Source organism: Rhodococcus sp. P1Y, from assembly GCF_003641205.1.
Classification (GTDB): Bacteria; Actinomycetota; Actinomycetes; order Mycobacteriales; family Mycobacteriaceae; genus Rhodococcoides.
The window spans coordinates 3,504,788-3,562,458 of record NZ_CP032762.1 but is presented as its reverse complement, the minus strand read 5'-3'; the positions used below and the strand labels follow the sequence as shown (position 1 = coordinate 3,562,458).

Sequence of the window (57,671 nt, the reverse complement as noted above, 5' to 3'; positions counted from 1 at the left end):
ACCCCGAATCGACGAGCGCCTCGGATTCCGCGCTCCTGGCATGCCCGGCGAGAACCACCGCGCATCCGGTTCCGTGGGCACGCAGCAGCGCCACCTCCCGTGCGTGGGGATAAGGAGAACGTGGTTCGGCGTACCCGTCGTCACCGTCGTCCCACATCGCCACGAGACCGAGATTGCGAACGGGAGCGAACACCGAACTTCGGGTACCTACGACGATCGAGACGTCGCGGCGTAGTGCTGCAAGCCAACGCCGGTATCGCTTGGCCGGACCGAGGCCCGCCGACAACGCAACGACTGCATCGGCACCTGCGATCGACTCACACGCACCGGCCACGCGGTCCAGATCTCGCTGATCCGGTACGACGATCACCGCACTCCGACCGGACGCCGCGGTGACGGCTGCGAGCTCGGCCAGCCGTGTCGGCCAATCCTCGCCGGGAAGCGCCTGCCACACCGCCCGAGGATGTCGCTCGGACCTCAGTGCTTCCACGAATGCACCGCCATGAGTGTAGGCCTCCCAGCCGGATGCCTCGATCTCGACTGCAGCAGGAGTGTCGATGGCCGTGGGAGTCTCGGGGACAGGTTCGGCCTCGACTTTCGCGTGGCGGGGCGGAACCGCCAACCGAAGAACGTCTGCCCTCGTCCCGGCATAGCGCTGAGCTACGGCAGTGACCAGTGCAGCGATTTCCGGAGTGAGTACCTGTTCAGCGGACACGACCCGGTCGAGAAACCCGAGCTTGCCCGGGTGGTCACTCGTTGCCACTCGTTCGATGATGTAGCCGTCCACCAACCGACCGGCGAATCGCACTCGTACTCGAACGCCCGGCTGCGCATCGGCGTCGAACTGCTCCGGAACCAGGTAGTCGAATTCACGATCGAGATGTGGAAGCGGCAAAAGGGGCAGCACCCGAGCTACGGGTAGCTCGGGTGCTGCTGTGGATACCGCGCTCAGGCGAGCCCTGCCGCCGCGCGCAACTTCTCTGCGCGATCGGTCGACTCCCAGGGCAGGTCGATGTCGGTGCGACCGAAGTGACCGTACGCAGCGGTCTGAGCGTAGATCGGACGCAGCAGGTCAAGATCACGAATGATGGCACCCGGGCGTAAGTCGAAGACCTCCGAGATGGCCGACTGAATTCGAGCCGGATCGGTCTTCTCGGTACCGAAGGTTTCGACGAATAGTCCGACCGGCGCTGCTTTTCCGATGGCGTACGCCACCTGAACCTCGATGCGATCGGCCAAGCCGGCTGCCACTGCAGTCTTGGCGACCCACCGCATTGCGTAGGCAGCACTTCGGTCGACCTTCGACGGGTCCTTGCCGGAGAACGCGCCGCCGCCGTGACGAGCCATGCCGCCGTAGGTGTCGACGATGATCTTTCGGCCGGTCAAGCCCGCGTCGCCCATCGGTCCGCCGAGGACGAACTTACCCGTCGGGTTGACGAGCAACCTGACGTTGGACGTGTCGAGAGAGGGAACGTCGATCTCGGCGAGCACGGAGCCGAGCACCTTCTCGCGAATGTCGGGGGTCAACAAATTGTCCAGGTCGATATCGGCAGCGTGCTGGGTCGAGATCACCACGGTGTCGAGCCGAACCGCGTTGTCGCCGTCGTATTCGATGGTGACCTGAGTCTTACCGTCCGGACGCAGGTACGGCAGAACACCGGACTTGCGGACCTCCGTCAGCCGTCGCGACAAACGGTGCGCGAGTGCGATCGGCAGTGGCATCAACTCAGGGGTGTCGGTGTTGGCGTAGCCGAACATCAGACCCTGGTCACCCGCGCCCTGACGGTCGATCTCGTCGTCGGACAGCCCTTCGACACGAGCTTCGTGCGAATGGTCGACGCCTTGCGCGATTTCCGGGGACTGCGCACCGATGGCCACGTTGACGCCGCACGAATTTCCGTCGAAGCCCTTCGCCGACGAGTCGTACCCGATCTCGAGAACCTTCTCGCGGACGATCCTGGGGATGTCCGCCCATGCGGTGGTGTTGACCTCACCCGCGACGTGCACCTGTCCGGTGGTGACGAGCGTCTCGACGGCTACCCGTGAACGCGGATCCTCGGTGAGCAGCGCGTCGAGAATCGAGTCGCTGATCGCGTCGCAGATCTTGTCTGGATGGCCCTCTGTTACCGACTCGCTGGTGAAGAGCCGACTGCCGGACTTGCTCACGGATTTCCTCTCGACGTGTGTCATCGCATTCGCTTCGGTGACGCGTTGTTCATGGGCACTGGGCGCACAACGACCTTAGTCGCGGAAACTGCGCGTGTGTACCTTCCAAATCACTGCTGATTCGAAGTCGAATCGAGGACGGCGACCACTGCGTCCAGGACTCGACCGGCAAGCAAGGCCTTCGACCCCTCCCCCAGCGCCGACTCGGAACCGTCCGAGCCGAGCAACCATCCGTTGTTGTGATCGACCTCGAAAGCCTTACCGTCGCCGACGGCGTTGACCACGAGCAGATCACACCCTTTTCGCGCCAACTTCGCGCGGGCATAGGTCAGCACGTCGCCGTGTTCGTCACCGGTCTCTGCCGCGAAACCGACTATCACGGTTGACGTTTCGATGCTCCCCGAGCGTCGTGCATCGACGAGGCCCGCAAGAATGTCGTCGTTCCGAACCAGAGGAATGGAGTCGGGTTCGTTCGCGCCCTTCTTGATCTTGCTGCCGGCGATGGTGGCCGGTCGGAAATCCGCAACGGCTGCAGCCATGACGATCGCGTCGGCCTCGGGGGCGAACTTCCGGACCGCCGTCTGCATCTGCTGCGCAGTCTTCACATGAACCACGTCGACTGCTGCGGGATCGGGCAGCTCGGTGGTGAAACCTGCAATCAGCGTCACGTCCGCACCGCGCTGCGCGGCCACGCGCGCCAGCGCGTAACCCTGCTTACCGGAGCTTCGGTTGCCGAGAAAGCGGACCGGGTCGAGAGGTTCACGAGTTCCGCCCGCGGTAACGACGACCTTGCGACCGACGAGGTCGCGGGGCAGCGCGTCGGCGCGCTCGACGAGGAGCATCGCAAGCCCGAAGATCTCGTCGGGCTCGGGCAGACGGCCGGAGCCGGTGTCGCGACCGGTCAGACGACCCGAGGCAGGCTCGAGTACGACGACCCCCCGGCTACGCAGCGTGTCGACGTTCGCGGCGGTGGCAGGGTGCTCCCACATCTCGGTGTGCATGGCTGGTGCGAGCAGCACAGGACAACGGGCCGTAAGCAAGGTGGCCGAGAGCAAGTCGTCGGCACGTCCGCCCGCTAGTCGGGCAAGGAGGTCGGCAGTAGCAGGCGCAACGACCACCAGGTCCGCTTCCTGCCCGAGTCGAACATGAGGTACCTCGGGAACATCCGCGAACACACCGGTATGCACCGGACTTCCCGACAGCGCTTCGAATGTCGCCCGTCCGACGAACTCGAGAGCGGATTCCGTCGGAACGACCCGAACGTGATGGCCGTTCTCGGTGAAGCTGCGGATGAGTGAACAACTCTTGTAGGCGGCGATTCCGCCACCTACCCCGACGACTACGCGCAACGGCTCAGGTCCTTATCGGTTCTTATTCGCCCTCGGTGTGCTCGAGGAGATCTTCGTGGATCTCACGCAGAGCGATCGACAGCGGCTTCTCCTGCAGACCCGGCTCGACGAGTGGGCCGACGTATTCGAGAATTCCGTCACCGAGCTGGTTGTAGTAGTCGTTGATCTGACGCGCACGCTTGGCGGCGTAGATCACGAGGGCGTACTTGGACGACGTACGAGCGAGAAGCTCGTCGATCGGTGGGTTGGTGATGCCGAGCGGCGTGTCGTAAGCCGGAAGTACGCTGTGCGCATCGAAATCGGATCCGGCCACTGAAGTGCTGCTCACTATTGATCTCCTGAAATTGCATCGTTGAAGTGCTGCGAAAACGCTGTACGGCGACTACCGGAAGCGTCGAATCGGATGACATCAACCGACCGACGACCTACCGACCAACAAGGATACCAACTCTTCGCACGAATGGTCGACATCGGTATTGACAATGACCGTGTCGAACTCGTCCTGAGCCGCTAGTTCGACCTTCGCGGTCTCGAGTCTGCGCTGCGTGACTTCCGACTCCTCGGTCGCGCGCGAGGTCAATCGTTGCACCAAATCGTCCCAGGTGGGAGGGGCCATGAATACGAGAGTTGCCTCGGGCTTGGAGACGCGCACGGCTCGCGCACCGGCGAGATCGAGCTCGAGCAACACCGGCTTGCCTGCCTCCAGCGCTCGATCGACCGGCTCCGACGGCGTACCGGAACGGTGGAGGCCGCTGTGCACGCTCGCCCATTCCAAAAGCTCGCCCGCTTCGATCATGCGATCGAATTCCGATGCGGTGACGAAGTGGTAGTCCTCACCATCGATTTCGCCAGGTCGTGGGTCGCGAGTGGTGACCGACACGCTGAACCACAGTTCGGGCAGTGCACGGCGCAGTACCCGCACCACACTCGATTTGCCTACACCGGAGGGACCGGCCAAAACAATCAGCCGGCCCCTCCCGTGCGGCGACGCGTCACCGTCGGACACGTGTACCAACTCCGCTTGTCATGAGTTCCTATCAGGATTCGAAGTCGAACTTGGTCAACAAAGCTTTGCGTTGGCGATCGCCGAGGCCACGCAGACGCCTCGACGGCGCAATCTCCAGCTCGGTCATCAATTCCTGCGCCTTGACCTTACCCACTTTCGGCAGAGCCTCCAGCAAGGCGGACACCTTCATCTTGCCGAGAATTTCGTCGGATTCGGCGTCGGAAAGCACCTGCTTGAGGTCGGTACCGCCTCGTTTGAGACGCTCCTTGAGCTCGGCTCTGACCTTACGGGCGACAGCCGCCTTCTCCAGCGCCGCTGTGCGCTGCTCTGGGGTCAATTGTGGAAGCGCCACGGTTCCTCCGTATCGATCGTCGGTGAACAAGTGCAACTTTTACTAGCAGTGCACATCGCTGCTGTAGGACCAGCGGGTGTTCGATAACTACAGCGACGGTACCGACGGATACGCCCCGCCGCTAATCCACCCCCGACACCGGTGAGCGTTCGACGATCGTCTATGAAAGAGCCGCTTCGATCTCGTCGCGAAGTGTTCTTGCGGCGTCTTGTACGGCTCCGACCGACGGTCCTGCACCGAGAACGCCGCGAGACGAATTCGGTAGGAGCAAGTCGAGAGAACCATCGAAAATCTGCGCCAGATCCTCGACGGTCGCACCTTGCGCGCCGAGGCCCGGTGCGAGGATCGGGCCGTCGAACGAGGACAAGTCGAGTCCGTGGTCTCTGGTGGCCCCGACCACGAGACCGACCGTCGCCGCACGTGCAAGGTTGACCTGAGCGGCGCCGTCGACGATCGACTGAGCGACGGTGCGTCCCGATGCATCCGACAGCTGCACCCCAGCCCCCTCCGGATTGGACGTCCGGGCCAGAACGAAGACCCCTCTGTTCCCCTCCTGCGCGACCGAAAACGTCTCGCGCAGCGAGTCGAACCCGAGGTACGGAGACACCGTCACCGCATCGGAGGACAAGGTCGAGTCGGGTCCGAGCCACGTCTGTGCGTACGCGCTCATGGTGCTTCCGATGTCGCCACGTTTGGCATCCGCGATGACGAGTGTGCCCGCATCACGCAACACCGAAATTGTGCGTTCCAGCACCGCGTAACCGGCGCTCCCGTACGCCTCGAAGAACGCCACCTGCGGTTTGACCACGGCAACTTCGCCGACGAACGCCTCGACGCAGATCTCGGCAAACGCTTCCAGCCCATCGGCGTCCGGAGTGAGACCCCATCGTTCGAGCAACTCCGGATGTGGATCGATACCGGCGCACAGCCGGCCCCGAGCGGCGATAGCCGCTCGAAGCGTGCCCAGCCAGCTGTCGTCGCTCATGCGGATCCGGCACCCGCGGTGAGCACTGCGTGCAAGTCCTGCAGCGAGCGCACGCCGATCCCGCCCGCGATACCTGCCTCGATGCCCTGTACGGCCGCCGATGCGCCCTGCACTGTCGTGATACACGGAATGTTCTGTGCCACAGCCGCGCTACGAATCTCGTATCCGTCGACGCGCGGACCGGAATTGCCGTACGGAGTGTTGATCACCATTGCGACATCGCCTGCGAGGATGCGATCGACGATCGTCACCGCACCGGCCGGCACGTCTTCACCCGATTGCTTGAACACCTGCTCGCAGTCGATTCCGTTGCGTCGCAGCACCTCGGCGGTGCCCTCCGTCGCGAGAATCGTGAACCCGAGGTCCGCGAGCCGTTTGACGGGGAAGATCAACGACCGCTTGTCCTTGTTGGCAACCGAGACGAACACCGCACCCGAGGCGGGCAGCGATCCATACGCTGCCGTCTGACTCTTCGCGAACGCGGTGCCGAAGTTGGAGTCGATGCCCATGACCTCACCGGTCGACTTCATTTCGGGGCTCAGAAGCGTGTCGACACCGGTTCCGTCCGCACGACGGAACCGGTTGAACGGTAGGACTGCTTCCTTGACGGCGATGGGTGCGCCCTGCGGAGTGGTTCCGCCGTCTCCGGTGGCGGGCAACATTCCACTTGCCCGAAGATCTGCGATCGACTCGCCGAGCATGACGCGGGCGCACGCCTTGGCCAGTTGGACCGCAGTGGCTTTGGACACGAACGGGACAGTCCGACTCGCCCGTGGGTTGGCCTCCAGCACATAGAGGATGTCGTCCTTGAGCGCGTACTGGACGTTCAGCAGACCTTTCACTCCGATGCCCTTGGCGAGCAACTCGGTCGAACGGCGGACGTTGTCGATGTCGGAGCGTCCCAACGTGATCGGCGGTAGAGCGCAGGCCGAATCGCCGGAGTGGATGCCGGCTTCCTCGATGTGTTCCATGACGCCGCCGAGGTAGACCTCGGTTCCGTCGCACAGCGCGTCCACGTCGATCTCGACCGCGTCTTCGAGGAACCGGTCGACAAGGACCGGTCGGTCGTGGGAGATCTCGGTGGCGCGTGAGATGTAGTCGGCGAGGGAGGCCTCGTCGTAGACGATCTCCATACCGCGGCCACCGAGTACATACGACGGACGAACCAGAACGGGGTAACCGATGCCGTTGGCGATCTCACGGGCTCCGTCGAAGGTCGTCGCCGTACCGAACTTCGGTGCAGGCAAACCGGCTTCGGTGAGTACACGTCCGAACTCGCCACGGTCCTCGGCGAGATCGATCGCTTCGGGGCTCGTACCGACGATCGGCACGCCCGCGGCCTTCAGTCGCTTGGCGAGGCCGAGCGGAGTTTGCCCACCGAGCTGGACTATGACGCCGCGGACCGTGCCGGATGCTGCTTCCGCGCGGTAGACCTCGAGCACGTCCTCGAACGTGAGCGGCTCGAAGTACAGGCGATCAGCGGTGTCGTAATCGGTGGAGACCGTCTCGGGGTTGCAGTTGACCATGACGGTCTCGTAACCGGCCTCCGACAACGTCTGGGCCGCGTGGACGCACGAGTAGTCGAACTCGATTCCCTGTCCGATGCGGTTGGGCCCCGAGCCGAGAATGAGAACCTTCTCACGCACGCGTTGCTCCGCGACCTCGGATTCGGCTTCCGGATCGAGTTCGTAGGTGCCGTAGTGGTACGGAGTCTTGGCCTCGAACTCGGCGGCGCAGGTGTCGACCGTCTTGTAGACCGGGTGTACTCCGAGTTCGTCGCGCAGCGCTCGGACGCCGTCCTCGTCGACGAGTTCCGGTCGCAGTGCGGCGATCTGACGATCGGACAGACCGTGGTACTTGGCCTGACGCAGGAGAACCTCGTCGAACTTCTCGGCGGCGCGGAGCTCGTTGCCGAGTTCGTGAATCTGCTGGAACTGATCGAGGAACCACGGATCGATCTTGGTGGCGTCGAAGAGCTGTTCCAGCGTTGCTCCGAGAGCGAACGCCTTCTCGATTCCGTACATGCGGCCGTCCTGCGGAACGGACAGATCGGCGAGCAGCGCTTCCAAGCTTTCGGCTGAGTCATCCCCCGTCGCGTCGCTCGGCCAGGTCACCTCGGGGCCGGTCCAGTAGCCGGCCCGCTTGGTCTCGAGCGACCGCATGACCTTGCCGAATGCCTCGGTGAAGTTGCGCCCGATCGACATCGCCTCACCGACGGACTTCATCGTGGTGGTGAGAGTGCCGTCTGCACCGGGGAACTTCTCGAACGCGAACCGCGGCGCCTTGACGACGACGTAGTCGAGCGTCGGCTCGAAGCAGGCCGGGGTTTCCTTGGTGATGTCGTTGACGATCTCGTCGAGCGTGTATCCGATGGCGAGCTTGGCGGCCATCTTCGCGATCGGATAGCCGGTCGCCTTCGACGCCAACGCAGACGACCGCGACACCCGTGGGTTCATCTCGATGACAACGAGTCGACCGTCGGCGGGGTCCATCGCGAACTGAATGTTGCATCCACCTGTGTCGACGCCGACCTCCCGCAGGATGTCGATCGAGAGATCGCGCATCTTCTGGTATTCGCGGTCGGTGAGCGTCATCGCCGGGGCAACGGTGACCGAGTCACCGGTGTGGACACCGACGGGATCGACGTTCTCGATGGAACACACGATGACCACGTTGTCGCGGCCGTCCCGCATCAGCTCGAGTTCGTATTCTTTCCACCCGAGGATCGACTCCTCGATGAGGACGTTCGCAGTCGGCGACGCCGCGAGACCCCCGCCTGCGATACGGGTCAGGTCGGCGTCGTTGTACGCCAACCCCGAGCCGAGACCGCCCATGGTGAACGACGGACGCACGACCACGGGGAAGCCGAGTTCGGCTACCGTCGCACGCACCTCGTCCATCGTGTAGCAGACTGCCGACTTCGCCGACTCGCCGCCGACCTTGGCCACGATGTCCTTGAACTTCTGACGGTCTTCGCCTCGCTGGATGGCGTCGAAGTCTGCGCCGATCAACTCGACGTCGTACTTCTCGAGGATTCCCTGCTCGTGCAGAGCAACCGCAGCGTTGAGCGCTGTCTGGCCGCCGAGCGTCGCGAGAACTGCGTCGACCGGGTGGCCCTGCAATGCTTCGCGGGCGAAAATCTTCTCGATGAACTCGGCGGTGATCGGCTCGACGTAGGTGGCGTCGGCGAATTCGGGGTCGGTCATGATGGTCGCCGGGTTGGAGTTGACCAGGCTGACACGCAGCCCCTCCTCGCGAAGAACTCGGCACGCCTGGGTTCCTGAGTAGTCGAACTCGCAGGCCTGTCCGATGACGATCGGCCCCGATCCGATGACCAGGACATGTCCCACATCACTGCGGCGTGGCATTACTTGTCAACTCCCTCTAGCACTGATGTGAAACGGTCGAAGAGGTACGCGGCATCGTGTGGCCCTGCCGCGGCCTCGGGGTGATACTGCACCGAGAAAGCACTGCCGCCGATCAATTCGACGCCTTCGACGGTGCCGTCGTTGGCGCACGTGTGGCTGATGCGCGCACGTCCGAAGTCGGTGTCGAATTCCTCACCGGCCTCGCCTTCGAGTGCGAACCCGTGGTTCTGCGCGGTGATGGCGATGCGTCCGGTGGTGTGTTCGACAACCGGGATGTTCATGCCGCGGTGGCCGAACTTCATCTTGTAGGTCGAGCGACCGAGTGCGCGACCGAGAATCTGGTTGCCGAAGCAAATGCCGAACAGCGGCAACTCGCGGCTCAGCACCTCACGGGTGAGCGCGACGTTCGCATCGGCGGTTGCCGGGTCGCCGGGGCCGTTGGACAGGAAGACCCCGTCGGGGTTCAGTTCGAGAATCTGCTCGATGCTGGTCGCGGACGGAACTACGTGGACGCGAATTCCGCGCTCGGCGAACATACGCGGGGTGTTGGTCTTGATGCCGAGATCGACTGCGACGACGGTGAATCGTGCTTCTCCGCCGACAGGTTCGATGGTGTACCCGGCGGCGGTCGTCACCTCGCTTGCCAAGTCGGCACCCAGCATCGACGGCTGGCCGAGAACCTGCTCGAGCATCTCGTCCTGCGTTCCGAGGGCGTCGCCGGAGAACACGCCCGCTCGCATCGAACCGCGCGATCGTAGGTGTCGTACCAGCGCGCGGGTGTCGATGCCTGCGATGCCGACGACGCTCTGCGCTTCCAACTGGTCCTGAAGAGAGCCAGTCGATCGCCAACTCGACGTGCGCCGTGCTGGGTCACGGACGACGTATCCGGCGACCCAGATCTTGTTGGGATCCTGGGCGCTCGCCGCCTCCCCGTCCTCTTGGTTCCATCCGGTGTTGCCGATCTGCGGCGCCGTGGCCACAACGATCTGGCGGTGATAGCTGGGGTCGGTCAGTGTCTCCTGGTAACCGGTCATGCCGGTGCAGAAGACGGCTTCTCCGAGTGTCCGGCCCTGGGCGCCGAAGGTGGTGCCACGGAAGGTCCGGCCGTCCTCCAGAACAAGAACTGCGCTGCTCACGCGGTTGTCTCCTTCGAATCGTTCGAATCTGTGTCTGTGTCTGTGTCTGGGTCTGGGTCTGTGGGATCTGGGTCGACCCACTCGGGGTAGACGAGCTTGTCGTCGGCACGGAAGCCGGTGTCGATCTCGGTGCCGGTGGGAAGAACCCATCGGATGACCAGCAGACCGCCCTTGCTCATGACCTTGCCCGCAAGCCCTCGCTCGGTTCGAACCGCGCGAACCGATTCCTCTGGAATCCAGATGGTGGACTCGCCGGTTCGCTCGAGCAGAATGCCCTTGGTGTGCCGCGACAGTTCTGCGGTTGCTCGATGTCCGATGTCCCCGACGGCGATTCGATCCTGCCAACTCGGCGCGATAGTGCTGCCGACGTACAGTCCGGTCGACACACCGAGGACTGTCTCGCCGAGGTCGGCGGGAACGTCGGGAAATGTCCCGATCGAGTCGGCCTGTCGTTTCTGGCGTCCTCGCCATCCCCAGAAGATGAGCCCGATCGTCACCATCCAGAACACGATGAACCCGATGACGATGAATACTCTGTCCATGCTCTACTCACCGACCTTTGATCGGACCACTCCGTCGCGCGCGGTGATGCGTCCTCGCAGCAAGGTCGTGGTGACCTTCGCGGAGAAGGTCATGGACTCGAACGGTGTGTTGTCCGAGATACTGGCCAGTCCCTTACCCGTGACGGTCCACGGCGCATTCGCGTCGACGAGAGCGAGGTTCGCGGTTTCTCCGATCTCGATCGGGCGACCTTGATCGGGCAGTCCGACGATCTGCGCGGGACGCTCACTCATCACCCGGGCAACACCGCGCCAATCCAGCAGTCCTGGCTCGACCATCGTCTGCGCGACGATCGCCAGCGCCGTCTCCAGTCCGAGCATTCCCGGCTTCGCCTGCGAGAACTCGCAGCACTTGTCCTGCTCTGCGTGCGGAGCATGATCGGTGGCCACACAGTCCACCGTGCCGTCCGCTAGACCTCGGCGGAGCGCGTCGACATCGGATGCTTCTCGCAGCGGCGGGTTGACCTTGTTGATCGCGTCGTACGTCTCGAGTCGCGAATCATCCAGCAACAGGTGGTGCGGCGTGACCTCGGCGGTGATGGAAATGCCCTGGCCGTGAGCCCATTTCAGCAATTCGACGGTACCTGCTGTCGAGGCGTGGCAGATATGAACCCGCGCCCCTGCGTCACGGGCGAGCAGCGCGTCGCGGGCGACGATGGACTCCTCGGCTGCACGCGGCCATCCTGTGAGTCCGAGGCGAGCTGCCGTCGCACCCTCGTGTGCGACCGCACCGACCGTGAGTCGCGGTTCCTCGGCATGTTGCGCGATCAACACTCCCAACGAGCTCGAATATTCGAGTGCGCGGCGCATGATCAGCGGGTCGTCGACGCATTTGCCGTCGTCCGAGAACATCCGGACCTTGCCGACTCCGGCCGCCATTGTCGCCATCTCGGCGAGCTGTTTTCCGCCCAGCCCGACGGTGATTGCTCCGACGGGATGGACATCGACCAGGCCGACTTCCTGACCCCGTCGCCATACGTGGTCGGTGATGACCACCGAGTCCGCAACCGGCTGCGTGTTCGCCATGGCGAATACCGCTGTGTAACCGCCGAGTGCTGCAGCAGCGGAGCCGGTTTCGATGGTTTCCGTGTCCTCCCGGCCAGGTTCGCGAAGATGCGTGTGCATGTCGACGAATCCGGGGAGCAGAATCTGTCCGTTCGCTTCGACAACTTCGGCGTCACCCGCATCGATGTCGGATCCGATGGCCGAGATCTGACTGCCGACGACGAGGACGTCGGTGGCGGGCTCCTCGCCGTAGAGAAGAACTCCCTTCAGGAGAACGCTCACTGCGCACCCCCGTCCGAACCGACGAGCAATCGGAACAGAACCGCCATGCGCACGTGTACTCCGTTCGTAACCTGTTGCAGTACTGCAGTTCTGGGTGAATCAGCTACCGAGGATGCGATTTCCATCCCGCGGAGCATGGGACCTGGGTGCAGCACGACGGCGTGTTCGGGAAGCAGATCCATCCGCTTCTGCGACAAGCCGTACGTGATCGAGTACTCCTTCGCGGACGGGAAGAACCCGCCGTTCATTCGCTCGGCCTGGACCCGCAGCATCAACACCGCGTCGAGCGCGGGAAGCTCGGCATCGATGTTGTGCGACACCCGAACCGGCCAGGTCGACACGCCGACCGGCAGCAAGGTCGGTGGTGCGATCAGCACGACCTCGGCTCCCAACTTCGCCAGCAGAATCGCGTTGGATCGAGCAACCCGACTGTGCAGAATATCGCCGACGATGGCGACGCGCTTGCCTGCGATGGATCCGAGCCGCTGACGTAGCGTCAACGCGTCCAGCAGCGCCTGGGTTGGATGTTCGTGAGTTCCGTCGCCTGCGTTGATCACCGCAGGACCACCCGAGTCGCCCTGACCTGCAGTCCACTGCGCAATCTGGTGGGCGGCGCCCGACGCTGGGTGCCGGACGATGAGTGCATCGGCACCTGCCGCACGAAGCGTCATCGCGGTGTCCCGCAGCGACTCGCCCTTGGACACCGAGGAACTGCTCGCGCTGACGTTGATGACGTCCGCACTCATCCACTTTCCTGCGACCTCGAACGAGACTCGCGTACGAGTCGAATTCTCGAAGAAGACCGTCATCACTGTCCGGCCGCGCAGAGTGGGCAGCTTCTTGACCTCACGGCCCAGCAGCGCCTGTTCGAACCGATCGGCCTCGTCGAGCAGTTCGGTCGCGGAGTCGAGCGTCAGGTCGGCAACCGAGAGAAGATGCTTCATTTCGCCTCCCGCGTCGCGGACAGACTGACGCCGTCGTGACCGTCGTGTTCGACAAGTTGCACCGCCACGTCCTCGGTGCGCGCCGTCGGAACGTTCTTCCCGACGTAGTCGGCGCGCAGCGGTAGCTCGCGGTGTCCGCGGTCGATGAGCACAGCCAGTTGGACTGCCCGTGGCCTACCGAGGTCGCGGAGGGCGTCGAGAGCCGACCGCACCGTGCGACCGGAGAAGAGCACATCGTCGACGAGTACGACCAGGGCGTCGTCTACCCCGCCGGACGGAACCGATGTGCGCTCGAGCGGACGGTGCGGCTTACCCCGGAGGTCGTCGCGATAGAGCGTGATGTCCAGCGAGCCGACCGGCGGCCGAATTCCGGAGAATGTCTCGATGCGCTCGGCGAGGCGCTCGGCCAGAGACGTCCCACGCGTGGGAATCCCCAACAGCACGACCCGCGGGGCGTCAGCGGAGTCGAGGGCCGTCTTCTCGATGATTTGATGAGCCATCCGCGCGATGGTCCGGCCTACGTCGGCGGCGGACAGCAACTCGCGGGAGGAGCCCGATGAAGGGTCAGCGGGCACAGCGGGCGCAGGCAAACTACGACCTCCTTCTCCGCCTCTCTGGACGGATCGTTAAAGGATGTCTGACAGTGTCACAGCCTAGCAACGACGCTCCCCGAACGCGTCATTCGGGGAGCGTCACGTGAGCCGCATTACTTCTGTTCGGCTTACTTTTCTTCGGCTCCGGTGGCCGCGTGTGGATCCACCTCGGACTCGGCACCGCGAGAGGAGACTGCAGCGGCCGCCGCCCGAACTTGCGGTGCAACCAACACGATCTGCCCGAGAACCCCGTTGACGAACGAAGGCGAATCGTCGGTGGAGAGCTGCTTCGCGAGTTCGACGGCCTCGTCCACCGCGACTACGGGCGGAACGTCCGTTGCGTGGAACAGCTCCCACACGGCGACGCGCAGAATCGCACGATCGACTGCAGGCAGTCGATTCAACGTCCAGTCGTTGAGGTGATCGGAAATCACACTGTCGAGCCGATCCAAGTTCTCCGCTACTCCCCCGACGAGTGTCTCGGTGTATTCGCTGACCGGCGCGATCGAGTCGTCGCCACGTGCGAGCTCGATACGCTCCCTCGTGAGATTCACCGGGTCTGCGTCGCGGGCTTCGGCTTCGAACAGAAAGTCCACTGCCCGTTTGCGCGCCTTGTGACGCGCACCGAGCTTCTTCACAGGCTCGGTGTCGCGCGCCGAACTCTTTTTCGACGCCACGTCAGGAGTTCACACGGCCGAGGTAGTTGCCGTCGCGCGAGTCGATCTTCAACTTGTCGCCGGTGTTGATGAACAGCGGCACCGAAACCTCGGCGTCGGTTTCGAGGGTGGCGGGCTTGGTGCCACCGGTCGAACGGTCGCCCTGCAGGCCCGGGTCGGTGTGCTTGACGACGAGTTCGACCGTGACCGGCAGCTCGACGTACAGCGGGGAACCTTCGTGGGTAGCGACCTGAACCTGCGCGTTCTCGAGCATGAACCGCGCACTGTCGCCCACGATTGCCTCGCTGATCGAGATCTGGTCGTAGGTGTCGCCGTCCATGAATACGAAATCGCTACCGTCGTGGTAGAGGTAGGTCATGTCGCGGCGGTCGACGACAGCCGTCTCGACCTTGACGCCGGCGTTGAACGTCTTGTCGACCACCTTGCCCGAGAGCACGTTCTTGAGCTTGGTACGCACGAATGCGGGTCCCTTGCCCGGCTTGACGTGCTGAAACTCGATGATCGACCACAGCTGATTCTCGATGCTGAGGACGAGACCGTTCTTGAAATCGCTGGTGGAAGCCACAGGCTTGTCCGTCTCCTCTTGTTCTCGTGTGCAGGAACCGCCGTGCGTCACACGAGAGTAAGTTCCTTGGTGGTCATGGTCAGCAGCTCAGGACCGCCGTCGCGAACGATGAGCGTGTCTTCGATGCGAACACCTCCGCGTCCCGAGAAGTACACACCCGGCTCGACGGTCACAGCTGCGCCGCTAGGCAGTGTACCGGTGCTGGTCTTCGCGATTCCCGGCGCTTCGTGGATTTCGAGCCCGACGCCATGTCCGAGGCCGTGTAGGAAGAATTCGCCGTAGCCCGCGTCGTCGATCACCGAACGCGAGGCCGCATCCACGGCGGCAGCGTCCACGCCAGGCGTCAACGCTTCGCGTCCGGCGGTTTGCGAGCGCTTCACCAGCTCGTACAGGTCCTTCTGCCAGTCCTGTGGATTGCCGATCACCACGGTCCGAGTCATATCCGAGTGATAGCCACCGACGAGCGCACCGAAGTCGAACTTCACGAAATCGCCGTCGGTCAGCACGGCCGCGGTCGGACGATGATGCGGAACCGCCGAATTGGCTCCCGCGGCGACGATCGTCTCGAACGAGATCCCGTCGGCTCCGTGTTCGACCATCAGCGCTTCCAGCTCGCGAGCTACCTCGATCTCGGTCCGTCCGGATGAGATGCGGCCCCCGTCGACGAGCACCGCGAACGCCTCGTCGGCAGCACGGCACGCGTCCCGAAGCAATCCGACCTCGTGCTCGTCTTTCACGATCCGCAAATCTTCGACGAGCCCTGGGCTTCGGACGAGGTCGAGATCGGAGCCGATCGTCGTCCACGCCAGATGCTGATCCACCGTCACCACATGCGATTCGAAGCCGACTCGACCGGATCGCGCGGTCGGCAGAGCCGAGAGCAGATAGGTCGCCGACGACCGGTCGATCACGGCACGCAGGTCGGGTACCTGCTCGGCGATCTGAGTCACGTACCTACCGTCGGTGCATACGACAGTGCTGTCTTCACGACCGGGAGCGTCGTGCGCCGACACGAGCAGTGCGGCGTTCGAACCGGTGAAACCGGTCAGGTAGCGGATGTTGAGCAGGTCCGTCACGAGCAAGGATTCGAGGTCGTTCGCCTCCATGCTGCGACGGAGGGCGGCGCGGCGGCCACTGTGATCTACAGGCATCCTTACAACGTACCGAGGCGGGTTATGTGGGGTCGACCACATGTCGCCGCGCGTATGGCTAGGCTGTGCCCATGACAGGGTGGGTGGTACGCGGAATCGGCATGTGTCTGATCAACGTGGGGGTGAGGATTCTTCTCGGCGTTGCTGTGACTCAGTGGCCGCTGCACGGATCTCAGCTTCGATGGCTGGGGATCGCGGCAGTGCTGCTGGCAGTCGTCGTGTGGGCGGGGCTCGACGGCATACGAGATCGTCGCAAGAATCCAGATCCGGACTATGGCGAGGATCTGACGATGGTGTGGCTCAAGGCCGCAGTTCTAGGAGGTCTTGCGGCAGGGGTGGTGACCTGGTTGGTTCAGCTGGTCGTGGACTTCAGTGTCGGCCAGAATACTTTGTTCTTCGAGCTGACGTCCGGTGCGGCGTTCACGATTCTGCTGATCTTCATTCCGGCGACGATCTCGGTGTTCCTCGGACGGCTCCTCGCCGGCCGAGAAGCCAAGAAGAAGCTCGAAGCATCCGATGCCGAACGCGACAGGGAGCGGCACGACCGTCATCTCGTCGGTGCCGGCTCGTCGTCGCAGTCCACGTCGTCGCAGTCGACGTCGACGCCCCAGCGTGAACAGCAGCAATGGTCGGGCGACAACGCCGACACCGAGGTGTTCTCGGCGGTCGACCCCAACGCGGACGCACCGGTGGATACGAGCAAGAAGCACCGCGACAATACGTAACCGAAGCTATGTGAATCGCATACCGACCAAGAATGCACGGAGCCTGCGGATCGTCCGCAGGCTCCGTGCATTCTGCGCTGTCATGACTCGAGCTGTGACGGCGGCTGTGTCGTCGGCGACTAGAGCAGAATTCCAGTGCCCGAGTTCCCGGTGTTCTCCTTGGCAATAGCCGAGTAAGCGGCTACCAGCAGTGACGGGTCGGGGCCTTCGAGACGCCCCGGCTTGGCCAGCCCGTCGAGTACGACGAACCGCAGCATTCCAGCGCGGTTCTTCTTGTCGGTCTGCATGCCCTTCAGCAGATCGCCGAACGCGTCTGCGTCGTATCCGGTCGGCAGACCGACTGCTTCGAGCACGGTGCGGTGCCGATCAGCCGTCGCGTCGTCCAATCGTCCGGCCAATCTGCCGAGCTCGGCCGCGTATACGAGCCCAACGGCCACGGCAGCACCGTGACGCCACCGGTACCGCTCGCGACGTTCGATGGCGTGTCCGAGAGTATGACCGTAGTTGAGGATCTCCCGCAGGTTCGATTCCTTGAGATCCGCCGCAACGACGCGCGCCTTGACCTCGATCGAACGTCGAATCAGTTCGGGGAGAACAGTTCCGGCGGGATCGAGCGCAGCCTCGGGATCCGCCTCGATCAGATCGAGAATCACCGGATCTGCGATGAAACCGGTTTTGATGATCTCGGCAAGGCCTGCGACGATCTCGTTACGCGGAACGGTCTCCAGCGTCGCCAGGTCGACCAGAACAGCAGCCGGTTCGTGGAACGATCCGACCAGGTTCTTACCGGCCTCGGTGTTGATGCCGGTCTTGCCACCGACTGCTGCGTCCACCATCGCCAACAAGGTGGTGGGGACGTGCACGATCTTGATGCCACGCATCCAGGTCGCGGCCACGAAGCCTGCGAGATCGGTGGCGGCACCTCCGCCGAGGCTCACCACTGCGTCTGATCGGGTCATACCGATTCGGCCCAGAACTTCCCAGCAGAAGCCGGCCACAGCCAGTTCCTTGCCGTCCTCCGCGTCGGGTATCTCGATCCTGTGGGCGTCGATTCCCTTCGCCGCCAGCGCCTCTCGCACCGCTTCTGCGGTGTCGGCCAGCGGCGGCTGATGGAAGATCGCGACGGTCGCAACCCCAGCGAGTTCGTCGACCAGATCTGTCAGCAGTCCCCTGCCGATGATCACTGGATACGGCGCAGCTGTCTCGACCATGACTCGCACCGGTTCGGTCATCGGTTCACCTCATCCATTGGAGCTCCCTGTCTTGTGATGATGTTGCTCGAGTTTCGCGACGACCTGTCCGACCACACGAGCTGGACTCCGCCCATCGGTCCGCACTCGAATCGTGGCGACCGATCGATACAGCGGACGGCGAGTGCGCATCAGATTCTGATACTTCTTGCGTGCATCCGGGCCGGCCAGAAGCGGACGGGCCGAGTTGGCGCCCGTTCTTCTCAGCCCTTCGGCGACACTGATCTCCAGGTACACCACGGGAAGGGGTGCAAGAAGCGCCCGGGTTGTCTCCGAGAGAATCGAACCTCCGCCGAGCGAGAGGACACCGGTGTGTGCAGCGATCGCGTCCGCGACTACCTGCTCCTCGATAGCACGGAAGGCCGGTTCGCCGTCTTGGCCGAAGATTTCGGCGATGGTGCGGCCCGTGGTGCGTTCGATCGCGACGTCGGTGTCGTACAACTCGAGCTTCAGAGCTGCCGCCACCCGGCGACCGATGGTGGACTTGCCGGCTCCAGGCGGGCCCACCAACACCGCGTACGGTGTCATCGCGGCGGTCGGGCGGCGGTGCCCTTCACATAGTGATCGACGTTGCTGACTGTCTCCGCCAGCGAGTCGCCGCCGAACTTCTCCAGAGCAGCTTGCGCGACGACGAGCGCGACCATCGTTTCGGCCACGACTCCAGCGGCGGGAACAGCGCAGACATCGGACCGCTGGTGGATGGCAACGGCTTCCTCGCCGGTGGTCATGTCCACCGTCGCGAGCGCACGGGGCACCGTCGAGATCGGTTTCATGGCCGCGCGCACCCTGAGCGCCTCACCATTGGTCATTCCGCCTTCGATACCGCCTGCGCGATTGGTCGATCGCAGAATCCCGTCGGGGCCGGGTGTGATCTCGTCGTGCGCAGCACTTCCACGTCGCCGGGCGGTCTCGAAACCGTCCCCTACCTCGACACCCTTGATGGCTTGAATCCCCATGAGAGCGGCAGCAAGTCGCGAGTCCAGTTTGCGCTCGCCGCTGACGAAAGAACCGAGTCCGACCGGCAGACCGTGCACTACTACCTCGACGACGCCACCGAGGGTGTCACCGTCGCGCTTGGCCGATTCGATTTCGGCGATCATGGATTCCTCGGCCGCCTTGTCGAACGCACGCACCGGGCTGGCGTCGATGGCCTCCAAATCGTCGCCTGAGGGCGGCGGGCCGACGTAAGGATCGGATGCGCCGATCGAGATGACGTGGGACACCACATCGACACCGAACGCTTGCTTCAAGAAGCGGCGCGCAACCGTACCGATGGCGACACGGGCCGCAGTCTCGCGTGCGCTCGCGCGCTCGAGTACCGGGCGCGCATCGTCGAATCCGTACTTGAGCATTCCGGAGTAGTCGGCATGCCCCGGGCGTGGGCGCGTCAACGGAGTGTTGCGCGCAAGATCGGACAGAACGCTCTGGTCGATGGGATCGGCCGACATGACCTGCTCCCACTTGGGCCACTCGGTGTTGCCTACTTCGATGGCAATCGGGCCTCCGAGCGTCCGTCCGTGCCGAACGCCGCCCGTGATGGTGACCTTGTCCGCTTCGAACTTCATCCGCGCGCCTCGGCCGTAGCCGAGTCGTCGACGAGCCAGTTCGGAAGCAATGTCCTCGGAGGTCACCTCGACACCCGCGACCATTCCTTCGAGGATGGACACGAGGGCAGGGCCGTGGGATTCTCCGGCAGTTATCCAGCGCAGCACATCGTCATCTTTTCACGTCGGGAAGGCCGCCAGTGCCATCAGGGTCGCGGAGCACATCGACGGCCCATGCGGGACCGTCGAACCACCGCGACCGAGGGCTGCGAGCACGACTCCCACTGCGCCTGTGAGCAGCGGGGCGAGCACCGCCGCCAGTACCCAGCCATCGACGCCGGCCAAAGATGCGACGCCACCGAGCGCGAACGACAGCTTTACGTCTCCCGCGCCGAATGCCGCGGGCAGCGCGATGTGCACGACGAGATAGCAGAGGAACAACGTGGCGCCTCCCGCCAATACGGGCACGACGACGTCGCCTACCACTGCGTAGAGGACCACCGCCACGGCGCCTACGCCGGTGAGGGTATTCGGTAGTCGGCGCGAGGAGATATCGATCCACCCGAGTAGGCAGCACCATCCCAGGAAGACCACGTAACAGATCACACGGTGCACACTGGTGCATCGGAGGCGACCGAACCCGGTACATCTCCTGGTTGCGGATCAGCCTGTGGATAACCGCGGCTCTGTGGACAACTACGGCTCAGGGGACTGAAAAAGCCACTTCTGGCTCAGACCGATGCGAGTGCAGCTCGCATCTCCGCTTTCGGGGCCGGGCGTCCCGTGAACTGCTCCACCTGGCCGTATGCCTGATTCAGAAGCATTGCGAGGCCGGAGACGACGGTTCCGTCGGCCTCCGACACCGCATCCGCCAACGGCGTCGGCCAAGGATCGTAGATCGCATCCAGGACGAACGGCGCAGATGCCAGGGCCCGCGCGTACGGAGCGGCACCCGACGCAGGAACCGTACTGACCAGAACGGCCGACGATCCGGCGACCTCGGTCAGCGACGGCGAGTCGAGAAGTAAGAACGTGGCCTCGAGGCCAGCGGCTTCGGCGCAGGCCAGGGTGTCACGCGCACGCCCGAGGGATCGACCGACGATCGTGACCGACCGTGCACCCAGGCCCGCGAGGGCGATAACCGCCGGTCTCGACGTTCCGCCCGCACCCACTACCGTCACCGCGGCACCGGAAAGATCCGTGACGCCGCCTTCGGCCAAGGCCCCGTGCACGCCGTCGACGTCGGTGCAGTCGGCACGCCATCCGTCGTCGGTGCGGACCAGCGTATTCGCCGAGCCCGCAAGCTGCGCCCGTTCGGTGCGGTGGGCGGCGAAGTCGAGCGCAGCAACCTTGCCGGGCATCGTCACCGAGAGACCGACCCAGTCCGGACCAAGGCTCCGGGCCAGCGCTGGAAGCTGCTCACCGGTGCACTCGATTCGTTCGTAGGTCCAGTCGGTCAAACCCAGTGCCGAATAGGCAGCGCGGTGTAGGACAGGGGATTTGGAATGGGCGATCGGACTACCCAGTACGGCTGCGTGCACCGGTCAGCGACCACTCTCGAGGAATCCATCCTCGACTCGCCCGATGTTGGCGAGGTGCTCGTTGTAGTCACGAGTGAACAGAGTCTCACCCGCTTGGTTGATGGTGACGAAGTAGAGCCAGTCGCCATCGGCGGGCGCCTCGACCGCTTCCACGGCACCGACGCTGGGAGAGGCGATCGGGGTTGCAGGCAACCCCTCCATTGCGTAGGTGTTCCACGGAGTGACCGCCGCGCGGTCGGCATCGGTGGTGGCCACTTCGGTCGTGTCGAGCGAGTAGTTGACGGTCGAGTCGAACTCGAGCTTTTGCGGTTCGGCGAGCCTGTTGACGATCACTCGTGCAACCTTGCTGAAATCGGCCGGGAGAGATTCACGTTCGACGAGCGAGGCGGCCACCAAGGTTTGATACGGATCGAGACCCGAATTGGCTCCCGCGGTCAGAATGCCTGTGCTCTCGTAGGTCGCGGCGCTGTCGGCCACCAACTGTCTCAGGATGTCCCCGGCCGTCGCGGTCGGGTCGATGTCCCAGCTTCCTGCCGCGATGAGCCCTTCGAGCTGTCGGTCTCGATCCGGCACGCCGCGGACCTGTTCGATCGCCCAGTCCGGAACCCCGAGGTCCGACGGATCACCAACTCCCCCAGCTGCATTGAAGTCGTCGTACGAGATGCACGTCGGAGTGCCGCTTCCGGAGATGTCGATGCAACTGGCTTCCGACAGAAGCGTGTAGATGCCCTTCTTGACTGCGTCCGTATTTACGTCGCGGGCATCGTGCAGCTGACGACCCTCGGAGATCACGACGCTTCCGACGCGCGCACCAGGTTCGACGAGAGCTGTGACAGCCTGCGCTGCCGGAACGTTGCTCGGCAGCAGGTAGTAACCCGGTTGCACCGAGGCAATTGCGGAGTTTGCGATCGCGGCTTCCAAGAACGCGCCGGAACTGGCCACCACGCCCTTGTCCGCTGCTTCGACGCCGATTTGCTGCGCGGTGTCGCCGGGATTGACGCGCACGACCACCGAATCACCCGCGGCTCCGGCCGCGAAATCGTCCGGAGCGGCTGGGCCACCGGTGAATTTGTCGTACACGAAGTACCCACCTCCCGCGATGGCCAGAACCACCACGAGGCCGAGAACGAGGCCGACGAACCGTCCCCTCTTCTTCCGAGTGCTCGCTACACGCTGCCTACGCGAGTGCGCCCGGCTTCGCCCGACCTCCTGTGGTTCGGAACGGTGAACGGCACGATGGAACTCGCTGCCCTCATCGGTCCGGTATCCGATCGGATCGGTGTGTGCCTCGTCCTCGTATTGCCTGTTGTTCACTCGCCGACCTCCGGGATGCGACATTGCTCTTCCGACGGGGTGGAATCTGTGCTCTCGGGAGCATTCAGTCGCGCAGATCGTTCATCCAACCACGCTTGCAGAATGGCGACCGCTGCTGCTTGGTCGATGACCGCCCGCTGAGACTTTCCGCGCACTCCGCTGTCTCGAAGCGCACGCGTCGCGCTCACGGTAGTCAGTCGTTCGTCCGCCATCCGAATCGGGACGCCCGAGACGTGTCTGCCGAGGGCGCGTGCGAATCCTTCGGCAGCCTTGACGGCGGAGCCGCTCTCGCCGCGCAGGGTTCGAGGCAACCCGATCACTATCTCCACGGCCTCGTACTCGGCAACGATCGATGCGACGCGGAGGACGTCCTCGGCAGCGCCGCCCTTGGCCTTGGAGCGCGCGACCGTCTCCACTGGAGTTGCCAGTACTCCCCCCGGGTCGCTCGATGCGACACCGATGCGGACGCTACCGACGTCGATGCCGATACGACGACCCGAGCCCGGGTCGTCGGCGCCAGGTCGATCCGGGACACGGACACGGGGCGGCGGTCTGTCTACGAACTCGTCCACGGTCAGGACGCTGCGGCGTCGGCGATGCGGTCACGCACTGCGACGATCCCCTGCGCGATGCCCTCGGGGTTCGAGCCCGATCCCTGAGCAGAGTCACCCTTACCGCCGCCTCGACCACCGATCGCCGGACCGAAACTGGACACGAGTTCACCCGCGCGCACCCCTGCATCCTGCGCTGCTTTGTTGGCCGAGACCACGAAAGGAACCTTGCCGTCGACCGACCCGAACAGCACGACCACAGCAGGCTCCGAGCCCAACCGCCCGCGGACATCGGACGCGAGTGTCCGCAGATCGTTTCCGCCGACGCCGTCAGGAGCCTGGGCGATGACCGCGCGAACACTTCCGATCCGTTCGGCGGCGGCCGCGAGTGAGCCGGCGGACGCCAGAACCGACGCAGCCTTGACTTTCTCCAGCTCTTTCTCTGCCACGCGGAGCTTCTCGACCAAGGTTTCGATGCGGGCAGGAACTTCGTCGGTCGGAACCTTCAACGACGAGGCGACGCCGGCAAGCAAGGCTCGCTCCTTCGCCAGGTAGCGATAGGAATCCAGTCCCACAAACGCTTCGACGCGCCGCACTCCCGAGCCGACGGACGACTCCCCCAGCAGTGTGACCGGACCGATCTGGGAGGAGTGTTGAACGTGAGTGCCACCGCACAACTCCATCGAGAACGGCCCACCGATTTCGACGACTCGGACTTCGTCCCCGTAGTTCTCGCCGAACAGTGCCATCGCGCCCATAGCTTTTGCACTGTCGAGGTCGGTGACCGAGGTGTTGACGGCGAAATCCGCACCGATCGCGTCGTTCGCCACAGCTTCGATGTCCTCGCGCTGCGACTCGGACAATCCGCCCTGCCACGAAAAATCGAAGCGAAGGTATCCGGGCTTGTTGAGTGAACCAGCCTGTGTCGCATCGGGACCCAGAACCTGACGCAGAGCCGCGTGCACCATGTGCGTTCCGGAGTGACCCTGCGTGGCTCCCTTTCGCCAGCTCGGATCGACGTCGACTCGCACGACGTCACCTTCGGTGATCTGCCCCGTTTCGACGGTGACCTTGTGAGTCCAGACCTTCTTGGCGATCTTCTGGACGTCGTTCACCTTGACCTGCAGACCTGACGCGCTGATGGTCCCGATGTCGGCGATCTGGCCGCCCGATTCCGCGTACAGCGGACTCCTGTCGAGGATGACCTCGACGGACTCACCGGCAGTAGCCGTCGGGACCCGGACGCCGCCGGAGATCAACGCGAGAACAGTCGCTTCGGAGGACAACTCGTCGAATCCGGTGAACTCCGTGGCACCTCGGTCGACGAAGTCCTTGTAGACCGACAGGTCGGTGTGCGCGTGCTTGCGGGCACGGGCGTCGTCCTTGGCGCGCTGACGCTGCTCGGCCATCAGCGAGCGGAAGCCTTCTTCGTCGACCGCGAGGCCAGCTTCGGAGGCCATTTCGAGCGTCAGATCGATCGGGAATCCGTACGTGTCGTGCAGCGCGAACGCCTCGGGCCCGCCGATCGTCTTCTTACCCGCAGATTTCACGGTCTCGGCGGCCGTGTCGAACAACTTGGAACCCGACGTCAGTGTCTTGAGGAACGCGGTCTCCTCGCCGACGGACACATTGAGGATGCGATCGAACCCGGTAACCAGGTCGGGGTACGACTCGGCCATGGTGTCGCGCACAACGGTGATGAGCTGTGCCATCGTCTGATCAGGGGCACCGAGCAACCGGGCTGATCGAACGATGCGGCGCAGCAGGCGTCGCAGTACGTAACCGCGACCGTCGTTGCCGGGGTTGATGCCGTCCGAAATCAGCAGCGCCGCGGTACGGGCGTGGTCCGCAATGACCCGAAAACGTACGTCGTCGGCGTGGTTCGATCCGTACTTGCGGCCGCTCAGTTCCTCGGCCTTAGCGATGACCGGTCGAACCAGGTCGGTCTCGTAGACGTTGTCGACGCCCTGCAGGAGGAATGCGACGCGCTCGACGCCCATGCCGGTGTCGATGTTCTGCTTCGGCAGCGGGCCGAGAATCTCGAAGTCGTCCTTGCTGATTCCCTGCCCGCGCTCGTTCTGCATGAACACGAGGTTCCAAATCTCGATGTAGCGGTCCTCGTCCGCTTCGGGTCCGCCGTCGATGCCGTACTCGGGTCCGCGGTCGTAGTAGATCTCCGAGCACGGCCCACACGGTCCTGGGATTCCCATCGACCAGTAGTTGTCGGCCATGCCGCGGCGCTGGATCCGCTCGTCCGGAATGCCTGCGAGTTCCTTCCACAGCGCGATGGCCTCGTCGTCGTCGAGATACGCGGTGACCCAGATTCGCTCGGGATCGAATCCGTAGCCCCCCTCGTCGACACTGTTGGTGAGCAAGGCCCACGCGTGCCGAATGGCGTCGCGCTTGAAGTAATCGCCGAACGAGAAGTTTCCGGCCATCTGAAAGAACGTGTTGTGGCGGGTCGTGATGCCGACGTTCTCGATATCGAGCGTCCGAACGCATTTTTGGACACTGGTAGCCGTGGAATACGGAGGCGTCTGCTGCCCGAGGAAGAATGGAACGAACTGCACCATGCCCGCATTGACGAACAACAGGTTCGGGTCGTCGAGCACCAACGAGGCGCTGGGCACTTCGGTGTGCCCGGCCTTCACGAAGTGGTCGAGGAAACGCCTGCGAATGTCATGGGTTTGCACTGGTACAGGTTAACGCGCGTCGGCGCGGTCCCGTGCAGTCCCCGCGACCTGCAGCACCGCCGGAATGTCGCCGGCGACGGAGGGCCGGAATGATGCCGGCGGCGAGGTGTCAGGAACCCCTGATGATTCGACGCAACTTGCCCACTCGCGGGCCGATGTCCCGTTCGACCCCATGATCGGTGGGTTCGTAGTAATTCACTCCGACCAATTCGTCCGGTGGATACTGCTGGCGGAGCACGCCGCCGGGATCGTTGTGCGGGTATCGGTACCCGACGGCGTTGCCCAACGCCTCCGCACCCTTGTAGTGACCGTCGCGCAGGTGGGGTGGAACTGCACCGGACTTGCCCGCCGAGACGTCGGCCATCGCCGCGCCGAGCGCCGCGATCACCGCACCCGACTTCGGTGCAGTGGCCAGATGGATGGTTGCCTGTGCCAACGCCAATCGCGCCTCGGGCATGCCGATCATTTGCACTGCGGTGGCCGCGGCCGTCGCGGTCTGCAGCGCAGTAGGGTCGGCCATGCCGACGTCCTCGCTCGCATGCACGACGAGCCGCCGAGCAATGAAGCGCGGATCTTCGCCCGCGGTGATCATTCGAGCCAGGTAATGCAGCGCCGCATCCACATCGGAACCGCGAATCGATTTGATGAACGCGCTGATGACGTCGTAATGCTGATCACCGTCGCGGTCGTAGCGAACGGCGGTCTTGTCCACACTGGCCTCGACGGTGGCGAGATCCAGCACCGGACCGGTCGCAGCACCCGCCGCGGCCTCCAACGCAGTCAGCGCCCGCCGTGCGTCCCCGGCAGCCAACCTGACCAGATGCGCCATCGCGTCCTCGTCGATCGACACCGCGCCGTCGAGACCACGTGGATCGTTGGCCGCCCGAGTAAGGAGCAGTTCGATGTCCGCCGAACTCAGTGGCTGCAGTTGCAACACCAGCGACCTCGACAGCAACGGCGACACCACCGAGAACGACGGGTTCTCCGTCGTCGCCGCGACCAGGAGGACTATCCGGTTCTCCACGGCGGCCAGAAGAGCATCCTGCTGGGTCTTGGAGAAGCGGTGCACCTCGTCGATGAACAGGACGGTCTGCTCCCCTGCGGTGAGTCGCCGACGCGCCAGATCGATGACCCCGCGCACTTCCTTGACACCTGCAGACAACGCGGACAACGCCTCGAACTTGCGGCCCGTCGCGCCGGAGATCAACGACGCCAGCGTGGTCTTACCCGTACCGGGCGGGCCGTACAGCATCACCGAGGACGCGCCCGAACCATCGACGAGTCGGCGAAGCGGCGCGCCCGGAGCAAGGAGGTGTTTTTGTCCGACCACCTCGTCCAGGCTCGTCGGGCGCATCCGCACCGCCAGGGGCGCTTCGGGACGAACGTACGGACGAGAGATCGCCAGGTCCTGCTTGTCGTAACCCGACTCGTCGGATTCGTCCTCGGGAGTGTCGAACAAACCGTGCTCTTCCGCGCCGTCGTCTACTCCCGCACCGAACCCTGTACTCACGAATGTCGACGCTATCGGATGACGTCGTGAAACACAGAACCGCCGCGACGTGCGGAATCGCCGTTCAGCGATCCCACTTGGCCTCCAACGCGGAGACGACGCGTAACGCGAACGCAGCGACATCGGTGTCTCCGGTTCGGGTGGCCTGGTCGACCAGCACGTTCCATCGTGAGATGAGTGCAGCTGATCGTGGAACCGACAGGTGGTGGGCTCGCGCGGCTGCGATTCTGGCGTGGTCGTTCGGCAGAAACCAGTAGGTGGTCAACCACACCCAGATGAGCTGGGCATCGAGGATCTTGGTGGCGAGCACGGCGTCGTCCGCGAGGTGCGGCCAGATACCGACGACCTCCGATCGCCACGCGTCGATCATGGCTTGCGCGCGGTCGGCGGAGAGGTCGAAATGGCACAGACACCCGGGAAACGATGCGAGCGCATAGGTGATGTCGAGGGTGGCGTCGCGGAAACCGCCCCACTCGTAATCGAGGAACCGAACGCCCTCTTCGTTGACGATGATGTTGTCCGGGCACAGATCCGATGGGCTGAACGCGCGGAAGGCTCCGTGCGCGAACAGTCTTCCGCTGCGTTCGACCCGCTCGAGAAGAGCGACGGGTGTGTCCGCGATACCGAGGTGCTCGGCGAACATGAGGGGCACGGCCTGCAGTACGTCGGGGATGCGCGCCGAGATACCGTCTGCCGAATCGGGAAGACCGACACGGCGTAAAAGTGCAGCGAAATCGTCTTCTCGCCCGACGGTAGCGGCATGCATCCGTCCGAGAGCTTGCGCCATTGCCATCAGCGAGTTGGTGACCGAGGCAGCATCCGAGTGCTTCAGCAGCGCGGTGATCGGGCTCGCGTCGCCGAGATCGCTGAGCACCAGCAAGCGCGCACCGAGGTCGTACGCGAGCAGATCCGGGCCCGGCCTGCTGTCCGTGGCGAGCGCCGTCGCGAACTGGTACGACGCCGCCTCACGCAGGAACGCGGACGGTCCCCCGATTTCGACGCCGTGTGCCTCCTCGGCGGGTGCGTCGCGCACCTGTTTGATGACGAGGGTCCGAGGAAGTTGGAACGGGTTTCCCGATACTCGTACTCGCAGAACCGTCGCCTGGCCGCTACCCCCGAGGTCGACCGGATCGACCAGGGTCACGGGGGCGCCGGTTCGCCTGGTGAGCAGCTGCTGCGCAGCGGCCACTACCTCTGAGACGGGGTCTGCCAATGTTGCGGTCATCGGCTTCCAAGGTACCGGTAGCTACGGCGAAATGTGCTCTCTCCTTCCCTGTTTCCGCGCCGAACAGGGAAAACGCGGATACCGATTTCATCTCGATTTTTCACGTCCGCGCGGTGGCCGTCATCCGACGGGTGCGACGTCCACCGAAACAGCGATGGTGCTCTCCTCCGCCTCGGTGTAGATGACGCCTCTCAGCGGCGGAACGTCCGCATAGTCGCGTCCCCACGCCACCGTCGCGTAACGCTCGTCGACCAGCTGGTCGTTGGTCGGATCGAAGGCGATCCACTTGTTCTCCGGAGTCCACACCGCGGCCCACGCATGCGTCGCGTCCACCCCGATCATCCTCTCTTTCCCCGGCGGCGGTTCCGTCGCGAGATAGCCGGAGACGTACCTGGCGGCGAGTCCCTGCGACCGAAGACACGCGATCGCGAGACGGGCGAAGTCCTGACAGACTCCCGATCGGGCCTCCAGGATGTCGGCGACCGTTGTGGAGACGGTCGTCGAGCCCGACTGGTAGGTGAAGTCGGTGAAGATCCGATGCGTCAGGTCGACGACGACGTCGCGCAGTGGCCGACCCGGCGTGAAACTCGCCGACGCGTAGTGGATGACCGCGTCGGTTATTTCCGGCGTCGCGAGGTCGAGCACGAACTCCACCGCAGCGGCGCTGCTTCCCACGGCCGTGTACTCCCCCGGCGCCTGGGGCCGCGCAGATTCCCACGAGATGGATGCGCCCAAGGCCCGGTCCGATTCACTGGGCGCGTCCACCTCGACGAGCGAATCCGCCGTGACGACCAATTTCTCGTGGTCGGTTGTGACGTGGAAGTAGACGTCTTCGTTGCCGTACACGTCGACGCCGAAGGATTGATCCGTCGGTGACGGCTCGACCTCCACGGACTTCTCGATGCATCGTTGGCCGTCGAACTCACGCGGCGCGAGGTAACCCCGACCGTAGGACGAGGTCACCCGATCGGAATACGTATAGGTGGTGATGTGTCGGATTCGATACCGCCTGCTCATGCTCGGTCACCGTTCCTGGTTCCGGTCCGCTGCTTCTGACGCCTGCCACTCGTTCCCCACAGCGGTTGGGTTCCACCGGGCAACACCATGTGCGTGGCCAGAACGACCCGAGAAAGCTCCTCGAGCTGGGTATGGATGCCGTCGACCAGTTCGACGAGCTCGACACGGCGTCCCGACGCGTCGACAGACTCGAGGTCACCGGGGTCGACACGGCGCAGCCTCACGGCGATCTGCTCGACCAACTGTTCGCCTCGTGAGGTCCCAGAAGCATCGGGAAGGGCACCGAGATCGTCCTTGATCCGGTCCAATTGGTAGACGAGCGAGCGGGGGTTTCCCTCGTCGAACAACAGAAGCTGCGCAACGGCTGCCGGTCGAGCACGTCCACGGTTGCGCCGCCGATAGATCACCGACGACTCGGCAGCCGAGAGCACGGAGTCGATGACTGCCTGTTCGGTCGACGGAGTCAGCGCGTGACTCAAGGTGGCGGACAACAACGACGTCAACTGCAGACCTCGTTCGATACGCCGACCGCAGTCCATCAGGTACCACCCGGGATCTCGAACCATGGACTCGGACGCAAGACCGGCCAAGGACAACAGTCCTCGCAGGACGGCCGACTGAGACGCAGCGAGTTGCGCGCCGTCCGAGGCGCCGGACGCATCCAAGCCGTCGAGAGCTGTGTCGATCCGGCTGAGGACTGCCCAGGTGTCGTTGGACAGTTGATCCCGTACACCTCGCGCCGCCTGCTGTAACCGGTCGACCGATTGAGCCACCGAGCCGAGGCGGTCGACGGCCAACGTCAAGGACCGGAATTCTGCCATCGCATCGTTCTGGATCTTGTCGCTGAGGAATCCAGGCCCCGTGCCCGAAACTCGTGTCACTGCTTCCAGCAGGATCGGCAGACTGTCGCTTCCGTCGAGCCAGGGCATGGAGCGATAGTCCTGGTGACGCTCGCGCGCAGCGATCAGCAGACGGGTCATGTCCTCGGCACGTTCGCTGTAGCGGCCGAACCAGAACAAGTCACCGAGTACACGAGGAGAGCTGACGACGTCGATATTGGCCGCCGCGGCGTACTGCGGTAGCTCCTCGGCCGACGCCGGCGGGGTGTGCGGGGCAGAGTCGGCAGGTGTCACGCGCTCGGCGGATCGAACCCAAATATCCTTCGACGCGACGGTGATCAGTGGTTCCGCAACCGGTGCGGTGACGAGCACCTGTCCGAGTCCACCGCTCATGGGGGTGTACCCGACGCGCTGCGCCACAGTGAACAGTCTCATGCCGACTTCGGCGACGCCGACCTTCCCTCCGAAACCCGACCCCGCCGGTGCGACGGAGAACTCCGGCACCTCCTGGCCCACCCAAGTCCACGGCTGTGCACGCAGCCGACGCACGAACGCGTCGACGCCCTTCTCGTCCAAGTCGTGTCCGACGACCGTCTCCCGAGTGGTGACCGAACGGAACACCAACGAGCGCACACGAGACACCAGGTGCGACACTCCGTGCTGTTCACCACCCCATGTGGCGGGGGTCGACTCCATGAGGAGATCCTCGTCCAGAAGTGCTCGGCTGAGCGCGGGCAGCAGCGGTGGCAACGCGGGATTCTCGAGAACGCCACTGCCGAGGGTGTTGACCACACTGACCGCACCTCGGCGTAGGACCTCTACCAAACCCACGACTCCCAATCTGGAGTCCGGACGTAGATCGAGAGGATCTGTGAACGCGGCGTCGACCCGCCGGAGGACGACGTCCACGCGGCGGAGCTTGCCGAGCGATCGCATCCACAGGCACCCGTCGCGGACAACCAGATCGGCGTTCTCCACCAGGGGAAATCCCAGTACCGTAGCGAGATACGCCTGATCGAATGCGGTCTCGGAGTGCGACCCTGGACTGAGGACGACTACGACCGGATCTTCTGCTGCAGCAGGTGCAGCATCGATGAGGGCAAGCCGAAGCGCGCGAGCGAAGGTCGAGAGCGGCCGCGGGTTGGTGTCCTGGAACAGCTCGGGCGTCGCCCTCGACATCACCCGTCGATCGGCGAGTGCATAACCGATTCCGGACGGCGCTTGGGTCCGGTCGGCCACGACACGGAACCGACCGTCCGAGCCACGACCCACATCGGCTGCGTGGATGAACAGCTGACGTGGCCCCGGAATGGTGATCCCGTGTGCTTCGCGAATGTAGCCGGGATCACCGAAGATCAGTTCCGGCGGAATCAACCCCATCGATACCGTCTTCATCGGGCCGAACAGATCTGTCAACAGGGCGTCGAGCAACCTGGACCGCTGGACGAGACCGGCTTCGAGGCTATCCCAGTCGTCGGCCGCCAGAACCAGAGGAATACCGTCCAGCCCCCATCTGACCGGCGGAGCGACACTGTCGGAACCGTCGATCGGAATCGGGTTGTAGGTGATGCCGTGATCGTCGACGAGGCTGCGCACACGCGATTGCAGGGCGCGCTCACCCCCGCGGCCGGCTTCGTTCAGGCCGGCAGTGAGCTCGGCCCACTGCGGGCGAACAGAACCGTCGACGCCCAATAGTTCGTCGAAACGACCACCGAGGCCAGGAAGTGCAGCACGACGGCTGCGATACTCGGTGATGGCGTCGCTCGACTCCTCGTTCGAGTCGGCGGAACTCCCTGCAGCCATAGCCGTGCCGTACTCCGCAGCATCCACGGGCACCATCGAGTCGTCATTCCTTCCGTCCGGCGACACCGAACCGCTTCCGGTCACCGAACGGTGATGTGGACTTCGCTCACCACCGCTGTCCGGCGTAGACGCCCGTACGCCGGAGATCGAGCATCCCGGGTGCCGTGACGTCGATCGACTGTCGAGCATGTACTTCGAGCAATCTTGCTATGTCCACTTTGCCCGCGGTGAACCCGCCCTCCTCGAAACGACCGTTGCGACGTGCTTCGGCTTCCACGGAATTGACCGGCGGGCCGTCGTACGAACGTCCACCTGGATGCACGACGTGGTAGCTGCACCCGCCGACCGCACGGCCGGTCTGCTTCTCGATCAATTCGAACCGCAACGGACTCTGCACTTCGATGGTCGGGTGCAGCGCGCTCGGAGGTTGCCACGCACGGTAGCGAACGCCCGCAACAGATGTGTCCTGACGCTCGGTACGCAACATGGGCACAGGCACCCCGTTGCACGTCACCATGTACCGACCCTCGTCGGCGCCCGAGATCTTGACTTGAATCCGCTCGACGGACGAGTCGACGTAGCGCGCCGTTCCCGACGACGTCGACTCCTCCCCGAGCGTGTTCCACGGCTCGATGGCGCCGCGCAGCTCGAGTTCGGCGTCACCGATCACCGTGGTGCCGATGCGAGGAAACCTGAACTCCGTGAACGGATCGAGCCAACTGGTGTCGAACTCGATGTCGTGCTCACGCAGATCCTCGGCGACGCGGCCGATGTCGCCTATCACGAAGTGCGGCAACATGTACCGACCGTGCAGGTTCGCTCCGTGCCTGATGAGCGGAGCCTCGAGCGGTGTATCCCAGAACCTGGACACCAAGGACCGCACGAGCAGCGATTGCACCATCGCCATCTGATGGTGGGGTGGCATCTCGAAGCCACGGAGTTCGAGCAAGCCGAGCCTGCCGCGCGTGCTGTCCGGGCTGTAGAGCTTGTCGACACAGAACTCGGCCCGGTGGGTATTTCCGGTGATGTCCGTCAACAGATGACGAAGGGCGCGATCGACGACCCACGGTGAGGCCGTGCGGTCGGGGCCGGTGAGTCTCTTGATCTCACTGAACGCGACTTCGAGTTCGTACAGAGCCTCTTCACGTCCCTCGTCGGCTCGAGGCGCCTGAGACGTGGTCCCGATGAAGCGACCGGAGAAGAGGTAGGACAAGGATGGATGACGCTGCCAGTGCGTGAGCAGCGACACCAACAGGTCGGGTCGCCGCAGGACCGGTGAATCCGTCGGAGTCACGCCACCGAGCGTGATGTGATTTCCGCCGCCGGTTCCGCGTGTGGTGCCGTCGTTGTCGAATCCTTCGGTGCTCAGCCGCGACAGCCGTGCTTCTCGATACAGCGTTTCCATCAGATCGTTCTGGTCGGACCACGAGGATGCGGGCTGAACATTGACCTCGATGACTCCTGGGTCCGGAGTGACCGTCAATGTTTGGATCCGTGGATCCGACGGTGGTCCGTACCCCTCGATGACCACCGGAGTGTCGATAGCCGACGCCGCGTTCTCGACTCGTTCGATCAGCTCGACGAAGTCGTCGAGATCGTTCATCGGTGGCATGAATACGTACAGAATCCCATCACGCACCTCCGATACGAGGGCGGTCACGTCGTTACCTCCGACCGAGCCTGCTGCGGCAGCGTTGGATTCGAGCAACCGCGCGTAACGGGCCTCGTTCGGATCGATCGGCCTCGGTGGCTGCTGAGTCCGCTGACGTGTTGCCAGTGGTTCTTTCGGAGCCGTCGGATCCGAGATGTTCTCCGGCGGGCCTCCCGTCCACGAGATCGCGCTCAGCGGCAACCGAAGGCCCGCAGGCGAATCGCCCTCGAGCAACACGATCCGGCCTCGGCGCAGCGTCCAGTCCGCGCTCTGCCAACCGGTGCCGTCGGGTGTGCGGCTGATCGGTAGCACGAACGCCGCAGGCTCGTCCGTCGTGGCGTCCAACTTCGCCAACAACGCTGCACGTGCGGCGGCGGAATCGGTGCCAGGATCGAGATCGTCGCCGTCCGCAGGCGGATCGCCGAACGGCTGCCTGACGAGCTCGAGTAGGCGGACCAACGGGTCCTCGAACGCAGGCCTCGCCTGTTCGAGCGGAAGACCGAGTCCCTCGACCAGCTTCTCGACGAGCGTGCGCGAGCTCGACGGATCCACGTCCTCCGGCCGCTCGTCCTCGGCGAGCCACGGATCTGCGATCAGATCCGAGTCTCGCCACAGCGATTCGCCGTCGGTGCGCCAGAACAGGCCCACCTGCCACCTCGGCAACGGTTCTCCTGGGTACCACTTGCCTTGACTGCGTTGCACCAGACCGTCGGGGGCGTAGATGGTGCGCAAGCGCTCGGCGAGAGCGGAGGCGAGCACTCGTTTGTGTGGCCCGTCAGCGGTGGTGTTCCACTCGGGAGCATCCTGGTTCTCGATGGCAACGAACGTCGGTTCGCCCCCGACCGTCAGCCGTATGTCCTGGGCGGCCATCCGGTCGTCGATCTTCCTCGCAGTGTCGACGATGGCCGTCCATTGTTCCTGTGTGTACGGAAGCGTGGTGCGCGGATCCTCGTGAACGCGAACGACGGTGTTGGAGAAGTCGAGCTCGGCCTCGCACTTGCCCGTCGCCCCGGAAATAGCCGCAGCGGTGGACGGATGCGGCGTGGCCGACAGCGGGATATGGCCTTCGCCGGCGAACAAACCGGACGTCGGATCCATGCCGACCCAGCCTGCACCCGGCAGATATACCTCGGTCCACGCATGGAGGTCGGTGAAGTCGGCAACCGGACCGGAAGGCCCGTCGAGCGACTTGACGTCCGAGGCGAGCTGAACCAGGTACCCGGACACGAACCGCGCTGCCAACCCCATCTGACGCAGGATCGATACCAACAGCCACGCGGAGTCACGACAGGAGCCGACCGCGGTAGTCAACGTGTGGTCGGGTGTTTGAACGCCCGGTTCCATCCGAACCGAGTATCCGACGTCGCCCAGTACCCCCTGATTGGCCATGACCAGGAAATCGATGGTGCGCAGTGTGTCTCCGCGTTCGCGGACTGCAGCCTCGAGCTTCTCGACCCATGACGACACGACGGGACCCGGACCGGTTCCTTCACCGTCCTCATCCACCGGTCTGAGGTACGGCTCCAGATCTGGAAGGTCGGCCTTGTCGTACTCGAAGCCGAAATGTTCTGCCCACTCCTCGACGAAGAAATCCAGAGGATTGATCGCACCCATGTCCGCGACGAGGCCGACGGTGATGGACATGTGGTCCGTGCGCTCCGGGAATACGACACGGGCGAGGAAGTTGCCGAACACGTCCTGCTGCCAGTTGAGAAAGTGTTCGGCCGGCTCGATTCTGAGCGAATACGCCTCGATCGGCGTGCGCGAATGCGGGGCAGGTCGCAACCGGATCTCGTGCGGATAAACCTGAACCATGCGGTCGAATGCGTAGCTGGTGCGGTGTTCCAGCGCGACCTTGATGCCCACGGCGAGCCCCTAACACAATCTCGAATGGGTAAGAACCACCAACCTTAGAGGGCACCCGCCCCCACCGCTCGGCGAGAACTGTGTCCGAAACGTGCACTGCTGTGACGCGTGTAGTGCTTGACACACCCTCACAGGTGCGGTTCGCTCAGCGACGAATCGAGACAATTGTCCGCAGCGCTTCAAACACTCCAGTCAAGGGGAATTTCAGTGAGCGAGAACCCACCCAACGGACCGCAGTACGGTTCTGATCCGAACCAGCCGCAGTACCCACAGAATCCGGCTGGTGGGTATCCCCTCCCGGCAACCAACCGCCCCCCGGCGCATACCCGCCTCCCGGGGGCTATCCGCCTCCCGGGGGTTACCCACCGCCACCCGCTGCGGGCAACGCCGCCTACGGACTCGGATCCCAGCTCCCCGGAGGCGCTCAGCCCGGGAGCCTCGGACTCCGTTTCGGTGCCCGCTTCATCGACGGCATCATCATCTCGATCGTCGCATTCATTTTCTACGCGATCGCACCGGGCGGATTCATCGGCCAGTGGATCTTGGGACTGGTCTCCGCTCTGCTCGGGTTCGCGTATTTCGTCTTCCTCGAATCGTCGCGCGGTCAGACCTTCGGTAAGCAGATCCTCGGCCTACGCACGCTCGGGGCAGCGGGCGGGAATCCGACACAGGCCGAAGCCGCCAAGCGAAACGCGTTCCTACTGCTCAACATCATCCCGTTACTCGGCGGCCTTCTCGTGTTCGTCGCCTACATCGTGATCGCGGTGACGATCAACTCCAGCCCGTCCAAGCAGGGCAAGCACGACGAAATCGCCGGCGGAACCCAGGTCATCAGCACCAAATAAGCTATTCAGCACGTCCACGAGCGGACCATCTGCACCATCGGATGGTCCGCTCGTGCGTTCTCACCCGAAAAATCATTCGGGAGCGGGTGCCGAAGGCGCACTCGGCGCGCACAATTGCTCGAGCATCCACAGACAGGAGGCCACCGTGAGCGAAAACTCACCCGACCGCCCGCGCGACGGCTCGGACCCCAACCAGCCGCGCTTTCCCCAGAACCCACCAGGCTCACGCCCGGCAAACGGCGAACCGCAGCCCGGCAATTACCCGTCTCCTTCTGGGAACTATCCACCCCCGGCCGGGAACTATTCTTCGCCTCAACAGAACTTCGGGGTAGGGGGTTATCCAGGCTACGGAATCGGGTCCACGCTGCCGCCGACACTGAGCGTCGGCGACGCACTGTCGTTCGGTTGGAACAAGTTCAAGAACAATGCAGGCGTATGGATCGGGATCGTCGTGATCGCCGCCGTGATCCAGATCGTGGTGAACCTCATTTTTTCGGGCTCGCGTGACAGCGGGACGGATTTGTCAGCTGTGTTCGGGATCTGGGCGATCATCGGCGCCGTTGTCAGCGCCATCGTCGGTTACCTCGTCAACGCAGCACTGATCCGTGGTGCCCTACACGAGGTGGACGGGAACAAGCCGTCCATAGGGTCTTTCTTCCAGTTCGCCAACGTCGCCGCGATCGTGCTCGCCAGCGTGATCGTCGGCATTCTGGTATTCGTTGGACTCGTTCTGCTTGTCATCCCCGGTATTGCGCTGGCCTTTCTGACGTGGTGGACACTTCAATTCGTCATCGACCGAAACGAAGATGCACTCACAGCGATCAAGTCGAGCTTCCGAGCGATCTCGTCGAATGCGGGACAGTTGTTCGTACTTGCCCTCGCTCTCGTGGGAATCAACATCCTCGGGGCGATTCCGTGCGGACTCGGGTTACTGGTCACCATTCCGATCACGGTGATCGCTTCCACGTACGCCTATCGCATCGTGACTCGCGTAGCGCTCTGAAACGCGGCCGCGCATCTTGCGCATGACGCAGTCCCCGAACGGAACTACCGGTTCAGGTCTGTCGTCGTGCGCACGAACAGCACCGGAACAAGACCGTGCGGTATCACTATGTGCGGCACCGCCGTATTGTTCAACCGCGCCAACGATCCACATCGGACACGGTGCACCACACCCAATCGAAAGGGAGATATTGAACGACGACTCCAGCGGGGGCGGTGGCGTTGGCCCACAGCAGAACCAGCCGAGCGAGCCTCTGCACGATTCGACCGATCCTGAACAGCACCAAGGGAATTGGGGTCCACAGCCGGGCGGGAATCCACCCGCGCCCGACGCTAACTTTGGGCCGCCCAGCGGTTACGGGTCGCCTGGGGCCTACGGACAACCCGGGGCCTACGGACAACCCCAGAATTACCCGAACCAAGGTGGTTACCCCAACGAGGGTGGCTACCCGATCCATGGCGGCTACCCCAATCAAGGTGGTTACCCCAATCAAGGTGGTTACCCCAATCAAGGTGGTTACCCGAACCAGGGTGGCTATCCGAATCAACAAGGTGGTTACCCCAATCCGGGTGGTTACCCGAGTCAGGGCGGTTTTCCTGCGTACCCCCAACAGAACCAGTGGGGATACGGTCAGTACCCGCCCGGTGCTCCGAACTACGGCCCCCAGCCCACGTCGCTGAGTGTCAGCGCCGCTCTGACCTACGGGTGGAAGAAGTTCGCAGCCAACATCGGAGTGTGGCTTGCGTTCATGGGTCTTTTCGGAGCACTGCTGTTCGTCTTTTACGTCGTCGTTTTCGTGGTGGTCTTCGCAACGTTGGTCAGTGCCGACAATGTAGACGAGTCGATGTTCGCGCCCGACGTGGACGGCACCGGGTTCACCGTCGGCACAGTGATTCTCACGGCCGTCGCCGGCATTTTCGGATACCTGGGCAGTGCTCTGCTGATCCGAGGATCCCTGCTCGAACTCGACGGTGTCCGCCCTGGCTTCAGCGCATTCTGGGCTCTCCCGAACGTGGCGCAACTCGTCGTGTTCGGAGTCGCGGTTTCCCTCGTCAGCGCAGTGGTGAACGCTTTCAACCCGTTCGTATCCGTCGGGGTGAGCCTCGTCCTCGGAGTCGCGATCTGGTTTGCCGTGCAGTTCATTCTCGACCGCGGAATGTCTGCGGTCGGCTCGGTTGCGGCGAACATCCGACTGATCGGTAGCAACCCCGGCCCCCTTGCAGTGCTGTACCTCGCGCTTGCGGGCATCAATGTCGCGGGCGCTCTGCTGTGCGGCTTGGGACTGATCGTCACCGTTCCGGTGAGCGTAATCGCCACCAGCTACGCATATCGCGTTCTCACCGGCGGAACGGTGTCACCGCCGACCTGACTCGGTCGGCGGCACGCCTCGTGCCCCTCCGAGCCGCGTCGGTTCACAGGGGCACGAGGCACACAGTGGTCGCGCTACTCGGCCTCGACCGATTCCAGCTTGTCTTCCTTTTTCTCCGGCTTGGCGTCGATGCCCGATTCCTTGCGTTGCAAGGGTGTGATCGGGGCAGGCGCATCGGTGAGGGGGTCGACGCCACCGCCGGACTTCGGGAAGGCGATGACCTCACGAATGGAATCGACACCTGCGAGCAACGCTGTGATGCGGTCCCATCCGAACGCGATGCCGCCGTGCGGCGGAGCGCCGTAGCTGAAGGCGTCGAGCAGGAACCCGAACTTCTCCTGGGCCTCGTCCTTGCCGATACCCATGATCGCGAACACTCGTTCCTGAATGTCCTTGCGATGGATACGAATACTGCCGCCGCCGATCTCATTGCCGTTGCAGACGATGTCGTACGCGTAGGCCAACGCCGACCCCGGATCGGTGTCGAACGTCTCGAGCGACTCCGGCTTGGGAGAGGTGAACGCGTGATGCACGGCAGTCCACGCCCCGGACCCGACGGCAACGTCGCCACTGGCGGTGGCGTCGGACGTCGGTTCGAACAGCGGGGCGTCGACGACCCACACGAAGGCCCACGCCTTCGGGTCGATCAGGTCCAGCTTGCGCGCAATTTCGCCGCGCACTGCGCCGAGGAGGCCGCGAGATGCCTTGATCGGACCTGCGGAGAAGAAGATTGCATCACCGGGCTGCGCGCCGACGTGTGCAGCGATGCCGTCACGCTCGGTGTCGGTGAGGTTCTTCGCCACCGGACCCCCGAGGCTGCCGTCCTCCCCCACGAGGACGTAGGCCAGACCCTTGTGACCGCGCTGTTTGGCGAATTCCTGCCACTTGTCGAGCTGCTTACGCGGCTGAGATGCGCCGCCCGGCATCACCACTGCACCCACGTACGGCGCTTGGAAGACTCGGAACTGCGTGTCGGAGAAGAAATCGGTGCACTCGACGAGTTCGATGTCGAACCGCAGGTCAGGCTTGTCGGACCCGTAACGGCGCATCGCCTCGGCGTACGTGATGCGCGGAATGGACGACGTGAACTCGTATCCGACGAGCTTCCACAACGCGGCAAGGATCTCCTCGGCCAACAGGATGATGTCGTCCTGAGTGACGAAGCTCATCTCCACGTCGAGCTGCGTGAACTCGGGTTGCCGGTCGGCGCGGAAGTCCTCGTCGCGGTAGCAGCGCGCAATCTGGTAGTACCGCTCGATGCCGCCGACCATCAACAGCTGCTTGAACAGCTGCGGGCTCTGAGGCAAAGCGTAGAAGCTACCGGGCTGCAACCGCGCAGGAACCAGGAAGTCGCGAGCCCCCTCCGGAGTAGACCGCGTCAGGGTGGGTGTCTCGACCTCGACGAACTCGTGGTGAGCCAGGACGTTTCGCGCAGCGGCGTTGACCTGTGACCGAAGACGAATTGCGTGGCCGGGGCCGGCACGTCGAAGGTCGAGGTACCGATACTTCAGGCGCGCTTCTTCACCCGGCTGATCGTCGAGCTGGAAGGGCAGCGGTGCGCTTTCGGAAAGAACCTCGATGTCGGACGCATCGACCTCGATAGCGCCGGTCGGGATCTCGTAGTTCTGGTTTCCTTCGGGCCGACCCTCGACCTTGCCGGTCACCTTCACGACGTATTCGGCGCGTAGACGGTGCGCCTTCTCGGCGACCTCGCCTTCACGAAACACGACCTGCGCGACGCCAGAGGCGTCACGTAGGTCGATGAAGATGACTCCGCCGTGATCGCGGCGACGCGCAACCCAACCCGTCAGGGTGACTGTTCGGTCGACGTGCTCGGATCGAAGTGAGCCGGCGAGGTGGGTGCGCAGCACTGGTTTCCTTTCACAGAAATTCCGAAAAGCGTGTTCGTCGGTCACCAATCCTACGGAGCGCATCCACAGACAGGAAACGCGATACCACTGCGACGTGCGAAGCTAATGCCGACCGACCATTTGTCTGCCTTCGTCCGACGTACGGGACGGCGCGAGAGGAACGAAACGATGACCTTCAGAGAAGGTGCGCAGCTGGATTCGAATCGCGTCAAATCCGGCGGCGGAGGCCGGGGCGGGAAGATCGCACTCGGCGGTGGCGCAGGCGGATTGGTCATCATCGTCCTGGCTTTGCTGTTCGGCGGCGATCCGGGTTCCATTCTCGGCCAGCTCAGCGGCACCGCAGACAACTCTGCGGAGTCGAGCGGCACGGATGGCTCGTTCGAGCAGTGCAAGACCGGTACCGACGCCAACTCCGACGTCGACTGCCTGGTCATCGGTACTGTACAAAGCCTCGACGACGTCTGGGAGTCCGAGCTGGGACCGCAAACCGGCGTCGTTTACGTGCAACCCGAGGTACAGATCTTCAGTGGGTCTACTAACACCGGCTGCGGCAACGCGACCAGCGCGGTCGGTCCCTTCTACTGTCCCGCGGATTCGACCGCGTACTTCGACACCAGCTTTTTCCAAGTCCTCGTCGATCGCTTCGGCTCGAGCGGCGGACAGCTTGCACAGGAGTACGTCGTTGCCCACGAGGTCGGGCATCACATTCAAAATCAGCTCGGCGACATCGGTCGTGCACAGGCAGACCCGCAGGGCGCGCAATCCGGCGCAGTGCGTGTCGAACTTCAAGCAGACTGCTATGCGGGAATCTGGGCAAACCACGCCGCAGTCATTCCTGATTCGAACACCGGCGAGCCGTTCTTGGAGCCGCTGACCGACACCGATATTCGCGACGCGTTGTCGGCGGCCTCCTCGGTCGGTGACGATCGGATTCAGCAAGCGTCGAGCGGTCGTGTCAACCCCGAAGGCTGGACGCACGGGTCGTCCGAACAGCGTCAGGCGTGGTTCTCGGTCGGCTACCGAACCGGCCAGGTATCGGCCTGCGACACGTTCGCGGCCCGGGATCTCGACAATCCCCAGGGCTGACCGGTCCCACCGCACTCAGAACAGCATGAGTGCAGGATCACGTTCCTGCCGAACCGGTTCGGCAGGAACGTTGTCCGGCATCGACCTCGGTTCGTCGACTCCGAATCCGTACTGATCGAGCAAGGGATCGATACGGCCCCGAAGCCACGCCTTGTATTCGGGGGTGACGTACGCGCCGCTGCCGTACAGCTGGCGGTAGCGACGGACGAGCGCCGGATGATTCTCGGCCACCCAGGACATGAACCAGTCCTTCGTCGACGACCGAAGATGCATTGGCATAGCGGTCACCGAAGATGCGCCTGCGTCCGCGAGCGCCTCGACAAGTCCCTCCAACTGCCGCGCTCCGTCGGTGAGGAAGGGAATGACCGGCGCAACCAGGACCCCACACGGCAGTCCGGCGTCCCGGATCGCTCGGATGAGATCCAATCGCGCACGCGGACTTGGCGTTCCAGGCTCGAGCTGCTTCTGAAGATCCGCGTCGTGGATGGCAAGACTGATACTGATGTGAACATCGACTTGGCCTGCCGCAAGCGTGAGCAGGGGCAGGTCCCGCCGCAACAACGTCCCCTTGGTCAGAATCGAGAACGGCGTGCCCGACTCCGCGAGGGCACGAATGATCCCGGGCATCAACCGATATCGACCCTCGGCCCGTTGGTACGGATCGGTGTTCGTACCCAACGCGACGGGCTCGCGTTTCCACGATCGACGCGCGAGTTCCTTGCGCAGCACGGCTGCGATGTTCGTCTTGACCACGATCTGAGAGTCGAAGTCGTTGCCGGAATCGAGATCGAGGTACTCGTGCGTCGGCCGCGCGAAACAGTAGCGGCACGCATGAGAGCACCCGCGTGCAGGATTGACGGTCCACGAGAACGGTAGCGACGAATCTCCGGTGACCTTGTTGAGGGCACTCTTGCACAGCACCTCGTGAAACGTGATGCCCTCGAACTCCGGCGTCTGAACACTCCGAACCAGACCTGCCCGTTCGAGTCCCGGTAGCGCCCCGTCATCCCCGGCGTCGAGTGTCTGACCGGCCCATCGCATACGCACAGTCGAACATGCGTTCTACAACATGTCAAGGCGCGCGAGAGCAGGGACTCGACTTCCGATAGCGTGTAAAAGTAGCCCCGCCAACACCCTGACCGTGTCCCACCGACTCCCCGAGGAGCCCTCCCACGTGACCGCCCCCATCGCGCCGACTCTCGAACCCATTCTTCGACTCGGCCTCACGCTCGGTGCCCCCATCGACATCGGGAAAGTCCCTGTGGGCGAACGGATCGTGACACCGATTCTCGGCGGCGCAGCGCCCGGCCCGGACATCGACGGAACTCTGACCGGGTCCAGTTCGCTCGTTGCGGTCACACGAGGCGACGGCGGAACCAGGTTCTCTGCGGACCTGATCTTGGAACTCACCGACGGGGGCTATATTTCGCTCGGCTACCGCGGCGTGCAATTCGGCCCTGCCGACGTCATCGAATCGTTGAACAGCACCGAGGACATCGACCCGGCGTCGTACTACTTCCGAGGCACGCTCGACATCGAAACGTCCGTTCCGCAGTTCACCTATCTGAACCGCGCACTGGTGGTCACGTCGGGCTCACGGTCGTCGGAATCCGTTGTGCTCGATGCGTTCCTGGTGACCTGAGAAAGTCAGTTCGTCAGCGCTGCGACTTCTCCGTCGGTCAGGGTCGCGAGCGGTGTGCGACCAGCATCCCTGACCAACTGCGCCGCCCGATACAACGGTCGTTCGTCGAGCCCTGCGTCGCGCGCCTCGGCCTTCAGCTGATCGACGAGTACCGACGCGATCGCCGCCGCAGGCACCAGCTCGCTCGTCCACAATGCGTCGGCGAGGCGGCGCAGTGACAGGATCGGCAATTCGCGGCCCCCGCCGTTGGTGTACAGGGCGAGTGCGATCGTGGCCCTGGTTGCACCGTCGTACAGGCGCAGCGAGATCTGATCGATTCGTGCCGTCCTGACCTGGACCTCGGCAGAGACCAACGACGACACCTCGACCTTCTTGGTACGAAATCCACCTCGGGTGTGGATCACGTTGCCGACCAGCCACGTACGACGCCGAAGACCGATCCACGCCGAGCCCGCCGTTGGCACCGCGACGACCAGGCCCAGAACAACGGCCACGGTCGGGGGGAGGAAGAAGCTCGCGATCACGGCGAGCAGAATTCCCACGACGATCGCGCCGACAGCAACCTTCCGCAAGCGCGGGGCGACCAGCTCGATCGGAATCAAATCCAATTCGACGCGGTCGTCCGACGCACCGTCAGCCGGCAAGGTGCCCCTCCAAGTACGACACGACCTCGGTCAGCGCCACGGCGGCCTGCTCCCCCGTCGACAGTTCTTTGACCACGACGTTGCCGTCGGCCAACTCCTTGTCTCCCAGTACCAGGGCGTACTGAGCACCCGACCTGTCGGCCGCCTTCATAGCGCCCTTGACACCGCGGTTGCCGTACGCGAGGTCGACGCTGATTCCCTTGGCGCGCAAGGCGCCTGCGAGGGCAACGATCTTCGCTTTCGCATCGTTTCCGAGCGGCACCCCGAACACGGCGCACCGGGCCGCAGTTCCTGCCGATTTACCCTCGGCTGCCAATGCCAGGATGGTGCGGTCGACGCCGAGCCCGAAGCCGATGCCGGACAGTTCCTGGCCGCCGAGCTGGGCCATCAACCCGTCGTACCGGCCACCACCGCCGATTCCCGACTGTGCACCGAGCCCGTCGTGGACGAATTCGAATGTCGTCTTCGTGTAGTAGTCGAGGCCGCGCACCATGCGCGGATTGACGACGTATGCGACGTTCAACGCGTCGAGGTGTCCGAGAACCTCGTCGAAGTGCGCTTTTGCGGTATCCGACAGGTGATCGAGCATCAGCGGCGCGTCCGCAGTCATCTCGCGCACCTCGGGCCGTTTGTCGTCGAGTACCCGCAATGGGTTGATCTCGGCCCGCGTGCGTGTCTCTTCGTCCAGCGGCAACGCGAACAGGAACTCCTGGAGGCGTTCACGATATTGAGGCCGGCACGTGTCGTCACCGAGTGAGGTGATCTCCAGCCGAAAGTCGGTGAGCCCCAGACTACGAAATCCGGTGTCCGCGACCGCTATCACCTCGGCATCCAGAGCGGGGTCGTCGACGCCTATGGCTTCGACGCCGACCTGTTGCAGCTGGCGGTAGCGTCCGGCCTGCGGGCGCTCGTATCGGAAGAACGGCCCCGCATAGGCAAGTTTGACGGGAAGCGCGCCGCGGTCGAGACCGTGCTCTATGACAGCACGCATCACGCCCGCCGTTCCCTCGGGACGCAGTGTCACCGAGCGGTCACCACGGTCGGCGAACGTGTACATCTCTTTGCTGACCACGTCCGTCGACTCGCCGACCCCGCGTGCGAACAACCCCGTGTCCTCGAAGATCGGGAGTTCTATGTGTCCGTACCCGGCGTTCCGAGCAGCGGACAGAAGTCCCTCTCGCACAGCGACGAATTCCGCAGAATTCGGCGGAAAGTAATCGGGGATGCCCTTGGGCGCGGAGAACGTACTCGGCTTGCTCACGGTCACAGCTTTCCTTGTTCGGGGTCCGAGAGTCCAACGAGAAACGGATTGGACGCGCGCTCGGCTCCGATCGAACTTCGGCCGCCGTGCCCGGGCAGAACCACGGTGTCGTCGGCGAGAGGCAACAGCGAAGACGCGATCGACCGCAACAGCTGCTCGTGGTTACCGCCGGGCAGATCGGTACGCCCGATCGAGCCGGCGAACAGTGTGTCGCCCGTCAATGCAATGGCGATGGGACCGTCCGGAGTGTCGACATCGACCGTGAAAACGACCGAGCCCTGGGTGTGGCCGGGCGTATGAACGACGCCGAACGTGATCCCGGCCAGTTCGATCGAAGCTCCGCCGACGAGCTCCTCGACCAGTTCCGGTTCGGAGAACGTGGTGTCCCCCAGCAGCGCGGCAAGCGCAGGTCCTGTCCCCTTGACCGGATCCGACAGCATGTAACGGTCCTCGGCGTGGATGTACGCAGGAATGCCGAACTTCTCGCACACCGGTTCGACCGACCACGTGTGATCGAGATGCCCGTGTGTCAGGAGCACCGCGGTTGGGCTCACCCCCGACTCGCTCAAGAAACGGTAGAGCGGCTCGGTCGCATCCTGACCGGGGTCGACGATCACACATTGGTCCGCCCCGTCGTGGGCCAGCACATAACAGTTCGTTTGGAACATTCCCGCCGGGAATCCGGTGACGAGCACAGCTGCAGCTCCTAATTCGGTACGGCAAGGTCTTCGACAGGATAGTTGCACCCCGCGACGCTGCATGTCGCCAGCATCCCGGCAGGCGCACTAGGGAGATGCCCGTCAGAATGCTCTCAGGATGTAATGGCACACTCACTCACGGCCGGTCACGGCCGTCGAGCAGCCGGATCGATCTCCACCGGAGTCGATCCTGGACGAGCAGGAGGACACGTCAATTGCCCAGCAACGAGCAGCGGCGCGAGGCAGCGAAGAGGAAGCTCGAACGTCAACTCGCACGTCGATCCGAACGAGCCAAGAAGCGTAAACAGCTGACCATCGCCGGATCCGTGCTGGGTCTCGTGGTCGTGGTCGGTGCGGTCGCGGTGGTGTTCGCTCTCACCCGGGGCTCCGACGACGCCGAGAACACGGCATCGGGCGCGACGCCGAACGGCGACACGCTGATTGCCGACGGCCGAGCCGAGGCGCTGCCCGAGACCGTCGATTGCGCTTATCCCGCGTCGCCCCAGCCTGCGGCGAAAGAGAACACTCCCCCTCGTACGGACGGTGTTCCGACGAGCGACGAGGCCCTCAGCTACAGCATGAGTACGACCCAGGGAAACATCGGGCTCACGCTCGACAATCCACAGTCGCCGTGCACGGTCAACAGTTTCGTGTCCCTGGCCAACCAGGGCTACTACGACGGCACCCAATGCCACCGTCTGACGACCGGCGCTTCCCTGCAGGTGCTGCAGTGCGGCGATCCGGCCGGTAATGGAATGGGCGGCCCCGGCTACCAGTTCGCCGACGAGTTCCCGGCCGACCAGTACGCGGAGGGCGACCCGGCTGCCGAAGAGCCGATCGCGTATCCACGTGGCACGATCGCGATGGCGAATGCCGGGCCCGGAACGAACGGGAGCCAATTCTTCCTCGTCTACGGTGACTCCACACTTCCACCTGCGTACACCGTGTTCGGCACGATCGACGAGACCGGCCTCGAGACCTTGGACAAGGTCGCAGCAGGTGGCGTCGAGGGCGGCGGGGCCGACGGCAAGCCTGCACTCCCTGTCGACATCACCACTATGGTGAGCGATCTCTGATGCGGACGACGGCACTTCTCGTCACCGCAGCGGCAGCCGGGTTGATGCTGGCCGGGTGCTCGTCCACGACCTCGGACACACCCCAGCCTGCGGCGTCGACCACGTCGAGTGCGGCAACCACCACACAAGCGCAGCCTCTCGATCTCAGCCGGTTCGGTGCATTGCCGGCCGTACCAGCATCAGAAGCGTCGACGACGTCCTGTGCGTACCCCACGGCGACCCCAGCGATCAGAGAGAACACTGCGCCCCAGGAAACTGATGTGTCGACGGTCGGCACGGCCCAGGTGGCGCTGACAACGAGCCAGGGACCGATCGGACTGACACTGGACCGCGCCGAAGCACCATGCACTGTGAACAGCTTCGTATCGCTGTCCTCGCAAGGCTACTTCGACGACACGATCTGCCACCGTCTCACGACAACCGAGGGGCTGCAGGTTTTGCAGTGCGGTGACCCGTCCGGCAAAGGCAACCGTGGCCCTGGCTACGAATTCGCCAACGAGTACCCGACAACCGCGTATGCCGTCGACGACCCGGCAGCCTCCAGTCCGGTCGTGTACCCGCGCGGAACAGTGGCTATGGCGAACGCAGGCCCCGACACCAACGGCAGCCAGTTCTTCCTGGTCTACGCGGACTCTGTCTTACCTCCGCAGTACACGGTGTTCGGCACCATCGACGATGCTGGCCTGGCCACTCTCGACGCAGTCGCGGCCGCCGGTGTCTCGACGCCGGGGAACGATGGGCTTCCCAACGCATCGGTAGTCATCCAGACGGCGACCTCCTAGCTGTCTCCATGTGAACGGAAATACACAGCGGGCTGTGTATTTCCGTTCACATGGTTCGACGGTCAGGCCGCGGAGGTCAACCGATACACGTCGTACACGCCTTCGACATTGCGCACGACGTTGAGGACGTGCCCCAGGTGCTTGGGGTCACCCATCTCGAAGGTGAACTTGCTGATCGCCACGCGGTCGCCCGAAGTAGCGACCGACGCGGACAAGATGTTGACCTTCTCGTCGGCGAGTGCCTTGGTGACGTCGGACAGCAAGCGGTGCCGATCGAGTGCTTCGATCTGGATCGCCACCAAAAACACCGAGGACGCGGACGGCGCCCACTCGACATCGATGAACCGCTCGGACTGCTCGCCGAGCGAGGTCGCGTTGGTGCAGTCGGTGCGGTGCACGCTGACCGAACCGCCACGGGTGACGAACCCGAGGATTTCGTCACCCGGAACCGGTGTGCAGCACTTCGCCAACTTGGCAACGACGCCTTCGGTACCGGACACCAGAACGCCCGCGTCGCCGACCTGGCGTGGACGTGTCGGAATGGTGGACGGAGTCGAACGCTCGGCCAATTCCTCCTCGACGTCGCCGACGCCGCCGAGGTGAGCCACCAACCGCTGCACGACGTGCTGCGCCGAAACATGACTCTCGCCGACCGCGGTGTACAGCGCGGACACGTCGACGTATCGAAGCTCGTGCGCGATCGTCGACATCGACTCCGCGTTCATCAGTCGTTGTAGAGGTAGACCGCCCCGCCGGACTTCCTTGGCGATGGCGTCCTTGCCCGCTTCGAGCGCTTCCTCTCGGCGCTCCTTGGCAAACCACTGCCGGATCTTTGTCTTCGCGCGTGGTGAGACGACGAAACCCTGCCAGTCCCTGCTCGGCCCTGCGGTGACGGCCTTCGAGGTGAACACCTCGACGACCTCGCCGTTGTCGAGCGTGCGTTCGAGTGCAACGAGCCTTCCGTTGACCCTGGCGCCGATGCAGCGGTGCCCGACTTCGGTGTGTACGGCGTAGGCGAAGTCGACGGGGCACGAACCAGCGGGAAGCGTCACGACGTCGCCCTTGGGCGTGAACACGAAGATCTCTTTGACTGCGAGGTCGTACCGCAACGACTCGAGGAACTCCCCCGGATCCGCAGCCTCCCGCTGCCAGTCGAGAAGTTGACGCATCCACGCCATGTCGTCGACTTCGGCGTTGTCGTTGCCGTGCTTGCCGCGGGTTTCCTTGTAACGCCAGTGCGCTGCGATTCCGAACTCTGCCGTCCGGTGCATGTCTCGCGTCCGGATCTGTACCTCGAGAGGCTTCCCTTCAGGACCGACCACGGTGGTGTGCAACGACTGATAGACCCCGTAACGAGGCTGCGCGATGTAGTCCTTGAATCGGCCGGCCATCGGCTGCCACAAAGAATGTACGACGCCGACTGCCGCGTAACAGTCGCGAATCTCGTCGCACAGGATGCGCACTCCGACGAGGTCATGGATATCGTCGAAATCGCGGCCCTTGACGATCATTTTTTGATAGATCGACCAGTAGTGTTTCGGTCTGCCTTCGACCACTGCGTTGATGCGCGACGCGGACAGCGATGCGTTGATCTCGACCCTGACCTTTTCCAGGTAGGTGTCTCTCGACGGAGCTCGATCGGCGACGAGTCGGACGATCTCGTCGTACTTCTTCGGATGCAGGATTGCGAAGGCCAGGTCCTCGAGCTCCCACTTGACGGTCGCCATTCCGAGGCGATGAGCGAGCGGCGCAATGACTTCCAGGGTTTCCTTTGCCTTCCGCGCCTGCTTCTCGGGTGGCAGGAAACGCATCGTGCGCATGTTGTGCAGGCGGTCGGCCACCTTGATGACCAGTACCCGCGGGTCGCGAGCCATCGCGATGATCATCTTGCGGATCGTCTCGCCCTCGGCGGCTGTGCCGAGAACCACTTTGTCGAGTTTGGTGACTCCGTCGACGAGGTGCGCGACCTCTTCACCGAACTCCTCGGTCAGCTGCGCCAACGAGTAACCGGTGTCCTCCACCGTGTCGTGCAACAGCGCGGCGACGAGAGTCGTCGTGTCCATCCCGAGCTCGGCGAGAATGTTGGCAACCGCAAGAGGGTGGGTGATGTACGGATCGCCCGACTTGCGCATCTGCGTCGCATGTCGCTCGTCGGCGACATCGTACGCACGTTGCAACAGCGCGAGATCGGCCTTCGGATACAGCTCACGATGCAGGCTCACCAACGGTTCCAACACCGGTTTCACCGCGGCGTTGCGCCCGGCGGTGATTCGACGAGCGAGCCGCGCACGCACACGCCTCGATGCCGACGTGGGAACCGTCGGGACAGCTTCCCGTTCGGTGACGGGCGCTGGTTCCACCGCTTGTTCGACGGTGGTGTCCGCGTCTGTCTGCGATGCGGGACGGTCCGGCAAGGGTTGGTCGACGTAACGGGTCACAGTGATCGCCTCCTGCCGCAGTAGCTGCTCTGGCCCAGGTGCCGAGAACGACTTCAGTATCGTTCGACTTTAGTCCTCATACCTGCCTGAGGCAGACGACCGGGTAGCCGACGCACTTGGCTCTGCCCCCGAGCGCCGTGATCTCGAGCGCGAAAGCAGCTCCTACTACTTCTGCTCCGCGCGACCGGATCAGTTCCACCGTGGCAGCGGCGGTGCCGCCGGTGGCCAGGACATCGTCCACGACCAAGACCTTGCGACCGGAAACATCGATGTCCTCGGGGATTTCGAGTTCCGCCGAACCGTATTCCAGTTGGTAGCTCTGCGACACGACCGGCGGTGGCAGCTTTCCCGCTTTCCGCACAGCGAGCACGCCGGTTCCCAGAGCCAGCGCAACGCCCGCCCCGAGTAGGAACCCGCGCGCATCGATACCCGCGACCAGATCGGCCCCGGTCCCGCCGGAGGCAAGAGCGTCGACGACGCTGGACAGCCCCTCGGCATCGGCGAAGACCGGAGTCAGGTCGGCGAATCGAACGCCGTCGACCGGAAAGTCGTCTGCCCATCGAACGAGGCGGTCGATGTTTCTCGACGCAGCGCTGACAAGTTCGGCCTCGGAGTGTCTGCTCACCGGTGCAGTATCCATCGATCCATGTTCCATCCCGCACCCGAGACCGTCGGATTGGCCACCACGTTGTCCATACCCTCCGACGAGACAAGCGCGCGAGGCTGATTGAACAGCGGAACGGACGGCATTTCCTGCCATAGGATGCGCTCGCCTTCGGTGGCGACCGACAACGCTGTGGCGTCGTTCGTGTCGACTGCGAGTTGGCCCACTATGGCGTCGATTCGCCCGTTGTCGTATCCCCCGACGTTGCTTCCGACGCCGCTGTGCAGGCTGTACCTCGCAGCCTCGTCGGACACGGCCCCCGCGGCCCCGGACGCCGATGCCGTCGAACCGAGTACTGCGTCGACCGCGCCTGCACGCAGCGCCGTCGGGCCGAACTGCGGTGACCCGGCGTCTTCGACGGTTATCCCCGCCGGCGCGCATGCTGCGGCGATATCGGCGACGATGCTGGCACGCCGTGTGTCAGGAGCGAGATAACCGATCCGTACTACGAGCCCTGCGCCGTCCAATTCCGCGGACGCGGCTGCCGTGTCCGGCTGGCGGTACCGACCTTCGGCCGTCGCCGCGACCGGGGCGTACAACAACGTGTTGGGTTGCACCAGACGCGAATCCACAGGGCCGGACCCGATTCCTGCGGTCTTGTCGTACCCAGCGTGTCCGAAATCCTCGAAGAGGGATTCTCGTGGAGTGCACAACGCCAATGCCCGGCGCGACGCGGAGGACGCGAGCGCGCCGCTCGTGGCCAGAGTCAGCTGTTCCACACCGTGCGACGGATAGTCGAGCTGGTCGAAACCCTCGGAGGGAACCGCGGCACCCGCGCCCTGGTCGATTACTTCGACGTCTCCCGACTCGGCCTTCGCAAGAGTGTCGGCGCCCTTGGGCCACACGACGATACGTTCGGTCTCCGGCGGAACGCCCCACCACGTTTCGTTGGCGACGAGTACGAGCCCGCCGTCCTCGGTGTACGAGTCGACGCGGTACGGCCCGTTGGACGGCAGAAGCGAGAGATCCACCTGCCCAGGCGTCAGGTTCCATCCGTTGTTCCAGAAATCCGCGATGCGGCCCACTGCGGCGAGATCACCCGTCCGGATGGGGTCGACCACATTGGGGACGTTCGCGACGCGGGCCGCCACGTGTGCAGGCAACAGATCGGTCGCACCGAACAGGCTTCGCCAACCTTCGTAGCTGCGACCGGCCCGGAAGACGACGGTGGCGTTCTTGCTCCCGGATTCGCAGTCCACCCGCTCGATGTCCGAGTACCCCGCAGACGACGCGGAGTCGAAGAGCGGAACCCCCTGCGGCCCAGCAATGAACGTGCCGTTGTTCGCCGCCCAGGTGAGGACGAGGTCGTCGCACGTCATGGGAACGCCGTCGGAGTAGGTTGCCTGCGGCGCGATGGTGTACGCGACCGTCAGTACATCCCCTGGTATCGCTGCGAATCCACCGATGTCGTTGTCCGCGAGCGATTCTCCCTCAGGCCCCAGATAGCTGAATCCGGTCTGAACGCGCGGGAACACTTGCTTGGCCGCGGACGCGGCGCCGTCGACAGTTTGTGCGTTGTACGTCGTCAACGCATTGTCGACGCCGAACCCGATGGACGGCACTTGGTCCTCCGGCGTCGAACACCCCACGAGAGTGCAGGCTGCGACGACGGCAACCAGTCCGGTTGCCGTCGCCGAGGTCCGAGCTACGCGGGCACTCATCAGCGCCTCTTCTTGGCGCGCTTCCCGGTCGGCCGCGAGCCGACCCGAGGCGTCACAGGGGCGTCGGGGGATGTCGACGATCCGGCTGCGACATAGCCGGCGCCGCCGACTCGATTCGCTGCTTCGGCCCGCTTGGCCAACACCTTCTTGGTATGGACGGCGACGGGGCCCCACTTTTCCTTGATCGTGACGAGGAGCGGAGTGGCGAAGAAGATCGACGAGTATGCACCGACGATCATTCCGACGAGCTGGACGAGTGCGAGATCCTTGAGCGTGCCCACTCCGAGAAGCCAGACAGCGACGACCATCAGGGCCAACACCGGAAGCACTCCGATGACGGTGGTGTTGATCGATCGCATCAGGGTCTGGTTCACGGCGAGGTTTGCCTGCTCGCCGTAGGTCTTTCGATTCAGGTGCAGGATTCCGCGAGTGTTCTCCTCGACCTTGTCGAATACCACGACGGAGTCGTACAGAGAGAAACCGAGAATGGTGAGCAGTCCGATCACCGTGGCCGGGGTGACCTCGAATCCGACCAACGAGTAGACGCCCGCGGTGACCAGGAGGTCGAAGAACAATGCGGCCAACGCGGCGGCCGCCATGTCACGTTCGTATCGGATCGCGATGTAGATGCTGACGATCACGAGGAACACCACGAGGGCGATCAGCGCCTTCTGGGTGATCTGGCCACCCCAGGTTTCGCTGACGTCGGAGAAGCTGATTGCGTTCGGCGTGGCGGTGCCAGTGTTGTCTACCGGCTGGAACGCGCCGAAAAGTGCGTCACGGACCTGATCGACCTGACCGGCGTCGAGTGCCTCGGATCGAACCTGAACGGTGGCCGCGGCGCCTGATCCGACTGTCTGCACGGCTTCCGGCCCGAAACCGAGAGTGTCGGTGAAGACTGTTTCCACCTGCTCGGACGTCACGTTGTCCGACGCCGGAACCTGAATCTTGGTCCCGCCCTCGAAGTCGATACCGAGGGTGAATCCACGGAACACCATGCTCAGCAAGCAGATGAGCACGATGACGCCGGTCAACCCGTAGTAGAACCGCCTACGACCGACCACTTCGAATGCGCCGGTTCCCGTGTACAGGCGCGAAAGCCAGCTGTGCTTGGGCTGCGAACTCTGATCGACGCCGGAATCCTCCAGCAGTGTCGAGCCCGCGCTGGTTCCATCCGTGTTCGGTGAAGATTCGGTCATCTCAAGCCCCCTTCGACGGCGCATCGAGTGCCGCCTTGCTCACGACGGTGCGTGCAGCAGTGCGTCTGCGTTCCTGTGCGATCTGCGCGACAGCGCCCAGCCCGTTCACTCCCGGTTTCGACCAGAACTTGGACTTCGACGCGATGTGTACGAGAGGCCACGTCACGAGGAACACGACGAGCACGTCGAGGACGGTCGTGAGGCCGAGCGTGAAGGCAAAGCCTTGCACCTGGCCAGCAGCGAGAACGTAGAGAACTGCAGCGGCAATGAAACTGACCGCGTTGCCGGACAGAATCGTCTTGCGGGCACGCGTCCAACCACGTGGAACTGCCGACCTGAAGCTGCGACCCTCGCGAATCTCGTCTTTGATGCGCTCGAAGAACACGACGAACGAGTCGGCTGTCATACCGATGCCGATGATGAGGCCTGCAATGCCCGCGAGGTCGAGAGTGAAGCTGATCCATCTCCCCAGCAGCACCAGAATCCCGTAGACCATCGCGCCCGCAAGTACGAGCGAGAGAGCCGTCAGGAATCCGAGCGCCCGGTAATAGACGAGGCAGTACACCAGCACGAGGAGCAAGCCGATGGCGCCGGCGAGAAGTCCCGCTTCGAGCGAAGCCAGGCCCAGCGTCGCCGATACGGTCTCGGCCTCGGACGAAGCAAACGACAGCGGCAACGAGCCGTACTTCAGGGTGTTCGCCAGATCGGACGCGCCCTGCGCCGTGAACTGACCGGTGATTGAGGTGGCGCTGCCGGCGGGAGTCGCGCCCTGAATCTGGGGGGCGCTGACGACCTTCGAGTCGAGCGTGAACGCGGCCTGGCTACCGATGTTGGCGCCGGTGAACTGAGCCCAGGTGTTGCTGCCCTCGGAATCGAAACTCAGGCTCACCTCGTGGCGCGACTGCTGCGAGTTGAAGCCCGACGTGGCGTCGGCGATCTGCTGCCCGTCGATGATGCTCGGACCGAGGAGATACACGGACGTTCCGTCGGTCGAGCACGCAACGAGAGGCAGAGCTGGATCGTCGTTGCCTTGAAGTGGGTCGACCGCGTTGCAGTCGATCGTCGCGAGCGCGGCCTGCTGCACCTGCGGGTCCTCGCTCTGGCGCAGCGCTTTGGCCTCGGTGATCTGATCGGCGGCCTGCTCGGCGTCGGAACCTGCCGGCTCCTCGTTTGCGGGTGTCTCGGCTGCCGGAGTAGCGGCGGGGTTCTCTGCGCCGGGCGTCGGATCGACAGCACTGGGGTCCTGAGCCGGGAACGGTCGCGGTTGAGGAACGGTGTCTCCGCTCGGCGCAGGCGCCTCGGTGGCTGGGACGTCGGTGGCTGGGACCTCGGTGGCTGTGCCTCCCGCGGCCGGAGCCCCACCCTGGGGTGCACCCGCGGCTGGCTGAGCAGCTTGTATAACCGGACGAATAAACAGACGCGCCGTCTGACCGAGGGTCCTGGCCTGGGCGCCGTCGTCCCCGGGAACCGTGATGACCAGATTCTCTCCGTCGATCAGAACCTCTGATCCACCGACACCGAGACCATCGACACGCGTGGTGATGATCTGCTGCGCTTGGATGAGGCTCTCACGGCTCGGCGAACTGCCGTCCGGCGTGCGCGCGGTCAGCGTGACGCGGGTACCGCCCTCGAGGTCGATCCCTAGCTTCGGCTCGGGCGACTTGTCTCCGGTGAAGAAGACCAGTGCATACACGACGGCCATCAGAACGCCGAATACGGCGAGATAGCGGGATGGATGCACCGATCCGCTTGAAGGTGCCACGGTGTGTGATTCTCCTCTTGGCAGTAGACGGTGAAGCGGAAAGAAAACATGAAGACGACGCCGAGCCGATCAGGCGAAAACGGACACCTGGGCCCTCGCACGCGAAACCGCTGCCGGATCGAGTCCGACAGCGGCTGCGGTCATCTTTGTGTCACTCTTTTTCGAGGCGGCGTGCGCTCTGCTCGACGGTCTCGTCGGTGGCAGGCTGCGACGACGCGTTCTTCTCCAGAGATGGACCTGCGCCCTCGACGCCGGACAGGTCATCCGGTGCGACGAACTCGTCGATCTCGGTCGAATCTTCGCTGTCGGCCGGGAGTACCTCGCGAACGACGGCGCGCGACCAGGTGGTGATGATTCCGTCCGCGATCTCCAGATCCACGGTGTCCTCTTCGACCAGCACGACTCGGGCGTAGAGGCCGGCAGTCGTCACGACCTCGTCTCCAACCTTCAACGAGTCCTGCAGGCTCTGAGTTTCGGCAAGCACCTTCTTCTGCTTACGCACGTTGAGGAACATCGGTACGAGCAATGCCACGATCAGCAGCGGAAATAGCAGTTCCATCGTTTACGTCAGTCCTAAACAAGTGTCGGTTCTCGGTCGGTCTCGGCAGTCGAGCAGTGCCGCGCGTCCGTCCAGTGTGCCATTACCTAACCCACGATCCCCCGCGCTCCCGTCGATTATCAGCAAATTATTCGAATAACCCCTGCTGAGCCTCGTTGGTGCGTACTGAAATCCCGCCGATTGCTAGGTCGGGCGGTGGGATCAGTCCAAGGTGAGTCCATGCCGCCGCGGTCGCCACCCGGCCACGAGGCGTGCGCGCGACCATACCTGCGCGCACCAGAAACGGCTCGCACACCTCCTCCACTGTCGCGGGCTCCTCGCCCACCGCCACGGCGAGGGTCGAGACACCGACGGGACCGCCGCCGAAGCTTCTGATCAGTGCACTCAGAACCGCGCGGTCGAGGCGATCGAGGCCGAGGTGGTCCACGTCGTAGACGACGAGCGCCTCCTGGGCGGTCTTCTTGGTTACCGTGCCGTCGCCGCGCACCTCTGCGTAGTCGCGCACGCGCCGCAAGAGCCGGTTTGCGATACGCGGCGTTCCGCGCGAACGTCCTGCGATCTCCGCGCAGCCGTCCTTGTCGATAGGTACGCCGAGGATGCCTGCCGAGCGGAGAAGGATCTGTTCGAGCTCCTCGGGCTCGTAGAAATCCATGTGAGCGACGAACCCGAAGCGGTCACGCAGCGGGCCGGTGAGTGCCCCGGACCGAGTCGTGGCGCCGACGAGGGTGAACGGAGCAACTTCCAGAGGAATCGACGTCGCTCCAGGCCCCTTCCCGACGACCACGTCTACTCGAAAGTCCTCCATCGCCAGGTACAACATTTCTTCGGCGGGTCGCGCGATGCGATGAATCTCGTCGATGAACAGGACGTCGCCCTCGACCAGGTTGCTGAGCATCGCCGCCAGATCACCTGCCCGTTCGAGGGCAGGACCCGATGTGAGTCTCAATGAGGTTCCGAGTTCCTGCGCGATGATCATCGCCATCGACGTCTTGCCCAGTCCTGGAGGACCCGACATCAGGATGTGGTCGGGGGTTCCGCCGCGAAGCTTCGCGCCGGTGAGGACGAGCTGTAGTTGCTCGCGCACGCGCGGTTGTCCGATGAAGTCGGTGAGAGACTTCGGGCGCAGGCTCGTCTCGACGTCGAGGTCGTCCGCGGTGACCTCAGGGGTCACCTGCGAGTCCTCGAACCCGGGATCTTCGGTCACTTGCTCTTACCGAGGGACGCGAGAGCCGATCTCAGGGCCGCGGACGTCGAGGCGTCGGGCTGCGCCGCCAAAACGGCGTCCGTCGCATCCTCCGCCTGCTTGAGCGCGAAACCGAGACCGGTGAGTGCTTCGACGATCTGCTCCCGAACGGGATTGCCACCGGCTGCGCCGGACGGAAGCGACGTCGCCGATCCCCCACCGACGATCGCGTCGACTTTGTCGCGAAGTTCGACGACCAT

50 protein-coding genes (2 of these 50 running past the window's edge) are annotated in these 57,671 nt (G+C 64.0%); 8 read left to right on the top strand and 42 right to left on the bottom strand.

Annotated elements, in window-relative coordinates; translation table 11 throughout:
- The 16 genes from D8W71_RS16525 to D8W71_RS16450 form a co-directional block, all read right to left on the bottom strand.
- Positions 1 to 952, bottom strand: partial view of a primosomal protein N' gene (locus D8W71_RS16525; RefSeq protein ID WP_442972055.1) — the beginning only. Its footprint begins 1,082 nt before the window's first position; only the first 952 of its 2,034 coding nucleotides appear in the window; it begins with the start codon at positions 950 to 952; its stop codon lies beyond the left edge, outside the window.
- Entirely contained in the window at positions 949 to 2,166 is a 1,218-nt protein-coding gene (gene metK / locus D8W71_RS16520) for a methionine adenosyltransferase (RefSeq protein WP_121119363.1), read from the bottom strand. The genes D8W71_RS16525 and metK overlap by 4 nt, the downstream gene beginning before the upstream one ends.
- Before the next feature lie 110 nt (positions 2,167 to 2,276).
- Complete coding sequence (gene coaBC / locus D8W71_RS16515) at positions 2,277 to 3,515, bottom strand: bifunctional phosphopantothenoylcysteine decarboxylase/phosphopantothenate--cysteine ligase CoaBC (RefSeq protein ID WP_121114842.1); 1,239 nt, start codon at positions 3,513 to 3,515, stop codon at positions 2,277 to 2,279.
- A gap of 22 nt (positions 3,516 to 3,537) precedes the next feature.
- Complete coding sequence (gene rpoZ / locus D8W71_RS16510) at positions 3,538 to 3,843, bottom strand: DNA-directed RNA polymerase subunit omega (RefSeq protein ID WP_121114840.1); 306 nt, start codon at positions 3,841 to 3,843, stop codon at positions 3,538 to 3,540.
- Between the two features lie 81 nt (positions 3,844 to 3,924).
- Entirely contained in the window at positions 3,925 to 4,521 is a 597-nt protein-coding gene (gmk, locus tag D8W71_RS16505) for a guanylate kinase (RefSeq protein ID WP_121119361.1), read from the bottom strand.
- Positions 4,522 to 4,552: 31 nt separating this feature from the next.
- A complete protein-coding gene (gene mihF, locus D8W71_RS16500; protein WP_121119360.1) occupies positions 4,553 to 4,873 on the bottom strand; it encodes an integration host factor, actinobacterial type in 321 nt (106 codons plus the stop codon).
- Positions 4,874 to 5,033: 160 nt separating this feature from the next.
- Complete coding sequence (gene pyrF, locus D8W71_RS16495; RefSeq protein WP_121114838.1) at positions 5,034 to 5,858, bottom strand: orotidine-5'-phosphate decarboxylase; 825 nt, start codon at positions 5,856 to 5,858, stop codon at positions 5,034 to 5,036.
- Positions 5,855 to 9,226 (bottom strand): carbamoyl-phosphate synthase large subunit, encoded by a 3,372-nt coding sequence (gene carB / locus D8W71_RS16490; protein WP_121114836.1) that lies wholly within the window; start codon positions 9,224 to 9,226, stop codon positions 5,855 to 5,857. The genes pyrF and carB overlap by 4 nt, the downstream gene beginning before the upstream one ends.
- Positions 9,226 to 10,362, bottom strand: coding sequence for a glutamine-hydrolyzing carbamoyl-phosphate synthase small subunit (gene carA, locus D8W71_RS16485; protein ID WP_121114834.1), 1,137 nt, complete (start codon positions 10,360 to 10,362; stop codon positions 9,226 to 9,228). The genes carB and carA overlap by 1 nt, the downstream gene beginning before the upstream one ends.
- Positions 10,359 to 10,904 (bottom strand): PH-like domain-containing protein, encoded by a 546-nt coding sequence (locus tag D8W71_RS16480; RefSeq protein ID WP_121114832.1) that lies wholly within the window; start codon positions 10,902 to 10,904, stop codon positions 10,359 to 10,361. Before D8W71_RS16480 ends, carA begins: the two co-directional genes overlap by 4 nt.
- Before the next feature lie 3 nt (positions 10,905 to 10,907).
- Entirely contained in the window at positions 10,908 to 12,209 is a 1,302-nt protein-coding gene (locus D8W71_RS16475; RefSeq protein ID WP_121114830.1) for a dihydroorotase, read from the bottom strand.
- The gene (locus D8W71_RS16470) at positions 12,206 to 13,153 is read right to left on the bottom strand and encodes an aspartate carbamoyltransferase catalytic subunit (protein WP_121114828.1); all 948 of its coding nucleotides are present in this window, start codon (positions 13,151 to 13,153) and stop codon (positions 12,206 to 12,208) included. The genes D8W71_RS16475 and D8W71_RS16470 overlap by 4 nt, the downstream gene beginning before the upstream one ends.
- Positions 13,150 to 13,743, bottom strand: coding sequence for a bifunctional pyr operon transcriptional regulator/uracil phosphoribosyltransferase PyrR (gene pyrR / locus D8W71_RS16465; RefSeq protein ID WP_121114826.1), 594 nt, complete (start codon positions 13,741 to 13,743; stop codon positions 13,150 to 13,152). Before pyrR ends, D8W71_RS16470 begins: the two co-directional genes overlap by 4 nt.
- A 131-nt stretch (positions 13,744 to 13,874) precedes the next feature.
- Positions 13,875 to 14,423 (bottom strand): transcription antitermination factor NusB, encoded by a 549-nt coding sequence (nusB, locus tag D8W71_RS16460; protein WP_121114824.1) that lies wholly within the window; start codon positions 14,421 to 14,423, stop codon positions 13,875 to 13,877.
- 1 nt (position 14,424) lies between these two features.
- Positions 14,425 to 14,988, bottom strand: coding sequence for an elongation factor P (gene efp, locus D8W71_RS16455; protein WP_121114822.1), 564 nt, complete (start codon positions 14,986 to 14,988; stop codon positions 14,425 to 14,427).
- A 47-nt stretch (positions 14,989 to 15,035) separates the two neighbouring features.
- Positions 15,036 to 16,139, bottom strand: a complete 1,104-nt coding sequence (locus D8W71_RS16450) for a M24 family metallopeptidase (protein ID WP_121114820.1) — start codon at positions 16,137 to 16,139, stop codon at positions 15,036 to 15,038.
- A 71-nt stretch (positions 16,140 to 16,210) separates the two neighbouring features.
- Between D8W71_RS16450 and D8W71_RS16445 the strand changes: the two genes are divergently transcribed.
- Positions 16,211 to 16,864, top strand: coding sequence for a B-4DMT family transporter (locus D8W71_RS16445; RefSeq protein WP_121114818.1), 654 nt, complete (start codon positions 16,211 to 16,213; stop codon positions 16,862 to 16,864).
- A gap of 119 nt (positions 16,865 to 16,983) precedes the next feature.
- On the opposite strand, the gene aroB is transcribed toward D8W71_RS16445, so the two are convergent.
- The 13 genes from aroB to D8W71_RS16380 all read right to left on the bottom strand — a co-directional run bounded on the left by aroB (position 16,984) and on the right by D8W71_RS16380 (position 35,668).
- Complete coding sequence (gene aroB / locus D8W71_RS16440) at positions 16,984 to 18,096, bottom strand: 3-dehydroquinate synthase (RefSeq protein WP_121114816.1); 1,113 nt, start codon at positions 18,094 to 18,096, stop codon at positions 16,984 to 16,986.
- A gap of 9 nt (positions 18,097 to 18,105) precedes the next feature.
- A complete protein-coding gene (locus D8W71_RS16435) occupies positions 18,106 to 18,642 on the bottom strand; it encodes a shikimate kinase (RefSeq protein WP_121114814.1) in 537 nt (178 codons plus the stop codon).
- Entirely contained in the window at positions 18,639 to 19,826 is a 1,188-nt protein-coding gene (gene aroC / locus D8W71_RS16430; protein WP_121114812.1) for a chorismate synthase, read from the bottom strand. The genes D8W71_RS16435 and aroC overlap by 4 nt, the downstream gene beginning before the upstream one ends.
- A gap of 12 nt (positions 19,827 to 19,838) precedes the next feature.
- Positions 19,839 to 20,264: a prepilin peptidase gene (locus D8W71_RS16425; protein ID WP_201265106.1), complete on the bottom strand. Its 426-nt coding sequence runs from the start codon at positions 20,262 to 20,264 to the stop codon at positions 19,839 to 19,841.
- Between the two features lie 125 nt (positions 20,265 to 20,389).
- Entirely contained in the window at positions 20,390 to 21,199 is an 810-nt protein-coding gene (locus D8W71_RS16420) for a shikimate dehydrogenase (protein ID WP_121114808.1), read from the bottom strand.
- Positions 21,200 to 21,202: 3 nt separating this feature from the next.
- On the bottom strand, positions 21,203 to 22,513 hold the full coding sequence (locus D8W71_RS16415; RefSeq protein ID WP_121114806.1) for an endolytic transglycosylase MltG: 1,311 nt from the start codon (positions 22,511 to 22,513) through the stop codon (positions 21,203 to 21,205).
- Entirely contained in the window at positions 22,510 to 23,085 is a 576-nt protein-coding gene (ruvX, locus tag D8W71_RS16410) for a Holliday junction resolvase RuvX (protein ID WP_121114804.1), read from the bottom strand. The genes D8W71_RS16415 and ruvX overlap by 4 nt, the downstream gene beginning before the upstream one ends.
- A gap of 2 nt (positions 23,086 to 23,087) precedes the next feature.
- Positions 23,088 to 25,757: an alanine--tRNA ligase gene (alaS, locus tag D8W71_RS16405; protein WP_121114802.1), complete on the bottom strand. Its 2,670-nt coding sequence runs from the start codon at positions 25,755 to 25,757 to the stop codon at positions 23,088 to 23,090.
- Between the two features lie 109 nt (positions 25,758 to 25,866).
- A complete protein-coding gene (locus tag D8W71_RS16400) occupies positions 25,867 to 27,162 on the bottom strand; it encodes a replication-associated recombination protein A (RefSeq protein WP_442972054.1) in 1,296 nt (431 codons plus the stop codon).
- Positions 27,163 to 27,331: 169 nt separating this feature from the next.
- Positions 27,332 to 28,492, bottom strand: coding sequence for a kinase (locus D8W71_RS16395; protein ID WP_121114799.1), 1,161 nt, complete (start codon positions 28,490 to 28,492; stop codon positions 27,332 to 27,334).
- Positions 28,493 to 28,612: 120 nt separating this feature from the next.
- Positions 28,613 to 29,509: a transglutaminase family protein gene (locus tag D8W71_RS16390; RefSeq protein WP_121114797.1), complete on the bottom strand. Its 897-nt coding sequence runs from the start codon at positions 29,507 to 29,509 to the stop codon at positions 28,613 to 28,615.
- Positions 29,506 to 32,151 carry a circularly permuted type 2 ATP-grasp protein gene (locus tag D8W71_RS16385; RefSeq protein ID WP_442972053.1) on the bottom strand — a complete coding sequence of 882 codons (2,646 nt, stop codon included), beginning with the start codon at positions 32,149 to 32,151 and terminating at the stop codon, positions 29,506 to 29,508. The genes D8W71_RS16390 and D8W71_RS16385 overlap by 4 nt, the downstream gene beginning before the upstream one ends.
- Before the next feature lie 106 nt (positions 32,152 to 32,257).
- Positions 32,258 to 35,668 carry a transglutaminase family protein gene (locus tag D8W71_RS16380; RefSeq protein ID WP_121114795.1) on the bottom strand — a complete coding sequence of 1,137 codons (3,411 nt, stop codon included), beginning with the start codon at positions 35,666 to 35,668 and terminating at the stop codon, positions 32,258 to 32,260.
- Positions 35,669 to 36,132: 464 nt separating this feature from the next.
- On the opposite strand from D8W71_RS16380, the gene D8W71_RS16375 reads away from it, so the two are divergent.
- The 3 genes from D8W71_RS16375 (at position 36,133) to D8W71_RS27380 (ending at position 38,885) form a co-directional block, all read left to right on the top strand.
- Positions 36,133 to 36,513 carry an RDD family protein gene (locus D8W71_RS16375; RefSeq protein ID WP_121119356.1) on the top strand — a complete coding sequence of 127 codons (381 nt, stop codon included), beginning with the start codon at positions 36,133 to 36,135 and terminating at the stop codon, positions 36,511 to 36,513.
- A 145-nt stretch (positions 36,514 to 36,658) separates the two neighbouring features.
- Complete coding sequence (locus D8W71_RS16370) at positions 36,659 to 37,516, top strand: hypothetical protein (protein WP_201265105.1); 858 nt, start codon at positions 36,659 to 36,661, stop codon at positions 37,514 to 37,516.
- Positions 37,517 to 37,706: 190 nt separating this feature from the next.
- Entirely contained in the window at positions 37,707 to 38,885 is a 1,179-nt protein-coding gene (locus tag D8W71_RS27380; RefSeq protein ID WP_153275389.1) for a hypothetical protein, read from the top strand.
- A 74-nt stretch (positions 38,886 to 38,959) separates the two neighbouring features.
- Here the strand turns inward: D8W71_RS27380 and aspS are convergent, their stop codons facing one another.
- The gene (gene aspS / locus D8W71_RS16360; protein ID WP_121114792.1) at positions 38,960 to 40,756 is read right to left on the bottom strand and encodes an aspartate--tRNA ligase; all 1,797 of its coding nucleotides are present in this window, start codon (positions 40,754 to 40,756) and stop codon (positions 38,960 to 38,962) included.
- A gap of 168 nt (positions 40,757 to 40,924) precedes the next feature.
- Here aspS and ypfJ point away from each other — a divergent pair, with 168 nt between their 5' ends.
- Positions 40,925 to 41,842, top strand: a complete 918-nt coding sequence (ypfJ, locus tag D8W71_RS16355) for a KPN_02809 family neutral zinc metallopeptidase (RefSeq protein ID WP_121119352.1) — start codon at positions 40,925 to 40,927, stop codon at positions 41,840 to 41,842.
- Between the two features lie 15 nt (positions 41,843 to 41,857).
- Here the strand turns inward: ypfJ and D8W71_RS16350 are convergent, their stop codons facing one another.
- Positions 41,858 to 42,883, bottom strand: coding sequence for an Rv2578c family radical SAM protein (locus tag D8W71_RS16350; protein WP_121114790.1), 1,026 nt, complete (start codon positions 42,881 to 42,883; stop codon positions 41,858 to 41,860).
- Between the two features lie 133 nt (positions 42,884 to 43,016).
- Here D8W71_RS16350 and D8W71_RS16345 point away from each other — a divergent pair, with 133 nt between their 5' ends.
- The gene (locus tag D8W71_RS16345) at positions 43,017 to 43,484 is read left to right on the top strand and encodes a DUF3237 family protein (RefSeq protein WP_121114788.1); all 468 of its coding nucleotides are present in this window, start codon (positions 43,017 to 43,019) and stop codon (positions 43,482 to 43,484) included.
- Between the two features lie 5 nt (positions 43,485 to 43,489).
- On the opposite strand, the gene D8W71_RS16340 is transcribed toward D8W71_RS16345, so the two are convergent.
- From D8W71_RS16340 to D8W71_RS16330, 3 genes are read right to left on the bottom strand one after another with little or no spacing between them, the layout of a single operon-like run.
- Complete coding sequence (locus D8W71_RS16340) at positions 43,490 to 44,128, bottom strand: hypothetical protein (protein WP_121114786.1); 639 nt, start codon at positions 44,126 to 44,128, stop codon at positions 43,490 to 43,492.
- Entirely contained in the window at positions 44,118 to 45,389 is a 1,272-nt protein-coding gene (gene hisS, locus D8W71_RS16335; protein ID WP_121119351.1) for a histidine--tRNA ligase, read from the bottom strand. The genes D8W71_RS16340 and hisS overlap by 11 nt, the downstream gene beginning before the upstream one ends.
- 2 nt (positions 45,390 to 45,391) lie before the next feature.
- Positions 45,392 to 46,084 (bottom strand): MBL fold metallo-hydrolase, encoded by a 693-nt coding sequence (locus D8W71_RS16330; RefSeq protein ID WP_121114784.1) that lies wholly within the window; start codon positions 46,082 to 46,084, stop codon positions 45,392 to 45,394.
- Between the two features lie 218 nt (positions 46,085 to 46,302).
- On the opposite strand from D8W71_RS16330, the gene D8W71_RS16325 reads away from it, so the two are divergent.
- Positions 46,303 to 47,163 carry a peptidylprolyl isomerase gene (locus D8W71_RS16325; RefSeq protein WP_121114782.1) on the top strand — a complete coding sequence of 287 codons (861 nt, stop codon included), beginning with the start codon at positions 46,303 to 46,305 and terminating at the stop codon, positions 47,161 to 47,163.
- Positions 47,163 to 47,945, top strand: coding sequence for a peptidylprolyl isomerase (locus D8W71_RS16320; RefSeq protein WP_121114778.1), 783 nt, complete (start codon positions 47,163 to 47,165; stop codon positions 47,943 to 47,945). Before D8W71_RS16325 ends, D8W71_RS16320 begins: the two co-directional genes overlap by 1 nt.
- A 62-nt stretch (positions 47,946 to 48,007) precedes the next feature.
- Here the strand turns inward: D8W71_RS16320 and D8W71_RS16315 are convergent, their stop codons facing one another.
- From D8W71_RS16315 to ruvA, 8 genes are all read right to left on the bottom strand, one after another.
- Complete coding sequence (locus D8W71_RS16315; RefSeq protein WP_236078020.1) at positions 48,008 to 50,305, bottom strand: RelA/SpoT family protein; 2,298 nt, start codon at positions 50,303 to 50,305, stop codon at positions 48,008 to 48,010.
- 154 nt (positions 50,306 to 50,459) lie between these two features.
- Positions 50,460 to 51,023, bottom strand: a complete 564-nt coding sequence (locus D8W71_RS16310) for an adenine phosphoribosyltransferase (RefSeq protein WP_201265104.1) — start codon at positions 51,021 to 51,023, stop codon at positions 50,460 to 50,462.
- Entirely contained in the window at positions 51,005 to 52,708 is a 1,704-nt protein-coding gene (locus tag D8W71_RS16305; RefSeq protein ID WP_121114772.1) for an ABC transporter substrate-binding protein, read from the bottom strand. The genes D8W71_RS16310 and D8W71_RS16305 overlap by 19 nt, the downstream gene beginning before the upstream one ends.
- Positions 52,708 to 53,907 (bottom strand): protein translocase subunit SecF, encoded by a 1,200-nt coding sequence (gene secF / locus D8W71_RS16300; protein WP_121114770.1) that lies wholly within the window; start codon positions 53,905 to 53,907, stop codon positions 52,708 to 52,710. The genes D8W71_RS16305 and secF overlap by 1 nt, the downstream gene beginning before the upstream one ends.
- A 1-nt stretch (position 53,908) precedes the next feature.
- On the bottom strand, positions 53,909 to 55,669 hold the full coding sequence (gene secD, locus D8W71_RS16295; RefSeq protein ID WP_201265103.1) for a protein translocase subunit SecD: 1,761 nt from the start codon (positions 55,667 to 55,669) through the stop codon (positions 53,909 to 53,911).
- 151 nt (positions 55,670 to 55,820) lie between these two features.
- The gene (gene yajC / locus D8W71_RS16290) at positions 55,821 to 56,228 is read right to left on the bottom strand and encodes a preprotein translocase subunit YajC (protein ID WP_121114766.1); all 408 of its coding nucleotides are present in this window, start codon (positions 56,226 to 56,228) and stop codon (positions 55,821 to 55,823) included.
- 127 nt (positions 56,229 to 56,355) lie between these two features.
- The gene (gene ruvB / locus D8W71_RS16285) at positions 56,356 to 57,432 is read right to left on the bottom strand and encodes a Holliday junction branch migration DNA helicase RuvB (protein WP_121114764.1); all 1,077 of its coding nucleotides are present in this window, start codon (positions 57,430 to 57,432) and stop codon (positions 56,356 to 56,358) included.
- Positions 57,429 to 57,671: the end of a Holliday junction branch migration protein RuvA gene (ruvA, locus tag D8W71_RS16280; protein WP_121114762.1), read on the bottom strand. It continues 366 nt past the right edge of the window; the window shows 243 of its 609 coding nt (coding positions 367–609); the start codon falls outside the window, past its right edge; its stop codon occupies positions 57,429 to 57,431. Before ruvA ends, ruvB begins: the two co-directional genes overlap by 4 nt.

Coding starts and splice junctions, on each gene's coding strand:
- pyrF (WP_121114838.1), bottom strand. CDS start 5,858: ATGAGCGACGACAGCTGGCTGGGCACGCTTCGAGCGGCTATCGCCGCT.
- carB (WP_121114836.1), bottom strand. CDS start 9,226: ATGCCACGCCGCAGTGATGTGGGACATGTCCTGGTCATCGGATCGGGG.
- D8W71_RS16480 (WP_121114832.1), bottom strand. CDS start 10,904: ATGGACAGAGTATTCATCGTCATCGGGTTCATCGTGTTCTGGATGGTG.
- D8W71_RS16470 (WP_121114828.1), bottom strand. CDS start 13,153: ATGAAGCATCTTCTCTCGGTTGCCGACCTGACGCTCGACTCCGCGACC.
- D8W71_RS16450 (WP_121114820.1), bottom strand. CDS start 16,139: ATGCCTGTAGATCACAGTGGCCGCCGCGCCGCCCTCCGTCGCAGCATG.
- D8W71_RS16445 (WP_121114818.1), top strand. CDS start 16,211: ATGACAGGGTGGGTGGTACGCGGAATCGGCATGTGTCTGATCAACGTG.
- aroB (WP_121114816.1), bottom strand. CDS start 18,096: ATGACCGAACCGGTGCGAGTCATGGTCGAGACAGCTGCGCCGTATCCA.
- D8W71_RS16435 (WP_121114814.1), bottom strand. CDS start 18,642: ATGACACCGTACGCGGTGTTGGTGGGCCCGCCTGGAGCCGGCAAGTCC.
- D8W71_RS16395 (WP_121114799.1), bottom strand. CDS start 28,492: ATGACCGCAACATTGGCAGACCCCGTCTCAGAGGTAGTGGCCGCTGCG.
- D8W71_RS16390 (WP_121114797.1), bottom strand. CDS start 29,509: ATGAGCAGGCGGTATCGAATCCGACACATCACCACCTATACGTATTCC.
- D8W71_RS16385 (WP_442972053.1), bottom strand. CDS start 32,151: ATGGCTGCAGGGAGTTCCGCCGACTCGAACGAGGAGTCGAGCGACGCC.
- ypfJ (WP_121119352.1), top strand. CDS start 40,925: ATGACCTTCAGAGAAGGTGCGCAGCTGGATTCGAATCGCGTCAAATCC.
- D8W71_RS16350 (WP_121114790.1), bottom strand. CDS start 42,883: ATGCGATGGGCCGGTCAGACACTCGACGCCGGGGATGACGGGGCGCTA.
- D8W71_RS16320 (WP_121114778.1), top strand. CDS start 47,163: ATGCGGACGACGGCACTTCTCGTCACCGCAGCGGCAGCCGGGTTGATG.
- D8W71_RS16310 (WP_201265104.1), bottom strand. CDS start 51,023: ATGGATACTGCACCGGTGAGCAGACACTCCGAGGCCGAACTTGTCAGC.
- D8W71_RS16305 (WP_121114772.1), bottom strand. CDS start 52,708: ATGAGTGCCCGCGTAGCTCGGACCTCGGCGACGGCAACCGGACTGGTT.
- secF (WP_121114770.1), bottom strand. CDS start 53,907: ATGACCGAATCTTCACCGAACACGGATGGAACCAGCGCGGGCTCGACA.
- yajC (WP_121114766.1), bottom strand. CDS start 56,228: ATGGAACTGCTATTTCCGCTGCTGATCGTGGCATTGCTCGTACCGATG.